The sequence below is a fragment of the Streptomyces sp. WZ-12 genome, from assembly GCF_028898845.1.
Taxonomy (GTDB): Bacteria; Actinomycetota; Actinomycetes; order Streptomycetales; family Streptomycetaceae; genus Streptomyces.
In genome coordinates this window covers 572,385-630,055 of record NZ_CP118574.1, presented here as the reverse complement: position 1 = coordinate 630,055, position 57,671 = coordinate 572,385, and the positions used below count along the sequence as shown (strand labels likewise).

Annotated in this window: 44 protein-coding genes and 3 pseudogenes (2 of these 47 cut by a window edge); 24 read left to right on the top strand and 23 right to left on the bottom strand. The window is 69.4% G+C overall.

The genetic code is table 11. The features are described from left to right. Both PV796_RS02230 and PV796_RS02225 read left to right on the top strand, forming a co-directional pair. On the top strand, positions 1–377 hold the 3' portion of the coding sequence (locus PV796_RS02230) for a glycoside hydrolase family 15 protein (protein WP_274911077.1). The gene continues 1,453 nt to the left of window position 1, outside the view; only the last 377 of its 1,830 coding nucleotides appear in the window; its start codon lies off the left edge, out of view; its stop codon occupies positions 375–377. A gap of 103 nt (positions 378–480) precedes the next feature. Next, entirely contained in the window at positions 481–1,074 is a 594-nt protein-coding gene (locus PV796_RS02225) for a YbhB/YbcL family Raf kinase inhibitor-like protein (protein ID WP_342456878.1), read from the top strand. Between the two features lie 288 nt (positions 1,075–1,362). Here PV796_RS02225 and PV796_RS02220 read toward each other — a convergent pair whose 3' ends face one another. Further along, positions 1,363–2,301 (bottom strand): AraC family transcriptional regulator, encoded by a 939-nt coding sequence (locus PV796_RS02220; RefSeq protein WP_274911076.1) that lies wholly within the window; start codon positions 2,299–2,301, stop codon positions 1,363–1,365. A gap of 111 nt (positions 2,302–2,412) precedes the next feature. On the opposite strand from PV796_RS02220, the gene PV796_RS02215 reads away from it, so the two are divergent. The 3 genes from PV796_RS02215 (at position 2,413) to PV796_RS02205 (ending at position 4,746) form a co-directional block, all read left to right on the top strand. Beyond that, on the top strand, positions 2,413–3,261 hold the full coding sequence (locus tag PV796_RS02215; protein WP_274911074.1) for an NmrA family NAD(P)-binding protein: 849 nt from the start codon (positions 2,413–2,415) through the stop codon (positions 3,259–3,261). Next, positions 3,258–3,710 carry a nuclear transport factor 2 family protein gene (locus tag PV796_RS02210; RefSeq protein WP_274911073.1) on the top strand — a complete coding sequence of 151 codons (453 nt, stop codon included), beginning with the start codon at positions 3,258–3,260 and terminating at the stop codon, positions 3,708–3,710. The genes PV796_RS02215 and PV796_RS02210 overlap by 4 nt, the downstream gene beginning before the upstream one ends. Before the next feature lie 205 nt (positions 3,711–3,915). Further along, positions 3,916–4,746: an LLM class F420-dependent oxidoreductase gene (locus tag PV796_RS02205; protein ID WP_274911072.1), complete on the top strand. Its 831-nt coding sequence runs from the start codon at positions 3,916–3,918 to the stop codon at positions 4,744–4,746. A gap of 444 nt (positions 4,747–5,190) precedes the next feature. Here the strand turns inward: PV796_RS02205 and PV796_RS02200 are convergent, their stop codons facing one another. Beyond that, the gene (locus tag PV796_RS02200) at positions 5,191–5,886 is read right to left on the bottom strand and encodes an SDR family NAD(P)-dependent oxidoreductase (RefSeq protein WP_274911070.1); all 696 of its coding nucleotides are present in this window, start codon (positions 5,884–5,886) and stop codon (positions 5,191–5,193) included. A 4-nt stretch (positions 5,887–5,890) separates the two neighbouring features. Here PV796_RS02200 and PV796_RS02195 point away from each other — a divergent pair, with 4 nt between their 5' ends. From PV796_RS02195 to PV796_RS02170, 6 genes are all read left to right on the top strand, one after another. Further along, complete coding sequence (locus tag PV796_RS02195; RefSeq protein WP_274911069.1) at positions 5,891–6,430, top strand: TetR/AcrR family transcriptional regulator; 540 nt, start codon at positions 5,891–5,893, stop codon at positions 6,428–6,430. A gap of 506 nt (positions 6,431–6,936) precedes the next feature. After that, positions 6,937–8,169: a ComEC/Rec2 family competence protein gene (locus tag PV796_RS02190; RefSeq protein WP_274911067.1), complete on the top strand. Its 1,233-nt coding sequence runs from the start codon at positions 6,937–6,939 to the stop codon at positions 8,167–8,169. 10 nt (positions 8,170–8,179) lie between these two features. After that, positions 8,180–13,555, top strand: a complete 5,376-nt coding sequence (locus PV796_RS02185; protein WP_274911066.1) for a DUF6603 domain-containing protein — start codon at positions 8,180–8,182, stop codon at positions 13,553–13,555. Then, positions 13,552–15,909: a hypothetical protein gene (locus PV796_RS02180; RefSeq protein ID WP_274911065.1), complete on the top strand. Its 2,358-nt coding sequence runs from the start codon at positions 13,552–13,554 to the stop codon at positions 15,907–15,909. Before PV796_RS02185 ends, PV796_RS02180 begins: the two co-directional genes overlap by 4 nt. Next, positions 15,906–19,754 carry a hypothetical protein gene (locus tag PV796_RS02175; protein ID WP_274911064.1) on the top strand — a complete coding sequence of 1,283 codons (3,849 nt, stop codon included), beginning with the start codon at positions 15,906–15,908 and terminating at the stop codon, positions 19,752–19,754. Before PV796_RS02180 ends, PV796_RS02175 begins: the two co-directional genes overlap by 4 nt. Further along, complete coding sequence (locus tag PV796_RS02170; protein WP_274911063.1) at positions 19,751–21,451, top strand: hypothetical protein; 1,701 nt, start codon at positions 19,751–19,753, stop codon at positions 21,449–21,451. Before PV796_RS02175 ends, PV796_RS02170 begins: the two co-directional genes overlap by 4 nt. Positions 21,452–21,663: 212 nt before the next feature. Here PV796_RS02170 and PV796_RS02165 read toward each other — a convergent pair whose 3' ends face one another. After that, positions 21,664–22,620, bottom strand: coding sequence for a quinone oxidoreductase family protein (locus tag PV796_RS02165; protein WP_274911062.1), 957 nt, complete (start codon positions 22,618–22,620; stop codon positions 21,664–21,666). Between the two features lie 42 nt (positions 22,621–22,662). Further along, on the bottom strand, positions 22,663–23,631 hold the full coding sequence (locus PV796_RS02160; protein WP_274911061.1) for an NAD(P)-dependent oxidoreductase: 969 nt from the start codon (positions 23,629–23,631) through the stop codon (positions 22,663–22,665). A 134-nt stretch (positions 23,632–23,765) separates the two neighbouring features. On the opposite strand from PV796_RS02160, the gene PV796_RS02155 reads away from it, so the two are divergent. Then, positions 23,766–24,668: a LysR family transcriptional regulator gene (locus PV796_RS02155; protein ID WP_274911060.1), complete on the top strand. Its 903-nt coding sequence runs from the start codon at positions 23,766–23,768 to the stop codon at positions 24,666–24,668. A 69-nt stretch (positions 24,669–24,737) separates the two neighbouring features. On the opposite strand, the gene PV796_RS02150 is transcribed toward PV796_RS02155, so the two are convergent. Together PV796_RS02150 and PV796_RS02145 are read right to left on the bottom strand one after the other, a co-directional pair. Next, on the bottom strand, positions 24,738–25,214 hold the full coding sequence (locus PV796_RS02150) for a DDE-type integrase/transposase/recombinase (protein ID WP_274911059.1): 477 nt from the start codon (positions 25,212–25,214) through the stop codon (positions 24,738–24,740). Between the two features lie 9 nt (positions 25,215–25,223). Continuing rightward, positions 25,224–25,442 (bottom strand): hypothetical protein, encoded by a 219-nt coding sequence (locus PV796_RS02145; RefSeq protein WP_274911058.1) that lies wholly within the window; start codon positions 25,440–25,442, stop codon positions 25,224–25,226. A 258-nt stretch (positions 25,443–25,700) separates the two neighbouring features. Here PV796_RS02145 and PV796_RS02140 point away from each other — a divergent pair, with 258 nt between their 5' ends. Continuing rightward, positions 25,701–28,469: a helix-turn-helix transcriptional regulator gene (locus PV796_RS02140; RefSeq protein WP_274911056.1), complete on the top strand. Its 2,769-nt coding sequence runs from the start codon at positions 25,701–25,703 to the stop codon at positions 28,467–28,469. A 223-nt stretch (positions 28,470–28,692) separates the two neighbouring features. After that, positions 28,693–30,171, top strand: a complete 1,479-nt coding sequence (locus PV796_RS02135; protein WP_274911055.1) for an aldehyde dehydrogenase family protein — start codon at positions 28,693–28,695, stop codon at positions 30,169–30,171. 145 nt (positions 30,172–30,316) lie between these two features. On the opposite strand, the gene PV796_RS02130 is transcribed toward PV796_RS02135, so the two are convergent. After that, positions 30,317–31,060, bottom strand: a complete 744-nt coding sequence (locus PV796_RS02130; RefSeq protein WP_274911053.1) for an IclR family transcriptional regulator — start codon at positions 31,058–31,060, stop codon at positions 30,317–30,319. 98 nt (positions 31,061–31,158) lie between these two features. Between PV796_RS02130 and PV796_RS02125 the strand changes: the two genes are divergently transcribed. From PV796_RS02125 to PV796_RS02110, 4 genes are read left to right on the top strand one after another with little or no spacing between them, the layout of a single operon-like run. Then, positions 31,159–32,274 carry a cupin domain-containing protein gene (locus tag PV796_RS02125; RefSeq protein WP_274911052.1) on the top strand — a complete coding sequence of 372 codons (1,116 nt, stop codon included), beginning with the start codon at positions 31,159–31,161 and terminating at the stop codon, positions 32,272–32,274. Further along, positions 32,271–33,098 carry a fumarylacetoacetate hydrolase family protein gene (locus PV796_RS02120; protein ID WP_274911051.1) on the top strand — a complete coding sequence of 276 codons (828 nt, stop codon included), beginning with the start codon at positions 32,271–32,273 and terminating at the stop codon, positions 33,096–33,098. Before PV796_RS02125 ends, PV796_RS02120 begins: the two co-directional genes overlap by 4 nt. A 32-nt stretch (positions 33,099–33,130) precedes the next feature. Next, positions 33,131–33,805, top strand: a complete 675-nt coding sequence (locus PV796_RS02115; RefSeq protein WP_274911050.1) for a maleylpyruvate isomerase family mycothiol-dependent enzyme — start codon at positions 33,131–33,133, stop codon at positions 33,803–33,805. A gap of 31 nt (positions 33,806–33,836) precedes the next feature. Next, entirely contained in the window at positions 33,837–34,943 is a 1,107-nt protein-coding gene (locus PV796_RS02110; RefSeq protein ID WP_274911049.1) for an NAD(P)-dependent alcohol dehydrogenase, read from the top strand. 39 nt (positions 34,944–34,982) lie between these two features. Here the strand turns inward: PV796_RS02110 and PV796_RS02105 are convergent, their stop codons facing one another. The 5 genes from PV796_RS02105 to PV796_RS02085 all read right to left on the bottom strand — a co-directional run bounded on the left by PV796_RS02105 (position 34,983) and on the right by PV796_RS02085 (position 39,289). Next, positions 34,983–35,303: an nSTAND1 domain-containing NTPase gene (locus tag PV796_RS02105; protein WP_342456949.1), complete on the bottom strand. Its 321-nt coding sequence runs from the start codon at positions 35,301–35,303 to the stop codon at positions 34,983–34,985. A gap of 96 nt (positions 35,304–35,399) precedes the next feature. Then, positions 35,400–36,212, bottom strand: a complete 813-nt coding sequence (locus PV796_RS42220; protein ID WP_274911047.1) for a hypothetical protein — start codon at positions 36,210–36,212, stop codon at positions 35,400–35,402. A 478-nt stretch (positions 36,213–36,690) separates the two neighbouring features. Continuing rightward, a complete protein-coding gene (locus tag PV796_RS02095; RefSeq protein ID WP_274911046.1) occupies positions 36,691–37,929 on the bottom strand; it encodes a bifunctional folylpolyglutamate synthase/dihydrofolate synthase in 1,239 nt (412 codons plus the stop codon). 124 nt (positions 37,930–38,053) lie between these two features. After that, positions 38,054–38,716, bottom strand: a complete 663-nt coding sequence (mobA, locus tag PV796_RS02090) for a molybdenum cofactor guanylyltransferase (protein ID WP_274911045.1) — start codon at positions 38,714–38,716, stop codon at positions 38,054–38,056. Positions 38,717–39,076: 360 nt separating this feature from the next. Continuing rightward, positions 39,077–39,289, bottom strand: coding sequence for a hypothetical protein (locus tag PV796_RS02085; protein ID WP_274911044.1), 213 nt, complete (start codon positions 39,287–39,289; stop codon positions 39,077–39,079). Positions 39,290–39,540: 251 nt separating this feature from the next. On the opposite strand from PV796_RS02085, the pseudogene PV796_RS42215 reads away from it, so the two are divergent. After that, positions 39,541–40,335: pseudogene (locus PV796_RS42215) on the top strand (HBL/NHE enterotoxin family protein); the annotation flags it as partial. A gap of 101 nt (positions 40,336–40,436) precedes the next feature. On the opposite strand, the pseudogene PV796_RS42210 reads toward PV796_RS42215, so the two are convergent. Next, positions 40,437–41,057, bottom strand: a pseudogene (locus tag PV796_RS42210) (CoA transferase); the annotation flags it as partial. 990 nt (positions 41,058–42,047) lie between these two features. Then, positions 42,048–43,460, bottom strand: coding sequence for an amidase (locus PV796_RS02070; RefSeq protein ID WP_274911040.1), 1,413 nt, complete (start codon positions 43,458–43,460; stop codon positions 42,048–42,050). Between the two features lie 191 nt (positions 43,461–43,651). On the opposite strand from PV796_RS02070, the gene PV796_RS02065 reads away from it, so the two are divergent. Together PV796_RS02065 and PV796_RS02060 are read left to right on the top strand one after the other, a co-directional pair. Continuing rightward, the gene (locus PV796_RS02065) at positions 43,652–44,296 is read left to right on the top strand and encodes a TetR/AcrR family transcriptional regulator (RefSeq protein ID WP_274911038.1); all 645 of its coding nucleotides are present in this window, start codon (positions 43,652–43,654) and stop codon (positions 44,294–44,296) included. A 223-nt stretch (positions 44,297–44,519) separates the two neighbouring features. Continuing rightward, a pseudogene (locus PV796_RS02060) lies at positions 44,520–44,942 on the top strand (GNAT family N-acetyltransferase); the annotation flags it as partial. A gap of 261 nt (positions 44,943–45,203) precedes the next feature. Here the strand turns inward: PV796_RS02060 and PV796_RS02055 are convergent. The 7 genes from PV796_RS02055 to PV796_RS02025 all read right to left on the bottom strand — a co-directional run bounded on the left by PV796_RS02055 (position 45,204) and on the right by PV796_RS02025 (position 54,185). Then, the gene (locus tag PV796_RS02055) at positions 45,204–45,977 is read right to left on the bottom strand and encodes a response regulator transcription factor (RefSeq protein ID WP_274911037.1); all 774 of its coding nucleotides are present in this window, start codon (positions 45,975–45,977) and stop codon (positions 45,204–45,206) included. Positions 45,978–46,110: 133 nt separating this feature from the next. After that, positions 46,111–46,641, bottom strand: a complete 531-nt coding sequence (locus PV796_RS02050) for an alanine:cation symporter family protein (protein ID WP_274911036.1) — start codon at positions 46,639–46,641, stop codon at positions 46,111–46,113. Between the two features lie 1,134 nt (positions 46,642–47,775). Beyond that, a complete protein-coding gene (locus tag PV796_RS02045) occupies positions 47,776–49,077 on the bottom strand; it encodes an ABC transporter ATP-binding protein (protein WP_274918820.1) in 1,302 nt (433 codons plus the stop codon). A gap of 29 nt (positions 49,078–49,106) precedes the next feature. Continuing rightward, positions 49,107–50,210, bottom strand: a complete 1,104-nt coding sequence (locus PV796_RS02040; RefSeq protein ID WP_274911035.1) for an ABC transporter ATP-binding protein — start codon at positions 50,208–50,210, stop codon at positions 49,107–49,109. After that, complete coding sequence (locus PV796_RS02035) at positions 50,207–51,205, bottom strand: ABC transporter permease (RefSeq protein WP_274911034.1); 999 nt, start codon at positions 51,203–51,205, stop codon at positions 50,207–50,209. The genes PV796_RS02040 and PV796_RS02035 overlap by 4 nt, the downstream gene beginning before the upstream one ends. Positions 51,206–51,314: 109 nt before the next feature. Then, the gene (locus PV796_RS02030) at positions 51,315–53,111 is read right to left on the bottom strand and encodes an ABC transporter substrate-binding protein (protein WP_274911033.1); all 1,797 of its coding nucleotides are present in this window, start codon (positions 53,109–53,111) and stop codon (positions 51,315–51,317) included. 66 nt (positions 53,112–53,177) lie between these two features. Next, positions 53,178–54,185 carry an ABC transporter permease gene (locus tag PV796_RS02025; RefSeq protein WP_274911032.1) on the bottom strand — a complete coding sequence of 336 codons (1,008 nt, stop codon included), beginning with the start codon at positions 54,183–54,185 and terminating at the stop codon, positions 53,178–53,180. 674 nt (positions 54,186–54,859) lie between these two features. Between PV796_RS02025 and PV796_RS02020 the strand changes: the two genes are divergently transcribed. Both PV796_RS02020 and PV796_RS02015 read left to right on the top strand, forming a co-directional pair. Next, a complete protein-coding gene (locus PV796_RS02020; RefSeq protein ID WP_274911031.1) occupies positions 54,860–55,006 on the top strand; it encodes a hypothetical protein in 147 nt (48 codons plus the stop codon). 158 nt (positions 55,007–55,164) lie between these two features. Beyond that, positions 55,165–55,677 carry a DDE-type integrase/transposase/recombinase gene (locus PV796_RS02015; protein WP_446750552.1) on the top strand — a complete coding sequence of 171 codons (513 nt, stop codon included), beginning with the start codon at positions 55,165–55,167 and terminating at the stop codon, positions 55,675–55,677. 22 nt (positions 55,678–55,699) lie between these two features. Here PV796_RS02015 and PV796_RS02010 read toward each other — a convergent pair whose 3' ends face one another. Next, positions 55,700–56,422 carry an SDR family oxidoreductase gene (locus PV796_RS02010; RefSeq protein ID WP_274911029.1) on the bottom strand — a complete coding sequence of 241 codons (723 nt, stop codon included), beginning with the start codon at positions 56,420–56,422 and terminating at the stop codon, positions 55,700–55,702. Positions 56,423–56,583: 161 nt separating this feature from the next. Between PV796_RS02010 and PV796_RS02005 the strand changes: the two genes are divergently transcribed. Continuing rightward, positions 56,584–57,480 carry a helix-turn-helix transcriptional regulator gene (locus tag PV796_RS02005; protein WP_274911028.1) on the top strand — a complete coding sequence of 299 codons (897 nt, stop codon included), beginning with the start codon at positions 56,584–56,586 and terminating at the stop codon, positions 57,478–57,480. Positions 57,481–57,668: 188 nt separating this feature from the next. Here PV796_RS02005 and PV796_RS02000 read toward each other — a convergent pair whose 3' ends face one another. After that, on the bottom strand, positions 57,669–57,671 hold the final stretch of the coding sequence (locus PV796_RS02000; RefSeq protein ID WP_274911027.1) for an SDR family oxidoreductase. Its footprint extends 843 nt past the window's final position; 3 of the gene's 846 nt are visible here — the last part of the coding sequence; the start codon falls outside the window, past its right edge; the stop codon is at positions 57,669–57,671.

Sequence of the window (57,671 nt, the reverse complement as noted above, 5' to 3'; positions counted from 1 at the left end):
TCGGCTTCCTGCCTCCGCAGGACCCTCGCGTGCAGTCCACCGTGCTCGCCGTTGCCACCCAGCTCACCGACCGCAACGGCCTTGTCCGCCGCTACCTCGGTGACGAGATCGACGAAGCGGAAGGAGCCTTCCTGCTCTGCAGCTTCTGGTTCGCCCACGCCCTCGCTCTGACCGGCCATGTCGTCCGGGCACGGCAGGTGTTCCAGGCCGCACTCGCGCACGCCAACGACGTCGGCCTGCTTGCCGAGGAGGCGGACCCCGCCACGGGAGAAGCCCTCGGCAACTATCCCCAGGCCTTCAGCCACATCGGACTCATCAACGCCGCCCGTGCCATCCGCGACGCCGAGCAGCAGCGCCCATCGCGGGGAATCGAGTAAGGCCGGTCCCCGCCATGGACCGGGGACCGCCACACGTACACCGCTGGGGTGGACCAGCGTGGATGGCTCATCTTGCACCCCCGTCATCTCTACAGTGGGCCGCATGCGAGGACATCCACCCCTGGCAATCGTCGCGGCCACGGCGGCACTGCTGGCATGCGCTTCCTGCTCCGGCACGTCAGAGCCCGCCCCCAGCACACGCACGTCCACCACGGCCACCACGCGCACCACCACTGCGCCCACCGGCCCCCTCACCCTCACCCGGGGACGGGGATTCGACCGCACCGGAGCGTTCACCTCGCTCATGACCTGCGACGATCCAAGGGATTACTCGCCAGGTCTGAACTTCGCGAACGTGCCGACCGGTACACGGGAACTCGCCCTGACCATGGTCGACCTCGATATCCACAAGATTCACTGGCTCCAACTCGGAATCCCCCCAAGTGCCCACGGGATCAGCGCCCATCACCTTCTCCCCGGCGCCCGTGAGGCACTCAACGACTTCGGGGAGGCCACCTACGACGGGCCATGCCCACCCCACGGCAGCACCCACAGGTACCAGTTGACGCTGTACGCGCTCCACGAACCGATGCCCACCTCCTTCGACGGCAGCACGCCGCCTGCCCAGACCCTGCAGGAGATCAAGCGGCGAGCCTTCGCCTCGGCGACGTTCGTGGCGCCCTACACGCGCCACTGACGAAGATTCAGCGATCAGGCAACCCGACTTACCCCCGCCTCTGTTCGCGTACGGCTCGCCCGCACGCCGGGCCGCGTCAGCACCCGCAAGGTGAAGTCCCCGTCTCCCGCTGTGCGGAAAGGAATCGGGACGGCCGCCCTGATGTCAGCCAGCGGGTCCAGGAGTTGCCGGTGCACTTCGCCGCACCCGCACCCGCACCCGCAGCCGTCCACTCGGCCACGGCCTTCCGCCCACACAGGCGGGCCGGTGCCCAGGAGTTCACCCGCGAGGTGTCTTGCCGAACACCGCTCACGAGCCGGGATGTGTGGTCAGCAGCCGCGCGTTTGCGGTCGTTCGTTCCTTCTGCCGCCAGGTTCCGGGGGGTTGTCCGTGGTGGCGGCGGAAGGCCGCGGCGAATGCGAAGGGCGAGCCGTAGCCGACGGTGTCGGCGATCTGGGCCAGGCTGAGATCGTCGGCGCGCAGGTGGTCGCGGGCGAGGGTCATGCGCCATGCGGTCAGGTACTGCATGGGGGTCTGGCCGAGTGCGTCCCGGAACGACCGTGCGAAGGCGGCTCGCGACAGGCCGCTGACCGCGGCGAGTTCGGGGACCGTCCACGGGTGCGCCGCGTTCTCGTGCATGGCTTGCAGCGCGGCGCCCAGCCGCGGGTCCGCGGATGCCCGGTACCAGCGCGGTGCGGTCGCGCTGCGGCGGAAGTCGCTGCGGATGGCCAGGACGAGAAGCAGGTCCAGGAGACGGTCCAGGACGATCTGCTGGGCCAGTTCGTTGCGGACCAGTTCGCGGGAGAGCAAAGTGATCACGTCGCGCAGCGGATCGTCGTCGGCCGCCGAGAGGGACATGACCTGGGGCAGCGCGTCGAGCAGCCCGCCGCCCACCTCGCCGCTGAACTGGTAGGCGCCGCACAGGAACACGGTGGCCTGCGGGTTGTCCCCGGGCCCCATTTGGGCGTGCCGTGCCCGGAACTCCTCCGGCTCCAGGCACTCGGCGCCCGGCTCGTGCCCGATGTAGTGGTCCGGGCCGCCACGGACCAGCGTGACGGTTCCCGGTATGAGCTCCACAGCGCTGCCTGGGGTGTTCAGCCAGAGGTAGCCCCGACCGCGGACGACCGTGTGCACCGACAGCTGTATCGAACCGCCCAGCCGCAGACCCCACGGCGGTTCGGCGACCGTCCGCGCGAACACCGCTCCGGCGGCGCGCGCCCGCACCAGGTGTTCGGTCAGCAGGTCCATGGGATCAGCTTGGCCAGCACGAGCGCCAAGGGTCAAGGTGCGAGAGCTTCACGTAAAAATCCAAGCGAATCACGCATGGGTTATCTCGCTTCGGGCCTCAAGCATGGAGCTATGAACAACGAAGCCTCCACCGCACTCATCCTCGGCGGCACCGGCCGGACCGGTTCGCTGCTCGCCGACGTGTTCGCTCAGCGAGGACGCATCACCCGTACCGCGGCACGGAGTGGAGCGGACGTCCGGTTCGACTGGGACGACCCGGGCACCCACACGGCCGCCCTGGCGGGCGTCGACCGCCTCTATCTGGTCACACCCACGATGCGCGTCAGCTACGCCGACCAGGTCGGCGCGTTCCTGGATCTCGCCGAGGCGGCCGGCGTGCGTCACGTCACCTACCTCAGCGTCTACAACGCCGACCAGGCGCCGCCGGGGATCGACATCGCGGCCGTCGAGGCCGATCTGGCCTCCCGGCACAACATCACGCACTCGGTCCTGCGCCCCTCGTGGGTGATGCAGAACTTCGCCGACGACCACCTCCCGGTCATCGACGGAGTGATCACGGCCCCGAGCGCCGGTAACACGGAAGCCTTCGTCGACGCGGCCGACATCGCAGCGGTCGCGGCCGAGACGTTGCTGGACCCCGAAACCCACGCCGGTGCCACGTACTTGCTCACCGGTCCGCGGGCCCTCACCTTCGGTGCCGTCGCGGACGCCATCGCCGCCGTGAGCGGCCGCCCCGTCGACTACCGCGACACCGACCAGGAGACGTGGATCAACGGAGCGCTCGCCGCGGGCGTCCCCGCCGACTACGCGGCGATGATGCGCTGGCTCACCGGCGCCATCATCGCCGGCAACGGCTCCACGCCCACCGGTGACATCGAGAAGGTCACCGGCCGGCCGGCCACCACCTTCCGCGCGTTCGCCGAGCGCGACGCCCGCGCCTGGACCGCGGAGGCGAAGTGAGCAAGACCGTCAGCGACGACACCCCCCTGGTCGGGGCGAACAGCCCGTTCTTCCGTGTCATCAGGGAGGGGCTGGACGGCCTGGCCGACGGGGAGGACTACTACGACCTGCTGGCCGAGGACGTGGTCTTCGAGTACGTGATCACCGTGCCGGGCTACCCCCGGCGGGTCGAGGGACGCCAGAGGATCATCGACCTCTACCGCGACTACGGCGACTACGTGACACTGCACGGTGCGGACAACCTCCGCGTGCACCGGGACCCCGAGACCTCGGTGGTCGTCCTGGAGTACGAGGTCCACGGCACGTCGGTCCCGACGGGGCGGCCCTACGACAACCGCTTCGTCTCCGTCGTCACCATCCAGGACCGCAAGGTGACGCACTGGCGCGACTACCTGGACCCCATCGCCGTCTTCAACGCCCAGGGATGGCCTCAGGGCGGTCGCCCGTAAGTGCCGTACGGCCCGCCGGGGCCGTCGTCACGTGGCTGAGAGTTCGTCGGATGGCGACGCCTGGCCGAGTCGTCGCGCGATCAGTCCGGTGCCGTCGTAAACCACTGCGGTCAGGCTCTCTTCGTTCGCGGGCCTGACCACTGCCATCAACGGAAACCATCAACCTGGATTGTCAGTCCAGGTTGATGGATCTAGTGTGTGCACCATGAGAACCGGATTAGGTACCACGAAGTTCGGGATCCACACCATCGCCACCGACGAGTCCATCCACCCCGCAAGGCTCGGACGTGCCCTGGAAGAACGCGGCTTCGACGCCTTGTTCGTGGCTGACCACAGCCACATTCCGGCCGGGAGCGCCGCGTCTCCACGTGGCGGCGAGCTGCCCCGGCAGTACTTCCGGGCGCTCGACCCGTTCGTCGTTCTCGGCACGGTTGCCGCGGTGACCGAGAACCTGCTGCTGGGCACCGGCGTCGCCCTGCTTGTCCAGCGTGACCCGATCCAGACCGCCAAGGAGGTCGCCTCCTTGGACTTCCTGTCCAACGGCCGGGCGGTCCTCGGTATCGGCGCGGGCTGGAACCGCGAGGAGATGCGCAACCACGGCACCGACCCCCGCACCCGCGGCCGGCTCCTGGACGAGCGCATCGCCGCGATCATCGAGATCTGGACCGAAGATCAGGCCGAATTCCACGGCGAGCACGTCGACTTCAACCCGATCTTCGCCTGGCCCAAGCCGGTTCAACGACCGCACCCGCCGGTGTACGTGGGCGGCCAGAGCGCCAGGGCGCTCGCCCGGGCCAAACGGTTCGGCGGCTGGATGCCCAGCGCCGACGGCATCACCGACCCCACCGGGGCGGCCCAGCAGATCGCGCAAGTGGCCCCGGAAATACCGGTGATTGTCAATGCCGCCCCGCCCGACCCGGACATCATCGCGGCCTACCGGGAGGCCGGCGCGGCGGGCATCACCTTCCACCTGCCCAACGTCCCGGAGGTCGAAGCCCTGCGCACCCTGGACAACCTGGCTCGGCTGGTCGGCTGAGTCCTGAGTGAGCGTCACGGGTGCGGCTGTGCCGTGGCGTTGACGGCGTTCGGGAACGGGAGGCCAGGCGGTCGATGGCCCGCCTGCAGCGGTGCGAGGAGTCGTTGTCGACGAAGGAGAAGGCCCGATTCGCGCTGGCGTGGGGTTCGTTGCCCGTCGCCTGCTCGACCAGTCTCATGAACGGCGCGGTGCCTGTGCTCTGTTCGCGGCGGCCGAAGACCTCGGCCCGGTGGATGTCGTAGGCGGTGAGGTGGACCAGGGCTCCGCCGCGCCCGTAGGGGTGGTTGGCGTGCATTGAACGGGCCTGGCTCGGGGGCAACGGTGCGTGAGCTCGGGGCACGACCAGTGCGGGGGCGGGCTCCGGACTCGGTGGGCAACTGGCAGTCCAGCGCTGTGACTTCGGCGATCTGGGGCGCGGTGAACGTCGGAGGCTGGGCGGATTCCTCAGGCGTTGGAGCGAACGCCGATGCCGCCGGAGATGGTGAGGTTGTCGCCGGTGATGTAGCCGGCGGCTTCCGAGGCGAGGAAGGCCACGGCTTCGGCGATGTCGGTGGGAGCGCCGACGCGGCCGAGCGGGACGTCCCGGGCCCAGGAGTCGATCGTTTCCTGGGAGACGCCCATTTTGCTGTAGGCGGGGGTGTTGATCATTCCTGGGCTGACCGCGTTGACGCGGATGCGGCGGGGGGCGAGTTCGAGTGCGAGGGACCGCATGAGGGGCAGCAGAGCGCCCTTGGCGGCTGTCATCGCGGCTCCGAGTCCTTCGGCGGCGCCCACTGTGAACACGACCGAGGCGCCCTCGTTGAGGAGCGGCAGCGCCTTTTGCAGGGTGAAGAAGTTTCCCTTGACGTTGGTGTCGAACAGGGCGTCGAAGGCGTCTTCGTCGGTCGATTCGATCGGGCCGGGGCGGGAGATGCCCGCGTTGAGGAAGAGCAGGTCGAGCGAGCCGAGTTGCCGGCGTGCCTGATCCATTGCCCGGTCGATGTCCGGCAGGGACCGTGCGTCGGCGCGCACGGCCGTGACGCCTTCGGGGAGTCCGGTGTCGGCGACGTTGTCGAGGCCGGTGACCATGACGTGGTAGCCGCGGGAGTGGAGTAGTTCGGCGGTCGCCTTGCCGATGCCGCTGGTGCCACCGGTGATCAAAGCTGTGGGTGAGATTCTGGAGACGGCGCTGCGCCTGTTCACCGAGCAGGGCTACGACGAGACGACCATCGCCCAGATCGCCCGAGAGGCCGGCGTCTCCCAGCGCACCCTCTTCCGCTACTTCGGCGCCAAGGAGGACCTTCTCGGCGGCGGCCGGGACCGGTTCGGGCAGGTCCTGATGGACGCGATCGGCGAACAGCCCGCCGATGTCGATGTCTGGGACGCCCTGCGTGCGGGAGTTGCTGCCGTACTGGCCTTGCACGACGGTCGGGAACAGGCCCTGGAGCGGTTCCGCCTCCTGTACAACACCGCCTCGCTGCGCGCCGGTTGGCTCGAAAAGCGACTGCGGTTCCAGGAGGACCTGCTGCCGCTCATCGAGTCCCGTATGGACGCGGCTACCGGCAAAGCGGGCGCGAAGGCCCGCGCGGTGATCGCGACGGCGTTCGCATGCCTGGATGCCGCATCGATGACTTGGGTCGCCAACGATGGCAAGGGCGACATCATGGACCTCTACGACGAGTGCATGGCTGCGGTGCGCGGCTGACCCGCAGCGGCCAACCAGCCCGGAAACCGTGGACGGAAACTGGGCGCATCCGCCGCCGCGGACCCGGTCCGCATTCGGATCTCCCGCCTGGTTGTAGAGGGGCCACGCTGGCGTCGTGCGCAATGACACCGGTGGCACGTGCGCTCCGCTACCTGGGCTCCACGCGCAAGGCGAGTGCTCAAGTCACCCCCGAAGGGCTTCCGGAGCCGACCGCTTGGTGCTCGTGTTGCAGTTGGGTATTGGCCCTGGTCAGGGGTGATAGCCAACTGCAACGGGAGAGGTAGGCCGTTTGTTTGGGTCGGTCGATTGTTGGTTCGGATGCCGTTAGTTGGCGGCGCGTCGGACGGCGGACATTAGGCCAGGGTTGCTCCGGAACGCGCCATAGAAGGGGATTCCTGGCGGTCATCGGTCTCGCTTGCGGTGGGATGGCCCGGCGACCGCGCGGCTGCGGACTGTCGTCCGTACGTGCGCGGTTCGTTTCGGACCAACGCCATCAAGGGGACAACATGCCGGTCAAGGTGGTGTTCTTCAACGTGGGGCAGGGTGACTGCACCCTGATCACGTTCTACAAACCGGGGGCGCCGAAGGCGGACGCGGCGGTGCTGCTGGACTGCGGGTCCAAACCCGGGGGAGAGGTGGCGCCGCGGCCACAGGCAGGGGGGCCGTCGGCCGCGGGCACGGCCAAGCAGCGCTTGATCGACCACCTCCGGAAGCGGATCGACGATCACCTGGGGGACCTGGTCAACCCCGGCGTCCTGGACTACCTCCTGATCAGTCATCCCGACGAGGACCACTTCAACCTGCTGGGGGACGTCCTTCTCGACTCCACCAAGAAGCTGCGGTACACCCTGAACAACGTCTGGTACTCCATGGCATCCGGCGACTACAAGGAAGGCAACAGGAGCTTCCGCTTCATGGAGACCTTGCTCACCAACCCCGCGAGCCTGACGAGTTCCAGCGGGCACCGCGTGGTGCATCCGCCACGGGAGAAGCCGGACCAGGGACTTCCGGAGCCGTTGTTCCCCCCTGTGACACCTGCCGCGCCGAACCTCTACTTGATCGACAGCGGTGCGTTTCATCTGAAGGGGATCGCCAGTATCCAAGGCGCCCAGAAAGAAGCGCTCGCCAATCTGAGCAGCCTGGTCCTCGTGCTGACCGGGGCGGTGGACGGTGGCGGGCAGCGCCAGAAGGTGCTGCTGATGGCCGATGCCCTCAAGCAGAACGAGAAGTTCCTGATCGACTTCGACAAGGACCCGACCGAGAAGTGGTTCCGTCGGGAGAAGAACCTGTGGCTCAAGGTCGGCCATCACGGGAGCAAGACCTCCACGTGCAAGGAATGGTTGGAACACACCACCCCGGACGGCCTGTTCGTCAGTACCGGTCCCCTCCTCTTCGGCGGCAGGACAGCCACCTGTACCGACAGCGACTTCAATGATCGGATGCTGGGCGACTGGGAGACGGTCCGCACCGCGCACGGCATCCCGGACCCCAAGGTCACCTCGAAGAAGCCGCTGAAAAGGCACTGGGGCCATGGCTACCAGGGCAACACCACCGCTGTCCCCTGGCAGTTCGACTTCCAGGACATGACCGGGAAGGGCGTCTTCAGCACCCTCGCCGGGCAGCCGCTTCCCCCGGACCCGGCAGCCCCCGGCAGCCCCGCAGGCGAATGGACGGGCCGCGACTGGATCCTGTGGATCGACCGCGACGGCGCCGGCACTTACGAGATCTCGTACGAGTAGGAGGCTTGCCATGGCGCTGACCGTCGAGACGCTGCGTGCGACCCTGCAGGCCGCCGTAGGTCTGCCGGAACTCACCGTCCCACCCGAATTCCTTGAACTGGAGCCCACCGAGGAGTTGTTCCACGACCACCTCGCCGACGGCGTACTGCACGTGCGCGCGCCGGCGATCGACGTGGACCGGCTCACGGCCGTCGGCACCGTGCCACTGGCAAGCGGTACGGAGGCGCACACAGCGGTACGGTTCCTCGCCGACACCGGCAAGGGCGTCGTCGTCGGGGTACGGATCGACGCCGCCCTGTCCGCCGACGCACCCGACCTGCCCAAAGAACTCCGCGACGCCCTCATCCCGCTGGAGCGCTTCGGCCTCGGCGCCCTGCACCTGGTGCTCGGTGTGGAACCGGCCCTCAACGAGCAGTCCGAGGCTCTGGTGGGCGCGGGCGCCGAACTGGACTTCCCCGGCGCGCAGGCCGACCCCAAGCCGTACCTGTGGGGCTATCCGCCCGCACACGGCACCATCTGGCGGCTCGGCGCCGCATTCACGCCCGTACGCCTCACGGCACTGGACGAGCTGACGGCCTTCGCGGCCCTTGGTACCGGCGGCTTCGACCTGCCGCTCGACCTCGCACCCGGAACCGGCCTGACGCTCACCGCCCTCGCGGTCGCCTACACAGTGGGCAACGGCTCCGCGCAGACGGCCGGCACGGGTGGCCTCCTCACGGTTCAACTGGCCGTCGGACTCGACCGGGAGTGGAGCCCGCTGGACGGACTCACGGTGCGGAACCTCCACGCCGAGTTCTCCGTGCTCAGCCCCTTCGCCGGTCCCCAGCTCCTCACCACGCTCGGCGGCACGGTCGAACTCGCCGACGACATCGCCATCGACGTCGAAATCGGCCTCCCCGACCGCTCCTTGACCGGCACCCTGGTCCGGCCCGTCAACGCCGGCCAACTCCTCCAGGACCGCTTCCCCGGCATCCCCGTCCCCGCCACCCTCACCGTCAGCGAACTCACCCTCTGGGCCGAACTCGCCTCCGACGCGGGCAACCGCGGCTACGGACTCGACCTCGCCCTCACCGACGTCTGGGAGCCCGTCACCGGCATCAGGCTCGGCCAGGTCGTGCTCACCGTCTCGCACCAGGCCGGGGTGACCCTGGCCGGGCTCGCGGCGCGGTGGCAGCTCGACGCGGGGGTGCTGGATGTCGCCGGCACCTGGTCCTCCACCGACGGGTGGGCCTTCACCGCGCACGCGGTCGGTCTGCAACCGGCCGCCATCATGGGCCACTTGGGCATCGACGTACCCGAAGCCCTGCGCGATCTGACCGTCGAGGAACTCTCCGTCGCCTTCGACACCCACGGCCACTTCACCTTCGCGTGCACCACCGCCCTCACCGTCGACGAGATCCCCGTCTCCCTCACCGTCACCGTCGACCACACCCCCGGGCACACCCGGGTCTCCGGACTGCTGCGGCTGACCGTCCCGCTCGACGAGGAGACCGAGCGCGTCCTGGAGTTCGCCGTCGACTACGACAGCGACCCCACCGGCCGTGTCCTCACCGCCCGTTGGACCGGCACCCCCGCCGTCACCGCGGGTGAACTCGCCGGTGCCGTCGGGCTGTCCATCCCCGCGGGAGTCCCCGCCGGACTCCTGCCCGCCCTGGCCTCCGTCGGCCTGCGCTACGACAGGACGGCCGGGCGGCTGCTGTTGTCCGCCACCACCGAGGCCGGCGGCGGCATCGTCGTCGCGTCCGTACCGGGCACCCCGCGCGCCCTCGTCCTGCTCGTCGCCGCGAACATCGCGGACCTCAGCCCCACCAAGCTGTCCCAGCTACCGCTCGTCGGGGGCCAGATCCCGCCGGGCGTGGACGTCGGCATCACCGGCATCCAATTCCTCGTCACCGGCGGCGCGTTGACCACCGCCCAGATCGCACTGGTCAACGCCGACCTCGACGCCACCGGCTGGACCGGCGGCAGGCTGCCCGACTCCGGGTCCGGCCTGCCCAAGGGAGCGGTGCTCACCCTCCCGTACGAGGTCGCGGGCGCGGCACAGGACCCGCTCGCCGTCTCCTTCGGGGGAGGCGGGCAGCAACAGCTCGCGCTGAGGGACAGCGGCAGCGGCGGTCCGGAGTCCGCCGCGTGGGCCGACATCGGCCGCTCCTTCGGACCCCTGCACCTGCAACGCATCGGCGCCGGCTTCGACTCCGGCAAGGTGCTGGTGATGTTCGACGCGAGCATGGGCGCCTCCGGGTTCACCCTGGGCGTCATCGGGCTCGGGATCGCCCTGGACCTCGACACCATGAGCGCCGAACCCCGCCTCCAGGGGCTGACCGTCGATCTGCGCCGCAACCCGCTGCACATCGCGGGCGCTCTCCTCAACCGCCAGCCCCCGCCGGACGATTACACGATCCTGATCGAGGGCCTGCTCGTCGTCGAGATGCCGAGGTTCGGAGCGCTCGCGCTCGGCGCGTACCAGCGGCGCGGCGACGGCATGACCTCGTTCTTCGCCTTCGGTCGTCTCCAGGGCACCTTCGGCGGGCCGCCACCGTTCCGCGTCACCGGCTTCGCCCTCGGCTTCGGCTACAACAGCAGCGTCCGCGTCCCCGAGCAGACCGAGATCGCCCAATTCCCCCTCGTCACCGGCCTGGACGGCGGCCTCGACGACGACCCCCTCAAGACGCTCCCGGTGCTCACCGGCGGGCCCAACCCCTGGGTCACGCCCGCCGAAGGCCAGATCTGGCTGGCCGGCGGCATCGACTTCACCTCCTTCGAGTTCGTGCAGGCCCGCGTCCTGCTGCTCCTCGAAGTCGGCAACTCCCTCACCCTCGCGCTCATCGGCCGCGCCACCGCGAGCTTCCCGAGGAAGGGCGCGAAGAAATACGCCCAAGTCGGCGTCGACCTGCGGATCGTCTACCAGTCCGCGCGCGGCGAACTCGCCGCCACCGCCCAGCTCGTGGACTCCTACGTCATCGACCCGTCCTGCGTGCTCACCGGCGGCTTCGCCTTCTACTCCTGGTTCGGGCCGAGCCCGCACGCCGGGGACTTCGTCCTCACCGTCGGCGGCTACCACCCCGACTACACCAAGCCCGGCCACTTCCCGGTCGTCCCGCGTCTCGGCTTCACCTGGTCCGTCGGCTCGGCCGTCACCGTCAGCGGCGGCGCCTACTTCGCGCTCACGCCCAACGCCGTCATGGCGGGCGGCATGCTGGACGTGCGCTACAAGGCCGGGAACGTCGAGGCATGGCTGACCGCGCAGGCCAATCTGCTCATCCAGTGGGCACCCCTGCACTTCCGCGCCGGGATCTCCCTCCGCGTGGGCGCCCGCGTCAAGCTGCTGTTCACCGTCAGCGGCGAGATCGGGGCCTCGCTCGACCTGTGGGGGCCGCCCACGGGCGGCACGGTCACCGCGAAGTTCGTCTTCATCAAGGTCACCGTCAAGTTCGGCGCCTCGCTGTCCGGTCCCGCGGCGCTCACCTGGGACGAGTTCCGTACGCAACTCCTCCCGCCCGAGGCCCCGCTCACCGCGCACCCGCTCACCGGCCTGCTCACCGACCCCGACGCCGACCCGGCTCTGCGGGCGGCGAGGGTCAAGGCCGGTACGGAGCCGTGGCTGGCCGACCCGGCCGGCTTCTCCTTCGCCGTCTCCAGCGTCGTCCCCGCGGCACAGGCACAGTTCAACGACCGGGAGCCGGAGGGGCACAGCACCGTCGACATCCGGCCCATGCAGAAGAAGGGCATCGACGGGCTGCTGCACGTCACGGTCGAGTACAGCAACACCCGCCGCCGGCAGGTCGCTTCCTGGCAGTCGCTCCCGAACGACGGCAAGTGGCAGGTCGACGTGGAGCACGGCAATGTGCCGTTCGCGCTGTGGGGCGACCCCGACGTCGCCCAAAAGGACACCCTCGGCCAGGAACCACTCCTCGACCACCGCACCGGTCTGCGCATCACCGTCCCCCCGCCCGAGACCAACGGCCAGAACCTCGGCCCGATCGCCGAGCGCGACCTCGCCACGGAGAAGCTCAACCCCGACGCCGCGCTCCCGCTCGACCCGAACGCCGGCCCCACCGGCTCGCCCGTCGAGCTCGCCGAACCGCTCGGCGCGGGGGTGGGCGTACTCGCCGGACAGCTCGCCAACCTGGCCGGGGGCTCGGCCCGCACCCGCATGCACGGTGTCCTGGCGGGGCTCTGCCCCGACACCCCGCTGCCCAACGGCACGGTGGGCGCATACGCCGAGCAGGCCCGCACCGCCGGACTCGACGCGGACCCGCTGCTGCTCACCGAGGACCCCCAACCGCCCGCCCCCGGGCCCGTCGTCCTCGTCCTGGACGACACCACCGGGACCATCCTGTCCGTCGACCCGGACACGGCGGCCGTCGTCGGCCGGGCCCCGGTAGGCCAGGCGGGCCCGTACCTGGCGGCGACCTCGGTGGACGGCTCGACGCTCTACGCGGTCGGCAGGGACCCGAAACAGCTGGCGGTCATCGACGTCGTCGCCCAGCGGGTACGGCCGCCGCGCACCGGAATCCAACTGGTCGGGCAGCCGACGGCGTTCGCGGTCACACGCGACAACTCCCGGGCGGTCGTGGCCCGTCCGGCTCAGGTCGCCGCGGCCTCAGTGGACCTCGCCGGAGGCGCCGATCCCGTTCACACGGACGTCGACCGGCAGGACGTCCAGAGCTTCGGTGGCATCGCGGTCGACGTCGAGGCCGGGCGGCTGTACGTCAACGCCAACGACGGCAGCAAGACCGTCACGTACGACACCTCCACCGGCTCGAAGCTCGGAGTGGTCTACGGGCCCGCGACACCCACGTTCCTCACGCCGGGCCAGTCCGGCCGGGTGTACGTCTACGGTGCGGCGGCGGGCAGCAACGGCCAGGTACAGGTGATGCCGGTGCCGACCCCCGGGGCCTCGTACACGCCGTACAACTTCCCGCAACGCGGCACCGCACTGGCCATGCTCACGAACTCGGCCCGTCGCGCCGTCGTGTTGCGGATGGTCGGCGAGACCGGGCAGGTGGTCACGGTCTACGAGCGCCCCGGCTCGCCGCCCGTCACCACCGTCGAGTACGACGTCGCCATCGGAGCCGACCCCCGCGCCCTCGCCCTCGACCCCGCCGACCGCGCCTGGGTCCTGCACGGCTCCGCCGTCTCGGTCGTCAGCGGCAGCGCCCTCCTCGGTGAACTCCCCCTCGACGCCCGCCCGTTGTCCGTCACCTTCACTCCGGACGCCGCCCGCGCCTTCGTCGCCTGCGACGACGCGACCATCACCGTCGTCGAGATCCACGACAACGCGCCGATCGCCACCGGGCACTGGCAGCTACCGCCCGGCACCGTCGCCTCCGCTGCCCTCTACACCGTGTTCGCCGCCACCGCCTCGGAAGGGGCCGCCCGATGACGGACCAGCGCCGCGCCCCCGCGCGGGTCACCGACCCCAGCTTCGTCCTGCACTTCCAGGACAACCGCGAACCCGCCATCAACGCCGGCCTCTACCGCGTACGGGCCACGCAGACCCTGCCCGGCGTGGCAGGCGCCGACGACTACCTCGTACCCGTCGAGGAGACCTTCGAGGTCCGCGCCCCGCAGTTCGCCCTCGCCGACGAGCATGTGCACGCCGTCAACCCGGCACCCGAGGCCCGCTCCGACTACCGCACGACCCTCGCGCACCTCACGCTCACCGATCCGCTCCTGCCGTGGATGCGACGCCTGGACGAATCCGGGACCGCTCTGGACGCCGCACCCGAGGAACCCTGGCTCGCCCTGCTCCTGTTCGCCGAGGGCGAGTTGCCCGACGACCCCGAGTCCGCGGCCCTGACCGTGCCCATGACGGCGGCGGAACTCCTCACCGACGCCGGAGGCGTACGCCACCCCCGCATCGCACCCTCGCAGATCGAGGGCGACCCGACGGCGCTCTGCCACACCGTGGACATCCCCGGCGACGTCTTCGCCACGATCGTCCCGCGCACCGACGAGCTCCGGCACCTGATCCACGTCCGCGACGTCCGCCCCGACACCGGGCTGCGCGGCGAACAGCTCGCCGAGGGCACCTACGCGGTCGTCGTCGCCAACCGGCTGCCCGACCGCGAGCACGAGGTCCGCTACGCCGCGCACCTCGTCGCCCTGGAGGGCTGCCGCTCCATCCTGGCGGACGCGGACGCCGGAGAGCTGACCGCCGACGTACGGATCCGCCTGGCCGCGCTGCGGAGTTGGTCCTTCACCAGCAATCCGGATGCGAACGGTGGCTTCGTCGGCCGGGTCCGGCACTTCCTCTTCGACTCCGACGAGGAGCACAAGCAACGCGACCTGTTGTTGCGCACACCCGTGCCCGCGGCCGAACCGCCCGCCGGGGCCGATCCCGCCGCGTACACCACCGCCCGCGCCCGGCTGGCCTCCGGCCGGGTGCCGCTGGCCTACGGACTGGAGACCGGCGAGCGCAGCTACGCCTGGTACCGGGGTCCGTTCACGGCCGAGCCCGCGCAGCCGCTGCCGACCCCACCCGCCGCCGGCTGGACGAGCGCCGCGCAGCTGATGGCGTACGAGAAGGCGTGGGGGCTGTTCGACGCGGGCTGGGGAGCGGCCTGGACGCTGGGCCGCGCACTGGCCCTCGCCGACGCCGACTTCGCGGCGATGCTGACCGCGTGGCACGCGAAGGCCCGTACCCGGGCGGCGGTGTTGGCGCAGCGGCTGGCGGCGGTGGGTCTTGGGGCGAGGGGGACAGGCGGGGCGGCGGAACGCGCCCTCGGCCCCCGCCCCTTCGGCACCCTCCTTGAGGAGCTCGCCGCCGACGGCGCCGCCGCACGGCTGCTACGGGCCGGTACGCACCCCGTTCAGTCCCGCCACGCGCCCCCGCCCGAGCCTTTCCGGCGCACCCCGACCGCCGGGCGGCGCGGAGCCGCACGGGTCGCGCGGACCGCCGAGCTGCTCGCCGACCCACCGGTCGCCCTGCGCACCGCCCTCACCGCCCAACTCGCCGACGCCGCTGCCCCGATCAGCGCCTGGTTGCAGCGGCTGCGCCTGCTGCACACCATCCCGTTCACCGACCTCGTTCCCGACGAGAACGCCCTGCCCGCCGAGTCCCTGCGCCTGTTCTACGTCGACGAAGGCTGGCTCACCGCGCTCGTCTCCGGCGCGGCGGGCATCGCCCTCACCGGCGAGACCGACGCCGCCCTCGCCCGGATCGCCGCACCCTGGGCACGCGGTGACGACGAGGCGCCGACCCCCCGCGCGGGCGTGCTCATCCGGTCCGCGCTCGTCCAGGAATGCCCCGGGCTGCTCGTCCGCCCGTACCGGGGCCACGGTGACGACACCCGCACCCCGATCGCCGTACTCCGGCAGGACGTCCTCGGCCCCGACGTCCTGCTCGTGCTCTTCGAGCAGGTGCCCGACGAGGTGGAACTGGCCGAGCCGCCCGAGGGCCTGTCCTTCGGCGTCGACATCAGCCAGGGCGAGCGGCGGGTGATCAACCTGCGGCGCGTGGACCCGCCCGCCGTCGCCCGGCAGATCGACGGCGAGGCATTCCCGCACCCCGAGGGCCCCGACGGACTCGACGCGTATCTGCGCCCCGACCCCGCGGGCCGGCGCGCCGTCCTCGACCTGCGCCCCACCGCCGCCGACGGGCTGCTGCGCCAACTCGGCGCCCGTCTGGCCGAGTTGGGTCAGTCGGCCGCGGACCGCTTCGGCCCCGCGGGCCTGGCCGTCCAGCTCGTCAACGCGCCCCGCCGTCAGCTCCTCACCCGCGGGACGGCCCGATGACCGCGAAGACCCCCGAAGAAGGGCAGCACCGCGCCGTGACACATCCCCTCGTCGTCCCCCTGCAAGTCGAGGCGCTCACCGTCAACGAACGCGTCCGCCACGCCGAGGTCTTCCAGCGCTGGCAGGCCAACTACGCCCTCACCCGGCTGAACCTGTCGCCCGAACCGCCCGCGTTCTCCAACACCGACACGGCCTTCAACGCCGACCCCGACCGCGAAGGCGTCTATCTGCACTGGCAGTTGCCGCAAGCCCTCACCCACGGCGTGGACGAGAGGGGCGACGGCGTCCCCGTCTTCCCGCTCGTGCCCAACCGCTGGCTCGTCGTCCGGCAGGCCGTCGACACCGGCTCGGGGGAGCGGACCGACACCGGCTGGATCGTCGAGAGCGACTACCTGGACCCGGCCCTCGGCTCCAGCACCTACATGGACCGGGACGGCCGCCTCACCCGCATCGGCCGCCGCATCAGCCTCGCCGACGGTGCATGGAGCGAACCCGGCACGCCCGGTGGGCTGTTCCTGACCGCCGTCGGCCCGGGGCTGCCCACCTTCGCCGCGTACCAGCCGTACAACCTCGACGTGTTCTCCGTGCACGACCGCACGGACGACCTCGACCCGGACACCGTCTATGAGCTCAACTACCTGGTCGCGGGCTGGTACGGCGACCCCGCCGCCGACCCGCTGGCCGGGGGCCTCGCGGAGCGGCTGGCCGCGCTCCACTGGAAGGCCACGGGCACGGCACCCGACACCGCCCGTACGGTCTGCCACGGCACCGTCCTCGACGTGCAGTGGCAGCGCCGGGGCAGCGGCATGCCCGCCTCCGACCGGCCCGACTACGTCACCATCGGCGTGGGCAACAACACCGAGCACGCCACCAAGGCCATCAAGGAGTACGCGGCGCGCCGCGCCGGATCCCCGCCCGAGCTCGCCTCCCTGCTCTCGGCCGTGCACTCCGGCGTCCTCGACCTGTTGGAGGAACCCGACGGCCAGTTCCAGGCCGAACGCGCCCTGCACGCCTCGTGGTTCACCCCCGAGCCCGGCGGATACACCTGGGTGCTGGAGGACGCCGAGCAACCCGGCACGCCGGACCCGACCGCGCGCCGGCGTCGGCCGCGTGCCGTACGCAGCGCCTACGCGCGGGCCCTCGCCAAGCTCAACGAGGACCAGGCCGCGCACGACGCCGCCGTCCAGGACCTCATCGCCGCGCAGCGTCGGCTGTACGACCTGTGGTGGGCGGCGAACCTACCGAAGGTGCCGGACGCTCCGGGGGAGCCGGGCGGCACATACCGCGAGGACCTCACGGCACGTGTGGGGGACGCCACCAGGGCGGCGAAGGACCAGCGCGAGCGGGTGACACGGCTGCGTGCCGCGATCCCCTGGGAAGACACCCCCGAGCAACTCGCCGACGCCATCGGCCAGTACCAGATCGACCACGGCCTCCCGCCGGGCGAAGTCGTCCTCAAGCGCGCTGTCCTGCCCGGCTACCACCGGCCCAATGACCCGGTCGTGGTGATCCGGGGGACGAAGGACCGCCCCCTCCCGCCGGACCCGGAACACGTGGCGGCCGCCGACCCGTACGCGGTGCGCGAAGGCGAGTACGACGCCAGCGAGGAGGACGAGGACCCGCCGCTGACGTGCCGCTGGCCGGACGCGCTCGTCACCGGCGTACGGGTCGCGGGGAGCACGGTCTCCGCGAGCGACGCGCAGACCCCGAAGCCGCCCGACCTCCCGTCTCCCGACGGGCTGTCCGGCGTGCTGTCGGCCCTGCTGCGTGAGCTTTTCCACCTCGCGTCCGCCAACGCCCGAACGCTCGCGAGGGCCACCGGCTTCAGCGACTGGCAGGCGCTCGCCACGGCCATGCGCGACCCGCACACCAACGCCATCGGCACCCCTGGCGCGTACACCGCACAGTGGCGGCAGCCCTGGCAGCCCCTGTTCTTCGAGTGGAAGGTCGACTACTTCCCCATCGAGTGGCGGGGCGACCCGGACGGTGGCCATGCGGACCGCGCCAACTGGAGCTTCGACGGCACCGAGTACCACTGGCTCGGCACCGGAGACCACGCCGTCCCCCTCAGCCTCAGCGGCCGCCAGTTCCTCACCCCGACGCCCTCGGAGACCATGGCCGCCGCGCTGCGCCAGTACGCCCGTACCCACCCGGGACCGGGAGCCGGCGCGCTGCGGGCACTCGCCCGGCAGGTCGAGGACGACGCCGACTGGTTCTCGCAGCCCCTCGCCGGCTTCACCGAACAGCTCGCCGCCCGTGCGTCCACCCCTGCCACCCTCAACCCCCACTCCGCGCTGCCGGACGACGTGCGCATCGCGCTCACCGAGGCGTCCGGCCGCACCCTGCCGCCCAACCCGGGCGCTCTCCCGCGCCCGTTCACCGGCTGGAACGAGAGCCCCTACCAGCCGCTGCGCGCGGGCCAGTTCGCCTTCGCCCGGCTCGCCGTCATCGACCGCTTCGGGCACGCCCTGCCCGCGATCTTCCCGGACCCGCTGGCCCTGCGGTTCGCGCCCGGGAACGAGCCCGGAGACGTGATCGGCGTCGGCGTACCCGCCCGCCGCTTCGCACCCGAACTCCCCGAGGAACTGACCCCCTCGTGGCAGGACCCGGGAGACCCCGGCCGGGGCCACTGGACCATCAACCCGCCCACCTGGTACCGCTTCACGCAACTCACACCCCGGCTGATCCAGCCCGCCCGGGCCGGCTTCACCCTGCTCGACGCCCGGAACGACCTCAACCCGCTGACGACCGCGAGCGACCCGGACACGACCCCGGTGTCCGCTTGGCTCGTCCCCGGGTACCTGGACCGCGCACTGTACGCGTACGGCCCCGACGGCACCCCGCTCGGCGAGCTGCGCACGACCCTGCCGCCCAGCGGCACCCATCAGGTGACCTGGCACCCGCTGCCGTACTCGCGCTACCGCGAGATCGACGACCTGCGGGACAACCACCCGATCCTGCACGGCTTCCTGACCGCGCTGGTCGCCCCGGACCGGGGCCCGGCCGCCCTGCGCTCCCTCCTCACCGTCATCGACCGCACCCTGTCCACCACCGCCCCCATCGGGGACGCCGCGCCCCCGCACACCCCGAGCGTGCTCGTCGGACGGCCGCTCGCGCTGATGCGCGTCCGCTTCGACCTGGACCTCGACGGCCCGCCGCACACCGACCCCTCGTGGGAGAACCTGCGCGATCCGCAGGCACCGGCCTACCCCGGCTACCGCTGGCCGGTCCGGCTCGGCGAACGCAACGAGCTGACGGACGGACTCGTCGGCTACTTCCACGGCGAGCACCGCGACACGGACTACCGGGTGCTGCACACGGTCCTCGACGAGGCCGAACTCCCCGACGAGGCACGGCAGTACTTCGACCCGATCGGTACGGGCGCCTCCCTCACCCTGCCCGCCCGACCCCCGGGCAGCGACCCCGACCACCGGAACGCCGCCTACCTCACCCTGCTCGCCGACCCGCGCGGCACGACACACGCCACCACGGACGTCCTGCCGGCCGCCGAAGTCCGCCTGCCCGCCCGGCTCGTGGAACCGCCACTGGCCGAACTCCCGGTGTCCTTCCGGCTGGGCCCGCTGCCGGTGAGCGAGTACGTACCGGACCCGGCGGGAGTACGGGCCGGGGAGCAGCCGCCCGCGCTCGTCGTACCGCGCCCGTCCGACCGGTACGGCACGTGGACGTGGGCGCAGAACGAGACGGCGGACACGTGGAGCGAGGCCACCACCTACGCGTCCGACGGCGAACCGCACCACCCGTATCCCGCGCCGACGTTGCGCACCGGCCGCCTCACCCTGCGTCCTGCGAAGGCCGACGACCAGACAGAAGGAGACCGCCGATGAGCGACTGCGTGCTGAGCTACGCCCTGACGACCGTGCCCACCCCGCTGACCGTCAGCCCGCCCAAGTCCGGCCCCGGCAACGAGGATGAGCTGGCCTACGGGTCCATCGACCTCGTCATCTCCAACAGCGGCGGCACGACGGTGCGGTGCAGCCGCATCGCCGTCGTCCTGCCGGTCGGCTCCCTGGCCCAGGACCTGGCGTTGACGGGCGAGGGCATCGCGCCGTATGTCGAGCCGGAGTCCGGGTGGACGATCGTGGGTCCGCAGCCGGATGTCCTGCTCGCCGTGCCGATGGCGGAGACGGCGGTGTTCCCTGCGGCGGGGGAGGCGACGGGCGACTCGTCGAAGGTGCGGTTCAGCGTCGAGCCGACGGGCGGGACGAGCGAAGTCACCGTCGACGGGCTGTACATCACCCTGAAGAACATCGCGATCAGCAACAAGACCGGTGTCGCCCGGATCGGGATCGAGGAGTGGGCGACGACGGGTTCCACGATCCCGGAGGCGCCGAACACCGGGACGCTGGACGTCGCGAAGTTCCCCTTCCGCAGCGGGGCGGACCCCGCGCCGGGGGTCGGGCGGGCGCTGGTGGCCGTCACGGCACAGGGCGGCCCGCCCGCCACGCGGATCGCCGCCGGTGATCCGGTACGGCTGGAGTGGCACCATGTGCGCGGCGACAACCACGAGTTGTACATGGACGGGGAGCGCGTGCCGGATGCCTCGATCCCGGGCGGGAGCGTGTATCCGGTTCCGGCCGGGAAGGTGCTGCGGGACAGGGCGTTCGCGCTGAAGACGGTGACGCCCACGCCGGACGGCGGGTTCGTGACGCGGTGGGATCACTTGACGGTGTGTGTCACGGACCAGACGCTTGCGAGCCTGACGGTGAGCGGTGGGCTGACCGCTAAGGGCGTGGTGACGGCTCAGCAGACACTGGACGTGACGGGGGCGGTCACGGCGGAGAGCACGCTGGATGTCACGGGGAACACGACGGTCGGAGGGACCCTCAAGGTCACGGAGCAGCTGACGGCCGACGGGAAGCTCCAGGCCAACGGCGCCTTCGAAACGAGCACGGCCGGTGAATCCGTCTTCCACCACAACGTCACGGTCTACGCACCGAACGACCTCGTGGCGGGTGGGGGATTGCGTGTGGACGGTAAGCTCCGGGCGGAGGGAGACGCCGAGTTCGCCGGCACGGCCGGATTCACCGGGGCGGTGCAGGGCTACCGCAGCACCTATCAACGCTCGTGGGGCCAGGGGCAAGCGCCCCAATCGTCGAATCCGTATCAGGCAACGGCATCCACGGACGGTGTCCTGTACGGCAACATCCAGTGCTACGACAACACGAGCAAGAACGACAACATCGGCTACAAGGGCAGCCTCAATGTCAGGGTGAACGGGTACACGTATCGGTGCGACGCCCCGATCCTGCGGCAGTCGGGAGCCGGAGCGCAGCATTACGCACTGACGGCGCCGGTCCGCAAGGGCGACTCGATCTCCGTGTACCTCACCCACGACGACACCTCGATCTGGTACGACAAGCTGGCGATCAGGCTGTTGTGGCGCCCCTACGGTGCGGACAGCCCGCTGTCCGGTTTCTCCAAGGCCGCCGACTTCGTCGAGGACAACGCCGCCGACGCGGCGGACGCGTCGCAGGGGTCCGGTACCGACACCCCTTCCACCCCTTCCACTCCTTCCGACTGAGCGTCCAGGGACGTGATGCCGTGGGCCGGAACGCTCGACGTCCGGCCCACGGCACGACGAACTACCGGTAGTCGACGCTGACTGACCGACCGACGTTGGTGCCGTCGTGCGCCCCCACCGGAGTCCGTTGATCCCCACCGGAGTCCGTTGCCGGACGGGCGGCATCGAGGGGGCCGGTCGTCGTGCCGGGGTGACCGCGTCCTGCCGACCTGTCAGGGCAGCAGGACGATGCGGGTGCCGGTGGGGGCGTTGGTGGCCCAGGCGGTCTCGACTTCGCTCAGGGGTACGGCCAGGGTCTCGATCGTCAGGTCGGCGGTGGGGAGCCGGTCGACGAGTTCCCGGTGGGCGGTGTGCATCTCGGTGGGCGAGACGGAACCCTGGCCGCTGCCACGGAAGTCGACATTGGCCTTGCGCAAGGTGGCGCCGGGGAGGGTGATGGTGGGGCCGGCCATGGCGCCGACGTGGACCCAGCGCAGGCGGGCGGCCGGATCGGTGCGGGCGTTGGAGAGTGCGGCCAGGGCGACTTCGGTGGGGTGGCCCCAGAGGTAGTCGACGACCACATCGGCGTCGGCGGCCGCCTCCGCAAGGCGTGCGGCGATGGTGTCGTCGTCGGCGGCGAGCGTGACGGTGTGGTCCGCACCGAGGGCCGGGAGGCCGGCCAACGCCCGGGCGTTGCGGCCGGCGGCGGTGATGGTGCCCGCGCCGAGCAGGCGCGCGAGCTGGACGGCCATCTGCCCGGCGTTGCCGGTGGCGCCGAGGATCAGGACGCGCTCGCCGGGCTTCAGTTCGGCGCGCTGTGTCAGGGCGAGCCAGGCGGACATGGCCGGGTTCATCGCCCCGGCCACCATGACGTCGTCAACGCCGTCGGGCAAGGGGACCAGTTGGCCGGCGGGGACGGCGACGCACTCGGCCATGCTCCCGTTCGGTGCCCTCAGTCCGCTGAAGAAGACCCGGGTGCCCTCCGGGGTCCGGCCCACACCGTCGAAGCCGGGGACCAGCGGCAGGGTCTGGTCGCTGGTGTAGTGGGTGCCCGCGGCGCCGGATCGGACGCGCGGATGGAGACCGACGGCGAGCACGCGGACGAGTACCTCGCCCTCGGCGGGCCTCGGGTCGGGGTGTTGCTGGTGGCGCGGTGGTCGCCCGAAGGCGGTGACTACTGCGGCATGCACGGGAGTTCCCTTCGGGTGCTGTGTGTGCGACGACGATGTGCGTCAGTCGACTTCATCCGTCCGGGGCTCGGGCTGGAGGGTGAGTCCGGATCGGCGTGCCTGCTCAAGCACCAGCACGGCGAAGTCCTCGTCGTGGTAGCCCGCGCCGACCGCCGAGGTCACGAGTTGCGCGGCGTCCGCCGTGACCGGCATGGGCACCGTGAACTCACGCGCGGCGGCCAGCGCGAGCTCAAGGTCCTTGCTCAGCAACGGTGGTGTGAACGTCGGGGTGAAGTCCAGCTCCACCAGCGCCTGGGTCTTGGACCGGGTGAAGTGCGAGCCCAGCACGGAGTTGTTGAGGAATTCCAGGAAGGCGGCCCGGGAGATGCCTGCCTTGTTCGCCAGCACGGTGACCTCTGCCAATGACTGGGTGAGGACTCCGAGCAGCGCGTTGTGGCAGATCTTGACCAGCCGGGCCTCTTCCCCTTCTCCCACATGGGTCGCCTTGGCGGCCAACTGCTCCAGTACCGGGCGGGCGTTGGCGTACGGGCCTTCGGGTCCGGACACGGCCAGTGTGGCCAAGCCGTCCGCGACCGCGTACGGGTTGCCGCTGACCGGAGCCGCCAGGAACGCGGTTCCTCGTTCGCGGCCGGCCTGACGCACCCGTGACGATGCCTCGGCCGACACCGTCGAGCAGTCGATCAGCACTCCCGGTGCCGACTCGCCTCGCAGTACTCCGTCCTGGCCACTGGTCACGGCCAGCAGGTCGTCGGAGGCCGAGACCATGGTGAACACCAGGTCGCGATCGGCCAGTTCCACCGGCCGGTCCACCACCGTGGCGCCGTCCTCGACGAGCGCCTCGGCCTTGGCGCGCGTGCGGTTGTAGACGGCAACCTGGTATCCGGCGGCCAGCAGCCGCCGGGCCAGCGCGGCGCCCATCCGCCCGGCCCCGATCCAGCCGATCCGCGGCATGCCATTACCTTCGGTCATGGTCAGCCCCTCCATGCCCTTCATTCCCTTCATCCCCTTCATGTCTCTCACGCCTTCCACGTCTGCCAGTTCCTTCGCCGGATGAGCCGGCAACGCCAACGACTCTGCCGTCGGCCATGCATCACGTCCAACGAAAGGTCGCGATATGACCCATCGCGAATGGCGATAATGAGGGGATGGAGTTACGGCAGCTTGAGTATTTCGTCGCGGTGGCCGACGAGTTGAGTTTTTCGCGCGGCGCCCGGCGGTCGCACACCGTTCAGTCCGCGGTCTCCGCGGCGATCGCCCGGCTCGAACGCGAGCTGCGCGTCGAGCTGTTCGACCGCTCCAAACGTCAGATCGCCCTCACCCCGGCGGGGGCGGCGCTGCTGCCCGAGGCCAGGGCGACCTTGGAGGCCGGCCGACGGGCGCGCGACAGCGTGGCGACCGACCGGGGGTACCTGCACGGCGCCGTCACGCTGGGGATCCTCATGTCCACCGGGCCGTTGGACGTCCCGGCCGTGCTCGGACGTTTCCACCGGGCGCATCCGCGGGTGACGGTGCAGTTGCGGCAGGCGGCGGCGGGGTCGGTCGGTCATATCCGGGCCGTCGCCGACAGCGAGCTCGATCTCGCCCTGGTCTCCCACACCGGTCCCGCGACCTCCGCGGTCGGCCTGCATCGGCTCGCCGAGGAACCGATGTGTGTGGTCTGCCGGCCCGATCACCGCCTGGCCCGTCGGCGGCGGTTGGGCGTTGCCGAGCTGTCGGACGAGACCTTCATCGACTTCGCCCCTGGCTGGGGCAGCCGGGCCGCGACCGATACCGCCTTCAAGTCGGCGGGGCTGCCGCGATCGGTTCCGTTCGAAGTCGCCGACTACGCCACCGCTATGGGGCTGATCCGGCACGGCCTCGGTATCGCCCTGATGCCGGCCACCGCCGCGGCCCGGCAGACCGGTTTGTCCGCCGTCCCCGTCACCGAACCCGCGTTGACCTGGACGCTGTCACTGGCCACCCGCGTCGGCCACACCTCACCGGCCGCCATGGCATTGGCCGACGAGATCCGCACGGCGGCCAACGCGGCTGCCGCGCAGTCGAGTTGACCCTCGGCCTCCGAGGGTCCCCATTAAGAGCTCGTCCGCTGCTTCGTCCGCCGGTATACCGCACTCCGGTCAACTTCGCCGGTGCCAGTCGCCTCGGACTGTGGAGATCTTCAGCCGGGCTTCGATGCGGGTGGTGAAGGTGCATGGGTCACGCCAGGCGGCAGCAGGCCCGACGGAAGCAGCGAGAGCGTATGCGCCGCCGCGGTCCGAAGGAAAGGTCATGCCCCGGACACCGCCGCCGCGGGTGGCACGAGCCATGTTCAAGGCGGCGACGACGAGTTCCGCATCGTGATGCGCTCCCCTCGCGTAGCCGAGCAGACGTCGGGGGAACGGGTCGATCACAGTGGCCAGGTAGGGCTTGCCCTCGTCCGTGACGATCTCCGTCACGTCGCCGGCAAAGATATGGTCGGGTGCGTCCGCGGTGAAGCTGCGGCGCACGAAATCCGGGGCGGCGGCCCGCTTGCCGGGCCGGGTCAGCCCACGTCGTCGGCGAACCATGCGTCCGGCCAGGTCGAGTTCGGCCATGAGCTTCGCGACGGTGTTCACCGAAACCCGCTATCCCTCCCTCACCGGTGTGATCCAGATCTTCGGGGAGCCGTAGGTGCCGCCCGAGGCGTCGAAGACGCTCTGCATCGCACGTTCGTCATCGCCGACCAGGCCCGCGTCCGCCGTGATCCCGGCCTGCTGCGGCCTGGCGACGAAGTCGCCGTCGACCTGCGCACGTTGACCACCCGCCGCCTGGACGTGGTCTTCGACGGGACGCGGCAGAAGCAACCGGCTTCGTGCTCAACTGGTAGAGATTTTCCCTGTGTTGGAGCGCACTCGTGAGTCTGACGGACAAGGGGCTCAGTCCCGGTGTTGGCGGGGCATCAGACCCCGACCGCTGTCGAAGAACGTCGAAGGCGTCGGGGCCAGGCTGAAGTGCCTGGCCAACTCGGCATCCTCGCCGAAGGGGAGACGCACGATGGCCTCTCAGCCTGGCACCTCAGTGGCCAACAGTTGTGTGGAACGCGGCGTTACAATTTCAACTAAATGGACCTGTACGGACGGCGCCAGGAGCAGGCAGCCCTTGACCGGCTCCTTGACGACGCTCGTCAAGGGCAGGGGGCGGCCTGGGTGCTCTGGGGCGATCCGGGCATAGGCAAGACCGCACTGCTCGGCTACACGGCCAAAGCCGCCGCGGAGGACTTCACCGTACTGACGTGCCGTGGTACTCGTCTGGAGTCGGGGCTGGCGTTCGCTGCACTGCACGAACTGCTCCTGCCAGTGATGGAGAGGATCAGCACCCTCCCGGAGCCCCAGGCCAACGCCTTGAACGGAGCCCTTGGAATCAGCGGTGACGCACCGAACAGATTCCTCATAGGCGTGGCTGTACTGACGTTGGTGGGGGAGCTTGCCGAGATACGACCGCTTCTGATCATGGCCGATGACGCCCAATGGTTGGACGAACCCTCCGCGCAGTGTCTGGCCTTCGTAGCCCGTCGGCTGCGCAACGAATCCGTGGTCGTTCTCCTGACCGGCCGAGACGATCCAGCCGATGGCCCTTGGGAGGAACTACCGGCGAGGGAAATCAGGGGACTCGACGGCGAAGACGCCCGGCTCCTGGTCGGCACCGCGGCTCCCGATGCGGACGAGGCCGTGATCCGGTACGTCGTTCGCGCTGCGGCTGGCAATCCGTTGGCGCTCCAGGAACTGCCTGTCTCCATGGCGGCCGGAGACATCTCCACGCACCCCCTCGACGGCGAACAGATCGCCGTCGGACCGCGCCTCCGCCGCGCCTTCGGCATCCAGATCGCAGACCTGTCTCCGCCTGCCCGTACCGCGCTCCTGCTCACTGCCGCCGAGGACCGCGGTGATCGCAACACCGTGCGCCAAGCCGGCGGCATGCTCGGCCTCGACTCGGCGGCCTGGGACGAGGCGTTGCGCTCCGGCCTGCTCACCGTGCGCGCGGGGGAGTGGATCGGTTTCAGGCACCCGTTGATAAGAGCGGTGGTCTACGAGGAGGCGCTGCTGGCCGACCGGCAGGTCGTTCATCGCGCCCTCGCCTCCGTGTTGACCGGCGAGATGGCCGACGAGCTACGCCCCTGGCACCTCGCTGCGGCTGCGGAGGCCGCCGGAGGATCTGACGAGGAGGCGGCCCGGCTGTTGGAACAGTCGGCCCACCTTTCCTGGGCACGCGGCGGCTGCGCCTCGGCCGCCCGTGCCCTGCGGCGCGCTGCGATGCTTTCCCCGTCCGCAGAGGATGGCGCCAGGCGCCTGGCTCACGGTGCGGGAGCGGCCTGGGAGGCCGGGCAGGTTGACGTGGCAAGGGGAATGCTGGAACGGGCCGAGGGAATGTCCAGCGAGTCCGCGGTCGCGGGATTCAGCGACGGGCTGCGCGGGATGATCGAGTTCGCGCACGGTGACCTGGAAAGCGCCTACCGGTACCTGATCCGCGATAGGGACCTGGTGGCTGACCCTGGGCAGGCGTTCAAGCTCGGCAGCATGGCCGTGCGGGCGGCTTGGTCGGCCGGTCAGAGCGGATTGCAGAGTGCGGCGATGGAACATCTCCTACAGCTCCCACAAGCTGAATTCCCGAACGCCGACCCGCTGGCGCTACTGCGGCAATGGTGGGCATGGGACTGCGAGTGCGGCGCCGATGCTCACGGCCGGGTTCTCGTCCCCACGGGGGAGACCGCTGACTGGCTCAGCAGCAGTTCCTGGCGCCTGATGCCCCCGGCACCGCTCGGCGTGGCCTGGGGTATTGAGGGTGTCCTGGACGAGGCGCTCCATCGCAAGATCGACAAGCTGCGACACACGGACCAGGTCATCACCTTGGCTCTGGCGCTGGCCCAAACGGTGACGCTGAAGATTGCCCAGGGCCGTTGGGCCTCGGCCACGGTGAACGCCATCGAGGGGCTCCAGTTGGCCGAGGAGGTCGGCGCGGATCATCTGGCGTCGCAGTGCCGCAACTGCCTCGGATGGCTAGCGGCCGTCCGGGGCGACGAGCAGGCAGTCGCGGAGTACGCCGCCAGGACCTTCGAGCAGTCGGTGCCACGAGGAGCGCGCGCACTGAGCGCGGCCGCCGAGTGGAACCTGGGAATGTCGGCACTCTTCGCGGGCCGGGCCGAGCAAGCACTGGACCGACTCGTCCGCCTCACCGAGAAGGGGCATCACTCGGCGCATCCCACCTTCGCGGTTCTCACTGCGCTGGACAGTGTCGAGGCCGCAGTCCAGGCAGGGCAGTTGACCACGGCCGAGCATCAGGCGCGGTTGCTCAGACGCTGCGCCGAGCGCACCAAAGCTGATTGGGTCATCTCCGCGATGCACGTCGCCCATGCCCTGCTGGCTTCGGGAGCAGAGGCGGAGAGACAGTTCCGGCTGGCGCTTGAGGTGCCGGGGGCCGCGTCCCGGCCCTTCAACTACGCCCGCACACGCCTGCTGTATGGCGAATGGCTGCGCAGGGCCCGCCGTCGCGCGGATGCCCGGATCCAACTCGCTGAAGCGGCCGAGACCTTCCGCAGGCTCGACGCGGCTCCGTTGCTCGCTCGTGTCCAGGCCGAGCAAGAGCTGACCGGACAGCAGCCGCGCGGCACTGCCACCGAGGTCCGAGACACGGTCCCGATCCTCACCCCGCAGGAACTACGAGTCGCCCGCCTGGCAGCCGAAGGACTCACCAACCGGGAAATCGGCGCACGGTTGCTGATCAGTCCCCGGACGGTGGGCCACCACCTGGCCAACGTGTTCCCGAAGCTCGGCATCGTCTCGCGCGCCGACCTCGCTCGCGTCGACTTCGAGGGCGGGCTGCGCTTGATCGGCTGACCTGTGGCCTCGCGCGACTTGGTGAGAGATCTGCCGATGCGACGTCTGCCCGCTCGCCTCGAACGGTTCCGGGATCCAGCTCCGGGCCGTCCGGATACGCAACCGGTCGCTGACCGATACGGTGACCGATTTCGTCCTCCGCGGACCTTCGTAGTGTCAATGCCGTTCGACCTCAGGGCCGGACCGAAGGATGACAGCTCACGGATACGGAGGCCGTCCCGTCATGACTGGCAACAACCGCTTCGGCAACCCCATCGTGGAGGAGGGCCTTCATCTGCCCCACGCCCGCCACTTCATCGCCGGTCAATGGACCGACTCCGTCCGGCACAGCGAGTCCCTCAACCCTGCCACCGGCGAAGTGCTGGGCACCTTTGCGGACGGAGGAGCGGAGGAGGCGAGGAAGGCGATCACGGCCGCCCGCATGGCCTTTGACACCACTGATTGGTCCCGGGACCGGCACCTGAGGGCCAGGGCCCTGTGCGAGATGGCCGCCCTACTGGAGGAGCGCCGCGAGGAGTTCAGCACGCTGCTTGCGCGCGAAAACGGCAAGATCCTCGGTGAAGCGGCCTTCGAGATCGACCTGACGATCCCGAAGCTGCGTTACTACGCGGCCCTCGCTCTGAGCGATCACGGTGGAGCCGCCGAGGTGAAGCCGGGGCTGTACTCGATGACTTTGCGAGAGGCGGCCGGCGTTGCCGCGGTCATCGCCCCGTGGAACTCCCCGGTCGTGTTGGCGGTGCGGTCCTTCGCCCCGGCTCTGGCCGCGGGATGCACCGTCACCATGAAACTGCCGGGGCAGACGGGTCTTGTCAACGGCCTGATCAGCGAGCTTGCCGCGCGGACCAAGAGCCTTCCGACCGGCGTTCTGAACATTTTCACCGAGACCGGCAACGAAGGTGCGTCGCTGCTGGCTTCCTCGCCGGAGGTGGACGTGATCAGCTACACGGGTTCCACCACGGTCGGCCGGAAGATCATGGAGTTGGCGTCGGCCACCCTCAAGTCGCTGTCCCTGGAACTCGGCGGCAAGAGCCCGATGATCGTCTTCGATGACGCCGACCTGGACGCGACGGTACCCGTACTGACCAAGGCGGTTACGACGTTCACCGGCCAGTTCTGCATGACCGGCAGTCGCATCCTGGCGCAGCGCGGTATCGCGGACGAACTGCGCCGCCGGATGACCGCTTCACTGGAAGCCGTGAAGGTCGGCCCCGGCGACGACCCGAACAGCGAGATGGGCGCAATGATCGACGAACGCAACGCCGAGCGCGTCGAGAACTTCGTCGCCGACGCTGCCTCCTACGCCAACGTGTTGCTCCAGGGCGTCCGTAGAGGCGCGTTCATCCACCCGTCGCTGGTCGAGGTCGAAGACGTGTCCGCCCCGATCGTGCAGCAGGAGGTGTTCGGACCGGTCGCCACGTTCGAGGTCTTCGACGCGGAGGCCGAGGCGATCGGGCGGGCCAACGCCACGGAGTACGGGCTTGCCGCGTCGATCTGGACGCGGGATGTGGACCGGCCGTTGCGTGTTGCCCGTGAGATCAAGGCGGGCACGGTGTGGACCAACACGTGGGCCGTCGTCCACGACCAGTTCGAGGAAGGCGGGTTCAAGCAGTCAGGGATGGGGCGGCTGAACGGCACGCGCGGACTTGAGGAGTTCCAGGAGACCAAGCACCTTGTCCACCCGGCGCCCGCCCGCGGCGACTGACAGGAACAGGCCCCAGGCGTGTGCCCTGCTGTCCCCAGTTCGCAGGGCACGTCGGCCGGATGAGGACCACCGCCGCGAGCGAGGAGCAGTACCGGCGCACCGTCCTTGCGCGAGATGCGAGGCGGCGTCGCCGGTTCGGGGAGTGTCAGGGCGCGTTGTACAACTCGCGCTCGATCTCGGAGACGGTCGCCTTCAGCGCACTCACCCAGGACGGGACGCGGTCCCGGTCGAAGCGCACCGTCGGCATGGCGATGGCTACCCCCGCGACGGGCAGCCCGTCCGGATCGTGCAAGACGGTCCCGAGGGCGGTCAGCCCGGACTCTGTGCGCTGGTCATTGATTGCGAAGCCGCGCTTGCGTATGAGTGCGAGTTCGCGGTGCAGCCTCTCAAGGTCCACGCCTTCGGCTCCCTCGTAGAGCCCGGCGACCTGGTCGGTCGAAAGCGCTGCCAGGACGGCCCTGCCGGCGGAGGCGAGCCGGGCGGGCAGCGTCTGGCCCACCCTGCTGCCCACGCGCAGGACCTGCGGACTCTCCGCGGTTGCGACGAACCGGGCGTCGGTCCCTGCCAGGACCACGAGGTTGACGGATTCCCCCACGCGTGCGACGAGTTCGTGGAGGTGGGGGATGGCTACCTGACGGAGCAGCGCCACCGGTGCCTGGGACGCGGCCACGGGGCGAAGGACGTCACCGGCTTCGTACAACCGGTCCGGTCGCTGCTCGGCGAAGCCGCGGTACACGAGCATCGCGAGCAGTCGATGCGCGGTGGAGGGCGACACGCCCAGCCGCTCGGCCGCATCACTGACCCGCAGCGGTCCCTCCTGCTGAAGCAGGGTCGCCAGATGCAACGCATGGTCGACGGAAGCGATCCGGTAGTGGGGTTGATTCCGCATAGCAGAAAAGCCTATTCCGGCTCAGGGAATTTCGCCGAAGCTGGTGACGCGATCCGGAGCAGCGGCAGCGCTGCCGACTCGAATTCGGGAGGACACGCATGACACCCACGACCTCACCGGTGCGCGTTGAAGCCACCGACGCCGCCGACCAGCCCGAACGAACTCCTCAACTGGAGGCTCTGTACCGTGACTTCGAGCGGCAGCTCCTCGTTCCGCTGTGGACCGAGATCGGTGAGCTGATGCCGACGCATCCGCTGTCGCAGGCGCGACCGCATCGCTGGCGCTGGAAGGACCTGCTGCCGGTGGCGGAGCAGGCGGGACAGCTCGTCCCGGTCGGCCGCGGCGGTGAACGCCGCGCGATCGCCTTGGCCAACCCCGGACTTGGCGGTCAGCCGTTCGCGACCCCGACGCTCTGGGCAGCGATCCAGTACCTCAACCCGCAGGAGGACGCGCCGGTTCACCGGCACACCCAGAACGCCTTCCGCTTCGTGGTCGAGGGCGAGGGCGTCTGGACCGTGGTGAACGGCGATTCGGTTGCCATGCGGCGCGGGGACTTCCTCCCGCAGGCCGGTTGGCACTGGCACGGTCACCACAACCGCAGCGAAGGGGCGATGGCCTGGATCGACGGACTCGACATCCCCTTCCAGCACTACACCGACGCGACGTTCTTCGAGTTCGGACCGGACCAGGCGGTCACCCGCGCGGCACTGGAGCGCTCCAACTCCGAACGGCTGTGGGCGCACCCTGGCCTGCGGCCGCTGACCCACCTCCAGCCCACTCCCGCGACCCCACTCCTCGCCTACCGATGGGAACACACGGATCGGGCGCTCGCCGAGCAGCTGGCCTTGGAGGCGGAGGGACACACGGCGACCGTCGAGCCCGGCCATGCGGCGGTCCGCTACACCAACCCGACCACCGGCGGCGATGTCCTGCCCACGCTGCGCGCCGAGTTCCACCGCCTGGCGCCGGACACCACGACTGCGGCGCACCGCGAGGTCGGCTCCTCCGTCTTCCAGGTCTTCGACGGCGCCGGCGAGATCACCGTCGGGCAAACCCGCTGGACCGTCGAACGCGGCGACCTGTTCGTCGTGCCCTCCTGGCAGGCCCTGACCCTGGCCACCGAGGCCGGCCTGGACCTGTTCCGGTTCACCGACGCACCCATCTTGGAACGACTGCACCTGCACCGCTCCCACCACGAAGGGGCCCAGGCATGAAGCTGGCCAGCATCCGCACCGACAACGGGCTCCGCACAGTCCGCGTCGAGGGCGACACCTACGTCGACGTCGGCCCCGGGGACGTCGGAAGCCTCCTCGCCAGGGCCGACTGGCAGGCACACGCCGCGGGAGCCGTCGGCGACCGCCTTCGAGTTGTGCCCTCCCGGCTCGCGCCCGTGATCCCGCAGCCCGGAAAGATCGTCTGCGTGGGCCTGAACTACCGCAGCCACATCACGGAGATGGGTCGCGATCTGCCCGAATTCCCGACCCTGTTCGCCAAGTTCCCCGAGGCCCTCATCGGGCCGAACGACCCGTTGACGCTGCCGTCGGAGTCCGGGGAGGTGGACTGGGAGGCGGAGTTGGTCGCCGTCGTCGGGCAGCGTGTCCGGCGCGCGGATCGGGCAACCGCCGAGGCGGCCATCGCCGGATACACAATCCTCAACGACGTGACATTGCGCGACTGGCAGTTCCGAACCCGAGAATGGCTGCAGGGCAAGACGTGGGAGGCGACCACCCCCCTCGGTCCCTACCTGGCAACCCCGGACGAGCTCACCCAGGACGCCGAGATCAGCTGCGCCATCGACGACGAGGTCGTACAGAAGTCGAACATCGGCGACCTGCTCTTCGACGCGGCCGACCTGATCAGCTACGTCTCCACGATCCTCACCCTCAACCCCGGCGACCTGATCGCCACCGGCACCACCGGGGGAGTGGGACACGCCCGCAAGCCGCCGCGCTACTTGCGGGACGGACAGACCATGGTCACCCGCATCGAGGGCATCGGCGAACTGGTCACCCCCGTACGGAAAGGCACGACGTCATGATGCACCCGCCGACGTCCCGGCACCTTCCCTGGATGACCGAGGGACACGAGTACTTCCTGTGCGCGCTGCGGAACTTGGGCGACGAGGAACTGGAGGAGCCGAGCGCCCTGCCCGGCTGGACCCGCAAGCATGTGCTGTCCCATGTCGGCCACAACGCGCGAGCGCTTGCCCGCCTGACGCACTGGGCGGCGACCGGGGAACTGACGCCCATGTACCCGAGCCCGTCAGCGCGGGACGAGGAGATCGAGGCGGGGACTCTCTGGTCGGCGGCGCGGCTGCGCGCCTTCGTCGAGGAGGAACAGGTGCGGTTGTCCATCGCGCTCGAACGGCTCACCTGCGCGGGCTGGCGGGCCGAGGTCGTCACCGCGCAGGGGCGCACCGTTCCGGCGACAGTCATCCCCTGGCTGCGCAGCCGCGAGCTGTGGGTCCATGCGACTGACCTGCGGTCCGGCGCCGACTTCGCAGGCTTCCCCGCCGACTTCACCGACGCGCTGATCACCGATGCCGTGACGAGGCGGCGCACGGCGCAACTGGTGGAGGTGAGCGCGAGGGCCACCGACCGCGCGGTGAACACCTTCGCGGACGGCGACGTCGTCGCGGAGGGTACGGCCGCCGACCTCGCCCGCTGGCTCACCGGCAGGGGCACACACCCGCAACTCGTAACGACTGCGGGAGACCCGCTCCCAGAACTTCCGCCGTGGCTGTGACCATGCTCGGCATCCCACCAGAAGGACGACGATGAAGACCACAGCGGCTGTCGTGGAAGCTCAGGGCGCACCCTTCGAGCTCGTCGAGGTCACGCTTGATGATCCTCAACTGGACGAGATGATCGTGCGGATCGTCGCTGTCGGGCTGTGCCACACGGACCTGAGCGTGCAACGGGGTTCCACTCCGTTTCCCCTTCCCGCCGTCCTGGGCCACGAGGGTGTGGGCGTGGTCGAGGCCGTCGGTTCACAGGTCGGGAACTTCACGCCCGGTGATTGCGTGTTGATCAGCTTCAACTCGTGCGGAGCGTGCGCCGGTTGTGGGGCGGGACGGCCCGTGTATTGCGACCACTGGACGGAACTGAACCTGCTCGGTGGGTCGCGCCTGGACGGTTCCGCCCCGATCACACATGGGGCGGGGGCGATGCACGGCCACTTCTTCGGGCAGTCCTCGTTTGCCCACCACGCGCTCGTGCAGGCCAGGTCGGCAATCAAGGCGCCTGACGACATCGATCTGGACGTTCTCGCACCACTCGGGTGCAGCGTGCAGACCGGCGTGGGAGCCGTCCTCAACGTGGCTCAACCGGCCGCGGGCAGTACTTTGGTGGTGATGGGTGCCGGTGGCGTGGGACTGGCCGCGGTCATGGGAGCTCAACTGACCGCCGTGTCGCGTGTCGTGGCCGTGGACGTCAACCCAGCGCGGCTTGAGCTGGCCCGGGAACTCGGGGCCGCGGACATCGTCAACGCCACCGAGGTCGATGTGTCCAAGGCAGTGCGAGAGCTGACCGGAGGCGTCGGAGCCGACTACGTCATCGAGACGAGCGGCCGAGTGACCGCGCTGGAAGATTCGATTGCCTCCCTGGCCTCGGCCAGCACCTGCGTCGTGGTCGGTGCGCCGCCGTTGGGCTCGACCATATCCGTCGACGTACCGGACTTGCTCGTACGCGGTATCCGGCTGCTGGGTACCAACCAGGGCGACAGCAATCCGCAGCTGTTCCTGCCCCAACTGATCGAACTGCACCGGGAGGGCCGCCTGCCCTTCGACCGGCTGATCCAGCGGTTCCCGTTCGAGGAGATCAACGATGCCGCCGCGCAGGCACGGGACGGATCCGTGATCAAGCCGGTCCTGGTCATGCCCTAGACGAGGGCAGCGCTATCACTCGTAGGTGACGTTCCGCTTTCACCTGGCGCCCCGGTACAGGGCTCCGTCATCGCGTCCGAGGGCGTCCCAGGTACAGGCGTCTTGTGCCAGCCGGCGGTGCAGGCGCAGTCGGTCACGGGCCTCGTCGATCCAGGCGCGCAGTCGGGACCAGGCGGAGACCAGCGCTTCGTGGGCGAGGGCGACCGTGTCGCCGTCGAGGGTGCCCAGACGGGCGCGTGCCAACTGCTCACCGAGCACGCCCACGTCAGAACCGGTCTCTCCACCAGTTCCCGCACTCTCCAACTCGGCGTGTGTGACGGGGTGACTGGTGTCCTGTGCGCTCTCGCCGGGGGTGCACAGGCGGAAGGAAGGCCCGCCGGACCGGCCTCAGCTTGCTCGGCCGCCAGCCGGCCGTAGAACCCCTCGGTGGTGCGGGCCAGCGCACCCTCTGCCTTTTCACTGGGTGGGATGGGGTGGGTAGGGACACGATCGGTTCGCGGTGGAGGGCTTGATGCGGGGCCCGACGTTCGACAGTTGTGTCGGTGCGATCAGCGGTCGCGACGGCCAGTTCTGAGGGGGCGGGTTCGGCAACTGAGGGCTGCCGGGCACGTCGCGTTGGTGCTCTTCGGGCACGGCCTGCCCGTCCTGGTTGCGGGCCTGGTGAAGATGACGACGTCTTCGTGTTGGACGACGGAGAGGGGGGATGCCTTGCCGTCGGGCGTGGTTGACGTTCTTCATCTGGAAGAACGAGGGGCGGGTGATGAGGCGGTTGTTGCGGATGCCGGCGAGGAGGGCGACGCAGCGTTCGGTGGGGATGAGGCCGGCGGATTTGCCGGCGGCGAGGACGGCGGAGGGCAGGTCGATGAGTTCGCCGCGTTCGCGCCAGGGGCGGGTGGTGATGACGGCGGTGCCGCCGGGGCGGAGCATGGTGCGGCACTGGGCGAGGATCTCGGTGAACGCCTCCAGGAGGTGAGCGGTGGGGACGTGGGCGAGGTTGGCGCGGTCGGCGTAGGTGATGACGGGGGTGCGGGCGTCCATGCCTGGTTCGGTGTCCTGCACGGTGAACTTGAGCAGGGGAGCGGGCAGTTGGCCGGCTCGGGTGGTGAAGACGGTCCGGATGCGCTCGATGGCCCAGTCGGGGAGGACGGTGCCGGGGGCGGGAGCAGCGTGCGGTTCGTCGGGGGAGGGGAGCCAGATGGTGGTCGGCAGCGGGTGGTTGGTGTGCGGGCGGGAGGCGTGTGGGGTGTTGTGGGGCGGGGTGGTGGGCATCGGCGGGTGGCGCCCGGGCAGTGGGATCGAGTCCGTCTCGTGCTGACGTGGAGTAATAGGGATACGGGCGGAGGGTTTTGCCATTGCCGTCGTGGGCGTTCGAGTCGGTGGCGGAGGTGTAGATCAACCGCGACGGACGGGGTCGGGCTGTTCGTGTGGTCGTGTTTGACCAGCTCAGCGGTGAGTCGGATCGCGGGGGCATGCCTGCGTCCCGAGTGACTTGGTAGCGACGCCTGGGGTGTGCGAACGGTGAACAAGGCGCGTTGGGCGGCAACGTACGTCTCCTCAAGTGCTCCCTCTCGAAGGACGGCGAGGGCACACGCGCCGTTTGGCCCTGTTCGGCGGTGGAGTCATCCGACCCGTTGAGGCCGGTTGGTCCGGCAGTTTGTCGGGTCGATCAGCCTTGTTGCGTTGGCTGTTCGTGCAGTGGCCCCCTGGAATGCGCCGTTGGCAGGGGGCCACTGGTCTCGGTACGTGGTCAGCCGGGCGGGAGTTGGAAGAGCTCACGGACACGGCCAACCAGAAGGGGGCATCCCAGAACGGTGACGAGGCCGCCGTCCCCGACGAGTTCCGTGGCGTGACGGACGGCGTCAGCGGTCTCTTCCCGTACGTACAACTCTGGGCGTGACGCCAGAGCGGTGCGCATCGTGTCCGGGGCCGCTTCTTTGGGGTGACCGACCCGGGTCAACACCACCGGCCAGTCAACTGGCAGCGGCTCAAGCATGGTTGCCACATCCTTGTACCCGAGGGTGCCGAAGACGATGGCGGTGTGTTCGGCGGCGCGGGACTGCTTGAGGATTTCCGGGGCTGCGGCGACCGCGCCCTGGTGGTTGTCGGCGATGTCGAGCAGGAGGCTGCCGGTCCAGGAGCCGAGGCGGGCCGGTGCCAGGAGTTCGAGGCGGCCGGGCCAGCGGGTCGCGGCCAGGCCGCTGCGCAGGGCCTCATCCGAGAGGTCGCCGATCAGTCCTCGTTCGGCCAGCGCGTCGATGCCGGCTACGGCAAGAGCCAGATTGCGATGTTGGTGTTCTCCGCGGAGTGGGCAGGGCAATTCGCGGTGGACGGCATGTGGGGTGGCTACTTCCAGCACGGTATGTCCGTCGCGGGCCGTGCGTGGCCGACAGTGGATTTCCCGGTGGAGGCGCCAGACGGTCAACTCCGTGTGCGGCTGGAGGACGTCGTCCACGGCCTTGGCCGCCTCCGCCGGCAACTCACCGAGCACGACGTGATCGCCGTCTCGCACGATGCCCGCCTTGTTCCGCGCGATCTCGCCCAGGGTGCTTCCCAGCAGATGCTGGTGGTCCAGGCTCACTCCGGTAATGACCTTCACACCGGGGTCGAAGTAGTTGACCGCGGTGCGCTGGCCGCCGATGCTCGCCTCCATGACCGCCAAGTCTGTTCCCGAGAGGGCAAAGTGAACCGCCGCTGCGGCCGCATGCACCCCTCCTGCATTGACCACAAGGCCCGTCCTCCTGAGCGCGTCGTCAACCTTTGCGAAGGCGTGGTGACACGCGAGCGAGGAGACGGGCTCCCCGTTGATGCGGATGCGTTCGGTGACGTGCTGCAGGTGCGGGCTGGGCATGCTTCCGACGCGCATGCCCGCCGCGGCCAACGCGGAGACGGCGAACGCGCAGGTCGACCCCTTTCCGTTGGTGCCGACGACGGTCATGCCCCGTAGGTTGCGTCCCGGGTCGCCGAGGGCATTGAGGAGTTGAGGCATCGCGCTGACACCCGCTCCGTTGAACTGGTAGCGGCCGATGATCTCTTGACACGCCAGATCTTCCCTTGTCGCCAACTGTGCCTCGCAACCGAATTGGTGGGGGGAAATTCGTGCTCGAAACTGGTCAACCGGCTTTCGACTTCAGGTAGGCCCGGGCGAGAGCCACCGCTTCCCAGGTGTCGCAGTCGAACGACACTCCGCCGACATCAGGCACCTGCCGCAGGGCGAGAGAACGGGTCAGTACTCGAATAGGCAGTCCCGCCAACAGTCCGTGCTGAGCGAGGGTTCGCGCAAGGCCCCGTCGCACGGCTGCGGTCCGATATGCGGCGAACAGTGGATTGTCGCGGCCCTGTGTCTCCAACATGACCGCGCCCTCGATCGCGGAACCGGCCGCCTGGCGCAGCAACTCCGTGACCGTCTCCTTCCGCGCGAAGGGAAGATCCGCCGCCAGGACCACCACGTACGGCGCGCGCACCCAGCGCATTCCCGCCGCCAGCGCCGCGAGCGGCCCGGCGTGCGAGGGGCCCTCGCGCACGTGATGCACCTGGTGGGCGGTGGCCCGGTGCGGGCCCACCACGATGGTCCTCCCCGCCCCGACGCATGCCTCGATCGCCCGATCGAGCAGCGGCATGCCGCCAACGGACACCGTCGGCTTGTCCGCTCCGCCCAAACGTCGGGCGCGCCCTCCCGCCAGCACCACAGCGTCGTAGTACTTGCCTGTGTCGCCTCCGGTTCCCTCTTCGTTGCTGTCGAGGGAATCCCTTGTCGACCGGCCGTCACCATGCATGCCTGCCCCGTTCAGCCTTGCCTCCGGAAACGTATAAGCCAGGTTGCCGTTGGGAGTTCGAAGATTCTGCTGAGGGCAGGATCGGGCCCATGAGGTGGAGAATCCACCTGTTCCCGGCCAAGCTCGACGGCAACGGGGCGCAGATGCACCCGGCTCCACCGTGCCGAAGTGCCCGTACCCCGCGCCGCGGTTGGAGCCAAACGGTCCTGCGACAGGGGCCACACGGGTCCGCATGATGGCGACACGTCCGCTTGGCGCGCAACGGTCTCGGTGTGCCGCGGCTCGGTGCCGATGCCCGGAATCTCCCAGACTTGCTTCGCGCGGAGCCGGTGCTCGGCCTGCTCGAAGGCTGCCAGGACCTCACCGTAGCCAGGCGGCAGTGGCCTCAGGCGGCTTGGTGTCGACCTCGGCGGTCAGTTCGAGCGTCGTTGCGCGGGTGAAGTCCGTACATTCCAGGGCGTGTTCGGCAGTGCCGAGCTGCTCGGTGAGGAGCGCGAGCTGTGCACGCAGTTGCCCGGCCGTCTCCCGCACCAGCTGCTGCCAGGCTTCGGACGTGTCCCGGAGCTGTTTCACTGGCGCTCCCTCGAACCGGACAACCGGCCTTCAGGCACGATGCGGTCCGCTGAACCTCGCTCACAGAACCCCCAGTCAGACCCACCACGCAAGTACACGTTCTCTGACGGGGAGAGCGAGGACTGCTTCCCCGCCAAGTGGGCACCGTGGAACACGTGGTACGGGGGTGCGGCCGGGAACGCGAGTTACGGTCGCAGCGCGTTCTGCCTTGAGGGTTGCCTCCAGCACGACCCTCGGCATTCGCGGCAAGGATGCCCGCCTGGCCACGAGAGGTTAGGCGATTGCACCAGAAAATGCGCTCTCGTGATGGTGGTTCCGGCCCGGCAGGCGGGCCCGCCGGGCGGCCCGTCGTGGGTTTGCGCCGAATCCTGTTGGCCGGAAGCCCTCGCCGCTGCGGGGGCCCAAAGTGTCCTGTCGAGCATTCGTTACCTGCTGTGAGGCTTGCTCCGTTCGGTCGGCAGATAGCCGCCGGCGAACGGAGAGAGACGATGGCAGTCGCATTCGCTGATGCCCTGAAGGCTTCGCACGGTCCGGGGCTGGCGGTGCAGACGTTCACGCAGATGGTGACCAAGCAGAGCAACATGGACACCAAGACGCTCAAGGAAAACGACAAGTTCAAGGACGAGCTACCGACCGATCAGAAGCACGTCGTCGACGACGGCCTGGCGGCGCTCGACCAGATCAACACCCACCTCGGCAAGGCCCGGGGCCACGCCACCGACTGGAACACCGACCCGAACCTGCTCCAGGGCATGATCGGGACCAACGAGAACATCTACGGCCACGGCGACCTCATCAGCGCGGCCCTGAACGAGCTGCCGGCCTCGTTGCAGAAGGCCAAGGAGAGCGGCGACGACCAGCAGAAGCGCAGGGCTCTGACCGAAGCTCAAGATCAACTGAAGACCATCGAGCAGGACGCCGAGTCCTACCTGGCGGCCGTGGAGAAACTCGTCAAACGGCTGGGGACGTTCCAGGCGGACATCGAGGCGGACTTCCGGGCCTTCGACGGGGACAACACCAAGGTCGTCGCACTCCTCAACGGCGACACCGGACTCCTCAACACCATCTCCAGCGAGATCGACGCCCTGCACTCAGCCATCTCCAAAGACAACGCGATGATCGCCGGTGGCGCGGTCATGATCGCTGCTGGTGTCATCGCCGGCGTTGTCGGTGGCATCCTCATCGCGACCAGGATCGGCGGCAGGCCGGGGCGTTCGCCGTCGCCTTCGAGGTGCATCATGCCGACGAGGCTGCCGGCGGTCTGGTCGAAGCCGACCCGGTCCGCCCAGGGGCCGGTGGGGCCGTTGAGGGTAGCGGTGGCGTGGATGACGCCGGGGCGGATCCCGGCGGCCTGTTCGGGGCTCAGGCCGATGCTGTCGAGGTAGCCGGGGCGGCGGTTGGCGTAGAACACGTCGGCTGTGGTGAGGAGTTGACGGATCCGGGCCGCGCCGTCGGTGGATCGCGGGTCGACGGTGGCGGAGCGGACGCCGACGTTGGCGCTGAGGTAGGGGGTGTCCCGCTCGATCTCGCCCGGGCGCCAGATGTTGAGCACGTCCGCCCCGTGCAGGGCGAGCGCGCGGCCCGCGCCGGCGCCGGCGATGACGTGGCCCATGCCCAGCGCCCGGATGCCGGACAGCGGTTGGCCGCCACCGGTGGGGAGCGGCTCGGCGGGGCTGTCGCCGATCTTCTCGACCTCGATCAGCGGCAGTTGGGCGAGGTGGTCGCGGTACTGCGGCTCGTCGAGGATCTCCAGTGGGGAGCGCAGCATCGGGAGCACCGTGCCGGCCTCGGCGGCGGCCTGTTCGAGGTCTGCGCCCTTCCACTGGGCGATCGCTGCGGCCACCGCCTCGGGGTCGTTCGGGGTGCCGAGCAGCTTCATGGCGGCGTCCTTGATGCCGGGGTAGGGGTTGAGCGGCATCATCCAGCGGCCGTCGGCGGTGGGGTAGAAGGAGAAGCCGAGTGCCTGGTTCTCCTTGCCGGAGCTTCCCGGGTAGCCGTTCAGCAGTTCCCACTTGCGGTCGTAGAACGGGCACAGGCGGTGGGGCGTGGTGCGCAGGTCGACGGCGATGTCCTGGTCGGCACCGCCGCGCAGTCGCCACAGCTTGGCGACCGCGGCGGACTTCGCGGCCAACGCGATGCCGGCCGCCGCGCCCAGTCGCAGGGTGCTCGGGACGACCGGGTCGGCGCCCCGGAAGGTGACGGTGCCGCCGGTGTCCTGCGGGCTCATGCCGATGCCGTCCAGCACCTCGGTGAACGCGGCGTGGATGTCGAAGGCGTCGTCGGTCGCGGGGGTGGCGACGGCGGCTTCGATGCGTTGGGTGAGGCGGCGGGCGTCCGCTGTGGTCATCGGTCGGCTCCCTGGTGTGGCACGGGCGGTGAAGTCGAGCCGGTGGGCTGACGGGCGACCCGCCCGAGGCGTCTCGGCGCGCCTAGGTGTAATTTGCAACTAGTTTTAGTGTAGTTTGCATCTAACTTTTCGGCAAGAGGGCCGGACGGGAAGGCAAGGGCTTGGGGCTCTGTGGGTTCTGGGGGAGTGCCGCCCGAGGGGACCGTGCCTTGCTGCCCTGCGCCCGGGTGGGCGCGGTATGCAATGGTCCGGCTCCGCTCTCGGGGTCGGATCGGTGTGGCTGAGAGGCGGGACAGATCCTCAGGGGTGAGGCGACGTCCAGGGCAACCGCGAACGGCCCTTGACGTCCGCGTAGCGGCGCTCGTCCGCCCCTGCCCCGTCGCCAGGGGCGGACACTGAAGCGCGCTCGGGTTACGGGCGCGGGTCGATGGGGGCCAGTACGCCGAAGTGACGCTCGATCACCTCGGCGGCCTCCAGGCACAAGTCCTCGCGGTACCTCTGGCCGATGAGCTGGACGCCCTGAGGCATGCCGCCCGCGAACCCGGTGGGCACGCTCACCGCAGGCACTCCGACAAGGGAGGTCACGGTGCACAGGGCTCCCGCCAGCATCATCTGGGCGTGACTCTCGGTGTCGGTGTCGTCGGGGAGCAAGTCGGCCCCGGGAACGGGCTGGGGGCAGGTGGCCCCGAGGAGCAACGGGTGAGTGTCCAGGAGCTTGGCCCAGTCGCGTTGGATGCTGAGCCGGACACCGGTCTGCCGGAGGAACTCGTCGAGATCGGTGTGCGGAGTGCGTTCCATGAACAAGTCGATGTGCTGGGCGCCCCTTTCGGTGAGCAACTGCCTGATGCGGGGCCACTTCACGCCGAACTCGGTCATGATGAGCTTGCCGTAACACTCCAGGGTCTCGGCGAGCCGGGGGATCTGCACCTCCTCGGTCGCATAGCCCGCCTCCTCCAGGGCGGTTGCTGCCTGGTTGATGGCGGCGCGGATCTCGGGGTCGACGCCGGCTCCGGCCGGGTCGGCCACGATGCCGACCTTGAGCGGGCCGGTGGGGCGGGGCCCGTATGCAGGCACCGGGACCGCCCGCGGGTCCTCCAGATCCGCGCCCGCCAGTGCCTCGTAGGCCGCACGCAGGTCGGCGACCGAGCGGGCGATCGGGCCGTCTACGGGGATGAGTTGGGAGGCCAGCATCGGTTCCTGGCCCCTGACGCGGTGGTCGGCGGCGAAGCGGCCGTGGCTCGGCGCCAGTCCCGCCACTCCGTTGAAGGCCGCGGGCATGCGCACCGAGCCCCCCGAGTCGTTGCCGAGGCCGAGCGCCGCCATGCCGACCGCCACCGCCACCCCGTCCCCGCTGCTGCTCCCGCCCGGGGTCTTCGACCGGTCCCAGGGGTTGTACGTCCTGCCGTAGAGCTGGCTCGCGGGGTCTGAGGAAATCGCCAGGTCGGGCATGTTGGTGTGGCCGATCGGGATCGCCCCGGCGGCACGGAGTCGGCGCACCGGTGGGGAGTCGGCCTCGGCCAGGTGATCGCGGAGCTTCGGCACACCGTGCGTGGTCGCCCACCCCGCCACGTGGATGTTCTCCTTGACGGTGAACGGCACCCCGGCCAGCGGGCCGAGCTGTTCCCCGGCCGCGCGGCGCCGGTCCGTTGCGCGCGCGGCTTCGCGGGCGCTGTCCGCCATGAGTTGGGTGATGGCGTTCGCGGCCGGGTTCACCGCCGCGATGCGCTCCAGGTGACTCTCCACGACCTCGGCCGCAGAGACCTCGCCGCGGACGACGGCCGCGCCCAGCTCGGTCGCATGGTGCTTCCACAGTTCGGTGTTCATTGCATCGCCGGGACACGCGCTCTGCCCTCGTGGGCGGTGAGCGCACACCCCTGCCCCCTCTCCCTCATCGCGCCGTGACGTGCCACGGCAAGGCATGGCACTCGGCTCCTCTTCGTTCCGATGCGCTTGCATCACATCCTATGCTGGGAAGCGATGCAAGCGCATTACAACGAGAGCGGTGAGGCGAGCCCATGCCCAGACAGGTGGACCACGAGGAGCGGCGACGGAGGATCGCGGAGGCGGTATGCGCGCTCGCCGACAGCAGCGGCCTAGAGGGCGTCACCCTGCGCGACGTCGCCACGCGAGCCGGTGTCTCGATGGGAGCGGTCCAACGCTGCTTCCGCACCAAGCAGGAGATGCTCGTCTTCGCGCTCAACCACGTCGGCGAGCGGGTGACCGAACGGGCACAAGCCCGCACCGCCACGGCAGCACCCTCGACCAACCCGGCCTTGGGGCACGTACTGAGCGAGATCGCCTTGGTCGACGAGGCGCACCGGAGCGAGGCGCGGGTCTGGCTCGCGTTCGTCGCGCAAGCCGCCGTGACCCCCGAACTCGCCACCGTGCTGCGCGACCGCTACGCCGAGTTGCACCCCCTGCTCGTGCGCCTGCTCCGCGAGAGCTCCGCGAACGCCCCGGCACCACACCCCGGCGAGGCCCTCCGGACGGACCACGACCCCCACCAGGCCGCGCACACGCTACTCGCCCTCGCCGACGGCCTGACCACCCACGTTCTGATCGGTCACCTGACCCCGCGGACCGCGCTCGACCTCCTCAACGCCCAGATCGACGCTGCCACCCGAGCGAGTCCGCGAGATGCGCCCCCCGCTTCGCAGTGACGCGCACCGACCCCTTGAGCGACTGGGTGCTCCGGTGCGCGTGTGGGGGCGGTGCCGGATTTAGGTGTGCGCGACCGCGAGGGCGGCGGCGGCTGCCTTGGCGATGGCTGCGACGGCCTGAGCCGGGTCGGTCAGTTCCACAACGGTGGTGTGAGGGCCCTGCCCCCGGAAGCACCGCGAGACCGACGTACACGACGACTGCTACGCCGATCGGCAAGACGACCCGTTCCACACCCGCGAACGCTTCGCCTGGTTTGTGGACAACTGGTCCGCCCGCCCGGGGTTCGCCTGTGTCGTCGGTTATGACGCGGGCGAACCCGTCGGCTTCGCGTACGGCGCCCCGGCCACCGAGGGGCACGAGTGGAGGCGCGATTCTCTCGACCCGGCGCCGGCAGATCCGCGGACCTTCGCCCTGTCTGAGCTGACGGTTCCGTCGAAGTGGCGGAAGACTGGCACGGCCCAGCGGCTGCACGAAGCGCTGATGGCGGAGCGTCCCGAAGCCCTGGCTGCGCTCCTGGTCGACTCCGACCATCCGAAGGTAGCGGCCCTGCACGAGTCGTGGGGATACCGGAAGGTCGGGAACCAGCAACCGTTCCCGGACTCCCCGAACTTCACGAACATGCTCCGTGCTCTGACCTCCTCATGACGTTGTCAAGCCGCCGCTGTGACTGGGCCGGGCCACGAAGTTGAGAGCGTGGTGGAAACGTCAACTCGCCCGGTGGTTGGGGACCTTGGGGTGAGCGGGAGCGATCAGCCAAGGTGAAGCCAGCGCGATCGGGGTCGATCCCTGGTACGGACTCCACGGCATCGACCATGGCGCGGCGCAGCGACTGGTGGAGGGTGAGCTGAGCACCGCTTCTTGCTCGACGAGGAGGGATGCGCAAGGACTTCGCTTTGTGGCCGGTTCTCATGGCTGAAGCGGTGGTCGCTTGGTTGGGGTGGGTTCTTCTTCCGTGGGACCGGATCGCCAGGGCTCGCTGCGGCGGCGGTCTCGGATGGTGGGTTCGACGGGATCCGGGAGCATGGCGCGGTTCAGGCGGTATCCCTTGCCGTTGTCCACGCAGATCACGTTGGGGCGGCCGAGCTTGTGGCGCAGTCTGCTGACGGTGGTGCGTACGGTGTTGGTGCGCGAGTCCATGTGGGTGTCCCAGATGGTGGCCAACAACTCCTCGTGGGCGATGGGTTGGCCTTGGGCTTCGAGGAGAAGTTGCAGCACGGCGAACTCCTTGGGGGTCAGTCTCACCAGACGCCCGCGGACGCGAACTTCTCGGCGTGCCGGGTCCAACGCGATTCCCCCGTGACGCAGGATCAGGGGTGCCGCAGCTCGACGGCGTCGGCTGAGAACCCGTATGCGGGTGACGAGTTCGACGAAGGCGAAGGGCTTGGACAGGCAGTCGTCGGCGCCCGCCCGCAGCCCGCGGACCCTGTCCTCCACCTGGTCCACAGTCAGCAACATGACCAGTGGCGGATCATCGTGGCCGAAGAGGCTACGACACATTTCGTAGCCCCCGATCGTCGGCAGGTTCTGGTCAAGGACGACGACGTCGTAGTTGTTGCAGTTGCTCAGCCGTTCGGCCTCGTCGCTGCGGTGAACGAAGTCGACGGCCATGGCGTGTCGACGCAACTCACTGACGACTGATTGAGCCGAGGCGCTGTCGTCGTGGGCGAACAGAATTCTCATGGTGTTCCTTGCGCCCGCGGCGTTGCGCTCGGGGAGGTGTGTGCGGGGGTGGGATCGCCTGTTGGCGTTGGTGGGTGGTTCCGGCCTGCGACGGCTTCGTGCGAGGGGGCCGGGGCTCTCGGCGCCTTCGAGGTCAGACGTCGGAGGTGGGGGAGGAGGACGCGGAGGACCGGCGCGAAATTCCGGTGCGTATCAGGGTGAGGAAGGAGTCGAGTTCCTTCTTCACGCTGGGGGCCAGCGGGTAGAGGCCGGTGATGTTGATGACCGCCAGGAGGAAGAGCACCGCGTCGGCCATGCTGATCAGGGAACTGAGGGAAAGAACGGGGCCGAGGGCGACGAACGCGGTGAAGAGCAGTTTGTAGACGGTCTCGGTGGTGCGGCTACGCCCGAGGAGGAACGTCCACGCTTTGAGGCCGTAGTAGCCCCAGGTGATGATCGTGGAGAACGCGAACAGGAGTACCGCGATGGTCAAGAGGTAGGGGAACCACGGCAGTGAGCGGGGGCAGGCATGGTGGGAGCGGGAATGCTCGGAACACGTAGGGCGTCCATGCGGTGCGAGGAGCTTCGGTACGCGTCCGGCTGCCGCTGGTGATCTGGCATCCTGGGAGGTCTCCTCGTCTTCAACGGGCCGTACAAGGCCGCTGGGACAGCGCCGCGCCAACACTGTTCGGCGCCCCCTGGTGGGAGCGTGGTGCGGTCGCGGAGGCTTGACGCACAACGTGTGTGCCGCGTGCCTGGCGATCCCTGACGGCGAAGAGCGGGGCCCGGCCGGCGGTTGTTACCTCGGCGATCACGACCGTTTCGGGCACAGATAAGCAGGTGTCTGTTTACACGGACGTAAAAGTCGCTCTTGCCAGTACGGTGGCGTTTCGACACTCCCCTCCTGATATGTGTCGACTGTGCACCACTTTCCCAAGGTTGAGGCCCCGTCACTGCGCACTACGGGTCGGTGCACGCAGGGGTGTTGATGTTGCCCAGCGGGGCGGGCAGTTCGCCCCACCCGTGCTTGTGCCGGTCCTGGTGGTGGACCACCGCCCCGGCTCGGCTCAGCGCGGCGACGATCGCCAGGCCCCGGCCGCACCCGTAGAGCTGTTAGGCAACAGCACCATGCGCAGGGAGGGAAGTCGACAGCCTTTCGTGAGGTCTCCGACCGACGAAAGTATGCTGCCGATACACCTCTGCTCCCGAGGCTCCAGGGGGGAGCGAAACTGATGGGTCGTCAATATATTGCGTGTTGTTGTGGGTTGTTGGTGTGGTTGACGGTCTCGCGGTACTGCTGATCGCCAGCGCCTCTCCGCGCACAACGGATGGGTCTCCTGCGTGCGGGTCCCGATTCCGTCCCTGGCAGCCGCCCCATGGTGGCCGCTCACGTGTGTAGGAGTCCTGGAAGTCGATCCGGAGCTCGCGGGCGCGGCGATTGCGCTCGGCGGCAGGCCAGCAGCCCCCGGGCGGCCGCCAAGATGCCACAGGTGCGGGTCGACGAGATCAGCGGTTGCTCGGAGGCGCCCGACGGGAGTCGTATGGCAAAGGACTGTAGGACTGCCACCGCTCCGTATCTACACCTACGTCTACATGCGAAATATGTCCTTGTGTTGGTGAGACTGCCGGAGGGGGCGGCCAACTTCGGAGGCGTAGGCGCCCCAGTCGCCGCCGTCGCTTGACGGCGACGGTGATGTGGATGCAAGGGGACGGACGAGGACTGCGGCGGGCAGCTCGGTGGCGAGTTGGGACAGTGGGGCGAAGTGGTTGCCGCGAGCCGCACGCCGAGTTCGCGAGTCGTTCCGTCGAGCTGTCCCGCCTACCTCTCGGTCGATGCTGGAGGGCCGGAGTTGGTGGAGCTGTTGAGGTCGAACTCCGAAGGCCCGGCAGGCTCAGGCGGCTGAGAGGACGCAGCGGTCTTGGACGACTCGGAAGTCCCGGACGGATGCGGCGTATTGCCGATCTCCGCCACCTCTGGCTCCGTCGACTCCGCCGAAGCCTCGTCGGCCACCGGCTCCGCGCACTCTTCGGCGACCGCGAGTAGCACGGTGTCCTGCGTGGCCAAGTCGGTGAAGTTCTCCGGGTGGTGGCAGGCCACCTGCTGACCGGGCCTCAGCTCCCTGAGCAGCGGCCCGGTCGTGCGGCAGATCTCCGTCGCCTTCCAACACCGGGTGTGGAAGCGGCAACCGCTCGGCGGGGTGATCGGCGAGGGCACGTCGCCCTTGAGCAGGATGCGTTCGCTCTTGGTGTTCCTGCGGCGGGGGTCCGGGATCGGGACGGCCGACATCAGCGCCCTGGTGTACGGATGCATCGGCGTGTTGTAGAGCGACTCGCGGTCGGCCAACTCCACGATCTTGCCGAGGTACATCACCGCGATCCGGTCCGAGACGTGCCGGATGACCGACAGGTCATGCGCGATGATCACGTAGGTCAGGCCCAGCTCCCGCTGGAGGTCGTCGAGCAGGTTGACGACCTGCGCCTGGATCGACACGTCGAGTGCGGAGACCGGCTCGTCGGCCACGACCAGCTTCGGGTTGAGCGCGAGCGCCCTGGCGATGCCGATGCGTTGACGCTGCCCGCCGGAGAACTCGTGCGGATAGCGGTTGTAGTGCTCGGGGTTGAGGCCGACCACGGACAGCAACCGTTGCACTTCCCTCTTGATCCCGCCCTCGGGCCGCACGCCCTGGAGCCGGAAGGGGGCGCCGACGATGGTGCCGATGGTGTGGCGCGGGTTCAGCGACGAGTACGGGTCCTGGAAGATCATCTGCACATCGCGGCGCAGCGGGCGCATGCCGCTCACCCCGAGGTGCGTGATGTCCGCGCCCTCGAACTCGATGGCGCCCGCGGTCGGTTCGAGCAGCCGGGTGATCAGCCGGCCCATCGTCGACTTGCCGCAGCCGGATTCGCCCACGACGCCGAGGGTCTCGCCGGAGCTGACCTCGAAGTCGAGACCGTCGACCGCGCGCACCGCCCCGATCTGCCGCTGGAGCAGGCCCTTCCTGATGGGGAAGTGCTTGCGCAGACCGGTCACCTTCAGCAGTACCTCGCCCGGGGCGACGTCCTTGGTGACGGTGGCCGTACCGGTGGCGCCGTCCTCGGCGTCGCCGCTCCGTGCGGGCATGTTCACTGCCCTGTCCTTGGCGTTCTCACTCACAGCTTCGGCGCAATCTCTTCGGTCCATATCCGCTCCCGCTGCCCCTGCGGCATGTGGCAGGCGGCCCAGTGCTGATCGCCGACCTCGATCAGTTCGGGGCGGACCGTGCGGGTGATGTCGCCCTTCGGAACGTCGGCGTACGGGCAGCGCGGGTTGAACGCGCAACCGGCTGGGACGTTGATGAGGGAGGGCGGGGAGCCCTTGACGGGGATGAGCCGGTCCCGCTGGTCGCGGTCCAGACGCGGCATCGAGCCGAGCAGGCCCCAGGTGTAGGGGTGCCGGGGCTCGTAGAACACCTTCTCGGCCGGTCCGCGCTCGACGCAGCGGCCGCCGTACATCACCAGGAGGTCGTCGGCCAGTTCGGCGACGACGCCCAGGTCGTGGGTGATGATGATGACCGCGGAGCCGAACTCCTTCTGCAGGTCGCGGATCAGGTCGAGGATCTGCGCCTGCACGGTGACGTCCAGGGCGGTGGTCGGCTCGTCCGCGATGAGCAGTTCGGGGTTGTTCACCAGCGACATCGCGATCATCGCGCGCTGGCGCATCCCCCCGGAGAACTCGTGCGGGTAGCTGTCCACGCGTTTGTCCGGTTGGGGGATGCCCACCCGGTCGAGCATTTCGACGGCCCACTTCCGGACGGTCCTCTTGTCGACATGGTGGTGGACCCGGTATGCCTCCATGATCTGCTGACCGATCGAGTAGTACGGGTGCAGTGCGGACAGCGGGTCCTGGAAGATCATGGCCATCTCACGGCCGCGCATCCTGCGCACGCGTTCCGGATCGGCGGACAGCAACTCGGTGCCGTTCAGCCAGATCTCGCCGGAGAGCCGCGCCCTGCGCTTGCCGTACTGGCCGGCGGTGTGCAGGCCCATGATGGCCAGCGAGGTCACTGACTTGCCGGACCCCGACTCGCCCACGATGCCGAGGGTCCTGCCCTTCTCCAACGCGAAGTTGAGCCCGTCGACGGACTTCACCAGGCCGTCGTCGGTGGGGAAGTGCACCTTCAGGTCGCGCACTTCCAGGAAGGAGGTCGGGGCCAACGAGGCGGCGGCGTCGGCGGGTTCGCCCACGGCGGCGTCGCTGTTGCTGAGTTCGGTCACGCGAGCCTCACTCGGGGATCGATCGCGGCGTACAGGGCGTCCACCACGAGGTTGGCGATGAGCACCGCGACGGAGGTGATCAGTACGACACCCAGGATGATCGGCAGGTCCTGGGTCTTGATGGCGTTGAGCACCGCCTGGCCGAGGCCGGGCAGGCTGAACGTCGTCTCGGTCAGGATCGCGCCGCCGATGAGGGCGCCGAGATCCATGCCGAGCATGGTCAGGAGGGGTGTCATGGTCGAGCGCATCGCGTGCTTGGCGATGACGGTCTTCTCCCGCAGGCCCTTGGCACGAGCCGTGCGGATGTAGTCCTCGCCCAGGATGTCCAACATCGTGGCGCGGGTGATTCGGGCGTACATCGCCGCGTAGAGGAACGCCAGGGTGATCCACGGCAGGATCATGCCGCCGAACCAGCCGCTGAAGCTGTCGCCGAGGGGTACGTACTCACCGTTGATCCAGCCCAGCCCGAACGCGAAGATCGCCAGGCTGAGCATGCCGGTGAAGTAGATGGGGAGCGAGACGCCGCCGAGGGCGATCAGCATCGCGCCGCGGTCCCACAGGCTGCCCCGCTTGAGCGCGGAGAGCACACCCGCGGCGACACCGAAGAGCAGCCACAGCACCGCGGCACCGAGTGCGAGCCCCAGGGTCACCGGGAAGCGGTCGGCCAACACGGGCCAGACGGCCTGCTCGCTACGGAAGGAGTAGCCGAAGCACGGCGCGGCGCACTGGGTGGCCTCGCCACCGCCCGTGTAGGTGCGGCCGACGAAGATGCCCTTGAAGAACTCCCAGACCTGAAGGTGGATCGGGTCGCCCAGACCCAGCTTCTGCCGCACCGCCTCAACGGCGGCGGGGTCGGCCTGCTTGCCCACGAAGCTCGTGGCCACGTCGACACCGGCCCACTGGGGGACGAGGAAGAAGATGCTGAAGACCACCAGGATGATGACCACCAACATCACGGCGGCGGCGAACAACCGCCTGATGAAGTAAGCGAGCACGGCTTACGGCCCGCAGCGGACCGCGGACGTCCGGATGTCTCCGGGGCCCGCGGTCTCACCGCGCCGGCCTTCACCTGCCTTTCGTGCCGTACGGGCGGGTGTGCCGGGTCTACTTCGAGGATTTCAGGCCGAGGTTGACGAAGTCGTACATGCCGCTGTAGCCGTCCGAGGTGTAGACGTTCGCCAGGCGGTCGGAGCGCCAGTTGATGAACCGCTCGAAGACGAAGGGCAGGTAGTAGCCGCCCTCCATGACCTTGTGGTTGATCTGAGTGGCGATCCCGGCCTTCTTGGCGTCGTCCAACTCGTTGACGTAGTCGTCGAAGAGGCCGTCGATCGTCTTGTCCTTGATCAGGGCGTAGTTGTTGTTACCGCTCTGCAGGATGTAGTTGCTGTTCCACAGCGGCAGACCGTAGCCCTGGACGGAGGGGAAGTCCGGACCCCAGCCCATGATGATGATGCCGTAGCCCTTCTTCTTCACGTTCGCGGGACTGCCGATGATGCCGGCGATCTGCGAGCCGTCGTACTGGTCGATCTGCGCGTCGATGCCGATCTTCTTCAGCGATGCCTGGAGCGACTCGGCGGTGGCCACCTCGACCGGCTTGTTGTTGCGGACGGCGATGGTGGTCTTGAAGCCGTCCGGCTGCCCGCAAGCCTTCAGTTCTTCCTTGGCCTTCTCGACGTTGCCGCCCTTGTTGGCGCCGGCCAACCCGAACGGGTCGTACTTCTGGCCCTCGGCGCCAGGCACCGCCGGGGGCAGCATGTTGGTGCCGATGTCACCGCCGGCGACCGGGCCGCCGCGCGCGGTCTGGAGCGATACGTGGTCGGCGCCGTAGATCACGGCGTTGCGGCAGTGGATGTTGTCGAACGGCTTCACGCTCTGCGGGAAGACGGCGTAACGGACGTAGCCGGAGACCGGGTTGTCCAGGTTGGCCTTGTGCTTCTTCAGGGCGGTCTGGCGGCCTTGCGGCGACATGCCGGTCTGGCTCAGGTCCAGGTCGTAGTCACCGGCTATCAGGCGCTGGTCCATCTCGTTGGCGTTCGAGAAGAACTTGATGGTGATCTCGTCCGGGTATGCCTTGCGGATCGGGTCCGAGGTCTGCTTCCACTCGGTGTTGCGGACGAGCTTCAGGTCCTTGCCCGGGCTGTACGAGGCGAACTTGTACGGGCCGGAGGAGAAGGGGTGCAGACCGTACTTGGACTTGGTGTCCTTGTCCTGGCGGACCGGGGATGCCGAGACCAGGCCCAGCATCTGCTCGAAGTCAGAGTTGGCCTTCGGCAGGTGGAAGACGATGGTCTGGTCGTCCGGTGTGTCGATCGCCTCCAGCCCCAGGCGTTCCTTGTGCGTGTCCTTGTAGGGGCCCTGGTACTTCCCGTCCGGGTCCAGGACCTCCTTGAGATAGGTCGGACCGCCGGACAGCACATCCTGCGCCCAGACGCGTTCGATGCCGTACTTGACGTCCTTGGAGGTGATCGGCTTGCCGTCCTCCCAGGTCACGTCGGAGCGCAGCGTGTAGGTGTAGGTCTTGCCGTCGTCGCTTACCTTGGCGAGGTCCTTGGCGAGGTCCGGGGTCACCTGCGCGCCGGTCTCGCCGGGCTCCGCCTTGTTCGTGACCAACTGGCGGCTGTAGTAGCGAGAGAAGTTCCACATCATGCCGTAGTAGCCGCGCGTGGTGTCCCACGAGTCGGCGTCCTGGGCGGACGCGAACTTCAACGTGCCGCCCTTCTCGGCCTCGGAAGCCTGGGCGACCTTGTTGTTGGCCGCGTCGTAGCCGGCCGCACCGTTCTTCGAATCGCCGCTGTCGGCACCGCCGTTGCCGCCACACGCCGCCGTGGTCAGCAGCGCCCCGACCACGGCCGCTGCGGCCAGGGTCTGCTTGCGCCGCGCTGAGGTGCGTTGGGTAGTCACGTTCTTGCATCCTTCGGATAGAGGGGAGGCCCCGCGGAGGTCACGGGCCACTGGGGGAAGGGGAGTTCAGCGAGAGCCCTTGGGGTCGAGCGCGTCGCGCACACCGTCGCCGAAGAGGTTGAAGGCGAGAACGGTGATGAAGATCGCCACACCGGGGACCACCATGTACATGGGGTCGGCCGCGTAGTAGTCGATGGCCGTCGAGAGCATCTGGCCCCAGGAGGCGGTCGGCGGCTTGACGCCCACGCCGAGGAAGCTGAGCGCGGCCTCGGTCAGGATGTTGGTCGGGATCATCATCGTCGTGTAGACGATGATCGGCGCCACGATGTTGGGCGGCAGTTCCTTGAACAGGATGTAGATGCGGCCGGCGCCCAGCGAGCGCGCCGCCTCGACGTATTCGCGTTCGCGCAGCGAGAGCGTCTGGCCGCGCACCACGCGTCCGATGTAGGGCCAGCCGAAGAAGCCGATGACCAGGATCATCACGAAGACGCGCACACCCGTGCCGGACAGGCCGAGCATCTCGTTCGGCATGACGGAGACCAGCGCGATGATGAACAGCAGCTGTGGGAAGGCGAGCAGGCCGTCCATGACCCGGCTGATGGCCGCGTCCACCCAACCGCCGAAGAAGCCGGCGAGGATGCCGAGGACGGTCCCCAGGATGACGGCGACCACGGCGGACAGGAAGCCCACGAGCAGGGAGATCTGGGCGCCGTAGACGACGCGGGCGAAGACGTCGCGGCCGCTGACCGGTTCGACGCCGAGCAAGTGGTCGCCACTGATACCGCCGAGGGCGCCCTTGGGGGTGCCGAAGAGCGGGTCGATCAGGTCCTCGTGGTGCAGGTTGGGATCCTGGCCGGCCGCGTGCACGATCGCCGGTGCGAGAAGCGCGACCACGATGAGGAAGAGCACGACGATGCCGCCGGTCAGAGCGAGTTTGTCGCGCTTGAGGCGTTCCCAGGCAATCCGGCCTAGGGAACGGCCCGGTACGGCCTTGGCGTCGACGCTGGCGACCGATGCCTGGTCGGCAGCGTTCGGCGCCGCTTCCGCAGTCGGCTCGTGCAGTGGTGCCGTCATCTGGCAGGGACCCCTCTCAACCGGCGGTGGCCGGCCCGCGCTTGGCGCTGTGGCGGCTGTTCAGTCCGTCGTACGCAGGGGCAAACGCCCTGTTGGTGCGGGAGTCTTCAACGCCTCGGTGAACTATTGCCAGACATGGCGGCGAATGGATGCGCAAACGTGATCTAGCGGATAGACGGGGCTAGTTGGGATTCCTCGCGGCAAAAACGGACCATCTCCATTTATCTACGCGTTATCTACACGCGCAGAGCCAGTCGTGGCACGGAAACGCTGCTGATGGGCGGGACCGTACGAGCCGACAACCGCCCCGCGCCGGCGGATGCCTGAGCCCCGACAGACAGGCCACCGTTCAGCCCGGCGAAAGTGACCGGTACGCGGCACCGCTACTGGAGAACGGCCGTCGACTCCGTGGCGCAGTGGGGTATGACGTCAACGCAGGTGCCAGGCGAGGGGGCTTGCGCGGCATCCGGCTCTTGGGGGCGGGCACGTCGGGGAGGGAACACGTCGGCCGACCGCCGCCCGACCACGGCTGACCGACTGTCCGCTGCCGTCGTACGCTCCCGGGCTCAACCAACCCCGTCGGGGGGCGTGCGGCCCGCACCTGACGGGATGAGCTGACCTCGGTGTCGTGGAGTCCGTGAAGCCAGGCATGGATCCTGACCCGAGGGAGAAGCGTGAGCAGTACGGGTCGTCCGAATGCGCGCGTCGCCAAGGTCCCGGGCATCCGCAAGCAGGCCCTGCGCGGCTGGGCCCGCCAGGCCGAGGCACGCGCCGGGGAACGCGACGACCGGCCGACCAGCGTCGAGCGTGAGGGGAGCTGAAGCAACTACGCAAAGAAATAGCGGAGTTGAGACGGGCAAAACGAGGTCCTCAAGGCAACAAGTGCGCTTCTTTGCCCAGGAGTTCGACCGTCCCCGGACGGGGGCGACCAGGTGATCGACGACAGCCTGAAGGGCAGCGGCTGGAGGGTCGGGCCCGTATGCGGGCGCTTGTCTGGTCCGACCAGCTGTGGGCGGCGGACGGGACGTATGTCCGCACGTGGTCGGGGTGGGCATACGTGGCCCTCGCCCTGGACGTGTTCTCGCGGATGATCATCGGCTGGCAGGTCGCGAACCGCACGCGGACCGAACTCCCGTTGGAAGCACCGGATATGGCGCTATGGAGACGGAGGATCAAGAAGGACTCCGGCCGCATTCATCGCAGCGACCCCGGGCCGCAATGCGTGTACATGCGGTACGCCAACCGGCTCGCCGAGATCGGCACTGCCGCGTCGGTCGGCTCCGGCGTGGACAGCTATGGCAACGCGATGGCCGAGGCCCTGAACGGCACCCCAGCGATCACGTTCGGAATGCGGGCGGCTTCTCGCACCATGACAGGTGCGGATGCCGCGGGCACGCCACCAGCACCCCGCCGCCGTCAGCAGCCGGGCACACAGCCAACCGCAGTCGTCTCCTCGTTGGCTGCCGGGACCGACCCGTCTCGTCGAACCTGACTTGCCCGTGGTGTGGTGCTGGTCAGGCTTCCTGACCGGTGGCGGCGAGGACGATCTCGCGGATGGTGACGCTCGACGGCTGGTGGTAGGCGTAGGCGATGGCTTCCGCCACGGCCTGGGGATCCAGGGCGCCGCCGGCGGACTTCTTCCACACCTCGTAGTCCTGCTTGATCTGCTCATCGCTGGTGTGGGACAGCAACTCGGTTTCCACGGCACCGGGGGCGATGGTCACCACGCGCACGCCGGAGGAGGCGACCTCCTTGCGCAGGTTCTCCGACATCGCGTGAACGGCGAACTTCGTGCCCACGTAGGCGGTGTGGTTGGGGAAGGTCTTGCGTCCGGCGACGGAGCTGACGTTGATGATCGTGCCGGCGCCGCGGGCGAGCATGCCGGGGAGGACGGCGCGAGTGCCGTAGAGCACGCCCTTGATGTTCAGGTCGATCATCCGGTCCCACTCCTCGGGGCTCTGGTCCTCAACGCGACCCAGGAGCATCGCCCCCGCGTTGTTGACGATCGCGTCCGCCGGCCCGAACCGCTCCTCCGCCTCGCGCACGGCGACGTGGAGCGCGTCCCGGTCGGTGACGTCGACCTTGCGGCACAGGGTCTCGGGCAGGCCGAGCTCCTGGAGCTTGTCCAGCCGCCGGGCGAGCAACAGGAGGTGGTGCCCCTGGGCGGACAGGAGGCGGGCGGTGGCCGCGCCGATGCCGGAGCTGGCGCCGGTGATGACGATCAGGGGCTTGGACAAGGTGATCCCTCTTCAGGCAAGTACGAATGGTTGTGCCGCAATCCAGGAGACCACCGCGGAGAGCGCGCCGCGCACGGCCAGCAGGGGCAGGGTGTACAGGGGGTTCGCCAGACCCCCCTTCCGCCGTGCAGCAGCGGCGCAGGCTGTCCTAGCCTGAGGGAATGAGCCAGTCAGCGGGGCGTGAGCCCAACCTTGAGCTGCGCGATTTCCTGCGCTCGCGTCGGGCCCGGACCAGTCCCCGCGAGGTCGGCTTGCTCCCGGACACCAGCCGCCGCCGCGTACCAGGGCTGCGGCGCGAAGAGGTGGCACAGCTGGCCGGGATCAGCGTCGACTACTACATCCGGCTGGAACGCGGGCGCAACCCGAACGTCTCCGCGCAGGTGTTGGAGGCCGTGGCCCGCGTGCTACGCCTGGATGCGGCCGAGCGTGCCCACCTGTTCGACCTGGCGCGCCCCAGGCCGGGCTCAACCCGGCGCCGCACGATGGAGCCGCAGCGGGTGCGGCCCGGACTGCTCAGGTTGCTTGACTCTCTGACCGACACTCCCGCGATGATCATGGGGCATCGGCTGGACGTGCTGGCCGCCAACTCCCTGGCCAAGGCGCTGTACACCGACTTCGATGCCCTGCCGCACCGCGACCGCAACCTCGCCCGGTTCATCTTCCTCGACCCCGCCGCCCGCGAGCTGCTCGCAGAGTGGTCCACGGCGGCCCGCGGCGCGGTGGCGGTTCTGCACCTGTACGCCGGGCGCCACCGGCACGACCCCCGCCTGACCGAACTGGTCGGCGAACTCTCCGTGCACGACGAGGACTTCCGCCGGTGGTGGGCCGACCACGACGTTCTCCAATACACCCACGGCACCAAGCACTACCACCACCCCCTCGTCGGCGAACTGGCCCTCGACTACGAGTCCCTTCCCCTCCCCGACGACCCGGACCAAGCCCTCTACCTCTACACCGCCGAACCCTGCAGCCCCTCCGCCGACGCACTGCGCCTGCTGAGCAGCTGGTCGGCGCCGGACCTCACGGCCGGCAACGCCGCGAGCGAAAGCACGACATGACGATGCCGGGCGCGTAGACGCCTCGCCCTTTACGCATCCACCCGGTCACAGCAGCCTCGCCGTTGACCAGACTCGGCCGCCTCGCCGAGCAGCCGGCGCGATGCTCACAGGCGCTGGCGGGCAGGCGGAGCGGAGGGTGTCGAGGTGCGGTGCGGTGAGCTCGATCAGGGTGTTTCTCTTCGGGGTGGTCA

Bases quoted from the DNA above. Each gene is read 5' to 3' on its own strand.
- PV796_RS02225 (WP_342456878.1), top strand. From the start codon at position 481: ATGCGAGGACATCCACCCCTGGCAATCGTCGCGGCCACGGCGGCACTG.
- PV796_RS02220 (WP_274911076.1), bottom strand. From the start codon at position 2,301: ATGGACCTGCTGACCGAACACCTGGTGCGGGCGCGCGCCGCCGGAGCG.
- PV796_RS02215 (WP_274911074.1), top strand. From the start codon at position 2,413: ATGAACAACGAAGCCTCCACCGCACTCATCCTCGGCGGCACCGGCCGG.
- PV796_RS02205 (WP_274911072.1), top strand. From the start codon at position 3,916: ATGAGAACCGGATTAGGTACCACGAAGTTCGGGATCCACACCATCGCC.
- PV796_RS02190 (WP_274911067.1), top strand. From the start codon at position 6,937: ATGCCGGTCAAGGTGGTGTTCTTCAACGTGGGGCAGGGTGACTGCACC.
- PV796_RS02185 (WP_274911066.1), top strand. From the start codon at position 8,180: ATGGCGCTGACCGTCGAGACGCTGCGTGCGACCCTGCAGGCCGCCGTA.
- PV796_RS02180 (WP_274911065.1), top strand. From the start codon at position 13,552: ATGACGGACCAGCGCCGCGCCCCCGCGCGGGTCACCGACCCCAGCTTC.
- PV796_RS02175 (WP_274911064.1), top strand. From the start codon at position 15,906: ATGACCGCGAAGACCCCCGAAGAAGGGCAGCACCGCGCCGTGACACAT.
- PV796_RS02170 (WP_274911063.1), top strand. From the start codon at position 19,751: ATGAGCGACTGCGTGCTGAGCTACGCCCTGACGACCGTGCCCACCCCG.
- PV796_RS02160 (WP_274911061.1), bottom strand. From the start codon at position 23,631: ATGAAGGGGATGAAGGGAATGAAGGGCATGGAGGGGCTGACCATGACC.
- PV796_RS02155 (WP_274911060.1), top strand. From the start codon at position 23,766: ATGGAGTTACGGCAGCTTGAGTATTTCGTCGCGGTGGCCGACGAGTTG.
- PV796_RS02140 (WP_274911056.1), top strand. From the start codon at position 25,701: ATGGACCTGTACGGACGGCGCCAGGAGCAGGCAGCCCTTGACCGGCTC.
- PV796_RS02135 (WP_274911055.1), top strand. From the start codon at position 28,693: ATGACTGGCAACAACCGCTTCGGCAACCCCATCGTGGAGGAGGGCCTT.
- PV796_RS02130 (WP_274911053.1), bottom strand. From the start codon at position 31,060: ATGCGGAATCAACCCCACTACCGGATCGCTTCCGTCGACCATGCGTTG.
- PV796_RS02125 (WP_274911052.1), top strand. From the start codon at position 31,159: ATGACACCCACGACCTCACCGGTGCGCGTTGAAGCCACCGACGCCGCC.
- PV796_RS02120 (WP_274911051.1), top strand. From the start codon at position 32,271: ATGAAGCTGGCCAGCATCCGCACCGACAACGGGCTCCGCACAGTCCGC.
- PV796_RS02115 (WP_274911050.1), top strand. From the start codon at position 33,131: ATGACCGAGGGACACGAGTACTTCCTGTGCGCGCTGCGGAACTTGGGC.
- PV796_RS02110 (WP_274911049.1), top strand. From the start codon at position 33,837: ATGAAGACCACAGCGGCTGTCGTGGAAGCTCAGGGCGCACCCTTCGAG.
- PV796_RS42220 (WP_274911047.1), bottom strand. From the start codon at position 36,212: ATGCCCACCACCCCGCCCCACAACACCCCACACGCCTCCCGCCCGCAC.
- PV796_RS02095 (WP_274911046.1), bottom strand. From the start codon at position 37,929: ATGCCTCAACTCCTCAATGCCCTCGGCGACCCGGGACGCAACCTACGG.
- mobA (WP_274911045.1), bottom strand. From the start codon at position 38,716: ATGCATGGTGACGGCCGGTCGACAAGGGATTCCCTCGACAGCAACGAA.
- PV796_RS02070 (WP_274911040.1), bottom strand. From the start codon at position 43,460: ATGAACACCGAACTGTGGAAGCACCATGCGACCGAGCTGGGCGCGGCC.
- PV796_RS02065 (WP_274911038.1), top strand. From the start codon at position 43,652: ATGCCCAGACAGGTGGACCACGAGGAGCGGCGACGGAGGATCGCGGAG.
- PV796_RS02055 (WP_274911037.1), bottom strand. From the start codon at position 45,977: ATGAGAATTCTGTTCGCCCACGACGACAGCGCCTCGGCTCAATCAGTC.
- PV796_RS02045 (WP_274918820.1), bottom strand. From the start codon at position 49,077: ATGCCCGCACGGAGCGGCGACGCCGAGGACGGCGCCACCGGTACGGCC.
- PV796_RS02025 (WP_274911032.1), bottom strand. From the start codon at position 54,185: ATGACGGCACCACTGCACGAGCCGACTGCGGAAGCGGCGCCGAACGCT.
- PV796_RS02015 (WP_446750552.1), top strand. From the start codon at position 55,165: ATGCGGGCGCTTGTCTGGTCCGACCAGCTGTGGGCGGCGGACGGGACG.
- PV796_RS02005 (WP_274911028.1), top strand. From the start codon at position 56,584: ATGAGCCAGTCAGCGGGGCGTGAGCCCAACCTTGAGCTGCGCGATTTC.